General features: G+C 72.1%; 56 protein-coding genes, 1 pseudogene and 1 riboswitch (1 of these 58 cut by a window edge). Of the genes and pseudogenes, 26 read left to right on the top strand and 31 right to left on the bottom strand.

Annotated elements, in window-relative coordinates:
- The 3 genes from ACZ4Z4_RS33185 to ACZ4Z4_RS33175 all read right to left on the bottom strand — a co-directional run.
- Positions 1-338, bottom strand: partial view of an ROK family transcriptional regulator gene (locus tag ACZ4Z4_RS33185; RefSeq protein ID WP_468335742.1) — the 5' end (the start) only. The gene continues 820 nt to the left of window position 1, outside the view; the window shows 338 of its 1,158 coding nt (coding positions 1-338); its start codon is at positions 336-338; its stop codon lies off the left edge, out of view.
- A gap of 140 nt (positions 339-478) precedes the next feature.
- Positions 479-1,141, bottom strand: a complete 663-nt coding sequence (locus ACZ4Z4_RS33180; protein ID WP_468335739.1) for a response regulator — start codon at positions 1,139-1,141, stop codon at positions 479-481.
- Positions 1,142-1,155: 14 nt separating this feature from the next.
- Positions 1,156-2,367: a sensor histidine kinase gene (locus tag ACZ4Z4_RS33175; protein WP_468335736.1), complete on the bottom strand. Its 1,212-nt coding sequence runs from the start codon at positions 2,365-2,367 to the stop codon at positions 1,156-1,158.
- A gap of 109 nt (positions 2,368-2,476) precedes the next feature.
- Here ACZ4Z4_RS33175 and ACZ4Z4_RS33170 point away from each other — a divergent pair, with 109 nt between their 5' ends.
- The 3 genes from ACZ4Z4_RS33170 (at position 2,477) to ACZ4Z4_RS33160 (ending at position 4,743) form a co-directional block, all read left to right on the top strand.
- Positions 2,477-3,412: an ABC transporter ATP-binding protein gene (locus tag ACZ4Z4_RS33170; protein ID WP_468335733.1), complete on the top strand. Its 936-nt coding sequence runs from the start codon at positions 2,477-2,479 to the stop codon at positions 3,410-3,412.
- Between the two features lie 2 nt (positions 3,413-3,414).
- Positions 3,415-4,161 carry an ABC transporter permease gene (locus ACZ4Z4_RS33165; protein WP_468335730.1) on the top strand — a complete coding sequence of 249 codons (747 nt, stop codon included), beginning with the start codon at positions 3,415-3,417 and terminating at the stop codon, positions 4,159-4,161.
- Positions 4,162-4,233: 72 nt separating this feature from the next.
- Complete coding sequence (locus ACZ4Z4_RS33160) at positions 4,234-4,743, top strand: hypothetical protein (protein ID WP_468335728.1); 510 nt, start codon at positions 4,234-4,236, stop codon at positions 4,741-4,743.
- Positions 4,744-4,775: 32 nt separating this feature from the next.
- On the opposite strand, the gene ACZ4Z4_RS33155 is transcribed toward ACZ4Z4_RS33160, so the two are convergent.
- The 5 genes from ACZ4Z4_RS33155 to ACZ4Z4_RS33135 form a co-directional block, all read right to left on the bottom strand.
- On the bottom strand, positions 4,776-5,837 hold the full coding sequence (locus tag ACZ4Z4_RS33155; protein ID WP_468335726.1) for an enoyl-CoA hydratase/isomerase family protein: 1,062 nt from the start codon (positions 5,835-5,837) through the stop codon (positions 4,776-4,778).
- Between the two features lie 33 nt (positions 5,838-5,870).
- On the bottom strand, positions 5,871-6,863 hold the full coding sequence (gene meaB / locus ACZ4Z4_RS33150) for a methylmalonyl Co-A mutase-associated GTPase MeaB (protein WP_468335724.1): 993 nt from the start codon (positions 6,861-6,863) through the stop codon (positions 5,871-5,873).
- An 18-nt stretch (positions 6,864-6,881) separates the two neighbouring features.
- A complete protein-coding gene (gene scpA, locus ACZ4Z4_RS33145) occupies positions 6,882-9,083 on the bottom strand; it encodes a methylmalonyl-CoA mutase (protein ID WP_468335721.1) in 2,202 nt (733 codons plus the stop codon).
- Entirely contained in the window at positions 9,083-10,933 is a 1,851-nt protein-coding gene (mutA, locus tag ACZ4Z4_RS33140; RefSeq protein ID WP_468335718.1) for a methylmalonyl-CoA mutase small subunit, read from the bottom strand. Before mutA ends, scpA begins: the two co-directional genes overlap by 1 nt.
- A 129-nt stretch (positions 10,934-11,062) precedes the next feature.
- Complete coding sequence (locus tag ACZ4Z4_RS33135; protein ID WP_468335715.1) at positions 11,063-11,851, bottom strand: GNAT family N-acetyltransferase; 789 nt, start codon at positions 11,849-11,851, stop codon at positions 11,063-11,065.
- Between the two features lie 345 nt (positions 11,852-12,196).
- Between ACZ4Z4_RS33135 and ACZ4Z4_RS33130 the strand changes: the two genes are divergently transcribed.
- From ACZ4Z4_RS33130 to ACZ4Z4_RS33120, 3 genes are all read left to right on the top strand, one after another.
- Complete coding sequence (locus tag ACZ4Z4_RS33130) at positions 12,197-12,568, top strand: SAV_915 family protein (RefSeq protein WP_468335710.1); 372 nt, start codon at positions 12,197-12,199, stop codon at positions 12,566-12,568.
- 98 nt (positions 12,569-12,666) lie between these two features.
- On the top strand, positions 12,667-14,025 hold the full coding sequence (gene lysA / locus ACZ4Z4_RS33125) for a diaminopimelate decarboxylase (RefSeq protein WP_468335707.1): 1,359 nt from the start codon (positions 12,667-12,669) through the stop codon (positions 14,023-14,025).
- A gap of 221 nt (positions 14,026-14,246) precedes the next feature.
- Entirely contained in the window at positions 14,247-17,093 is a 2,847-nt protein-coding gene (locus ACZ4Z4_RS33120) for an AfsR/SARP family transcriptional regulator (RefSeq protein ID WP_468335704.1), read from the top strand.
- Here ACZ4Z4_RS33120 and ACZ4Z4_RS33115 read toward each other — a convergent pair.
- Complete coding sequence (locus tag ACZ4Z4_RS33115; protein ID WP_468335701.1) at positions 17,065-17,988, bottom strand: SDR family oxidoreductase; 924 nt, start codon at positions 17,986-17,988, stop codon at positions 17,065-17,067. The two genes, ACZ4Z4_RS33120 and ACZ4Z4_RS33115, sit on opposite strands and share 29 nt — an antisense overlap.
- A 196-nt stretch (positions 17,989-18,184) precedes the next feature.
- Between ACZ4Z4_RS33115 and ACZ4Z4_RS33110 the strand changes: the two genes are divergently transcribed.
- The 3 genes from ACZ4Z4_RS33110 (at position 18,185) to ACZ4Z4_RS33100 (ending at position 21,300) form a co-directional block, all read left to right on the top strand.
- Complete coding sequence (locus ACZ4Z4_RS33110; protein WP_468335698.1) at positions 18,185-19,480, top strand: cytochrome P450; 1,296 nt, start codon at positions 18,185-18,187, stop codon at positions 19,478-19,480.
- On the top strand, positions 19,477-20,139 hold the full coding sequence (locus tag ACZ4Z4_RS33105; RefSeq protein ID WP_468335695.1) for an HAD family hydrolase: 663 nt from the start codon (positions 19,477-19,479) through the stop codon (positions 20,137-20,139). The genes ACZ4Z4_RS33110 and ACZ4Z4_RS33105 overlap by 4 nt, the downstream gene beginning before the upstream one ends.
- Positions 20,140-20,463: 324 nt before the next feature.
- On the top strand, positions 20,464-21,300 hold the full coding sequence (locus tag ACZ4Z4_RS33100) for a SigB/SigF/SigG family RNA polymerase sigma factor (RefSeq protein ID WP_468335692.1): 837 nt from the start codon (positions 20,464-20,466) through the stop codon (positions 21,298-21,300).
- Positions 21,301-21,370: 70 nt separating this feature from the next.
- Here the strand turns inward: ACZ4Z4_RS33100 and purB are convergent, their stop codons facing one another.
- Both purB and ACZ4Z4_RS33090 read right to left on the bottom strand, forming a co-directional pair.
- On the bottom strand, positions 21,371-22,813 hold the full coding sequence (gene purB, locus ACZ4Z4_RS33095) for an adenylosuccinate lyase (RefSeq protein WP_468335689.1): 1,443 nt from the start codon (positions 22,811-22,813) through the stop codon (positions 21,371-21,373).
- Between the two features lie 76 nt (positions 22,814-22,889).
- Complete coding sequence (locus tag ACZ4Z4_RS33090; protein WP_468335686.1) at positions 22,890-23,669, bottom strand: SGNH/GDSL hydrolase family protein; 780 nt, start codon at positions 23,667-23,669, stop codon at positions 22,890-22,892.
- A gap of 182 nt (positions 23,670-23,851) precedes the next feature.
- On the opposite strand from ACZ4Z4_RS33090, the gene ACZ4Z4_RS33085 reads away from it, so the two are divergent.
- Positions 23,852-24,106, top strand: a complete 255-nt coding sequence (locus ACZ4Z4_RS33085; protein WP_468335683.1) for a holin — start codon at positions 23,852-23,854, stop codon at positions 24,104-24,106.
- 51 nt (positions 24,107-24,157) lie between these two features.
- Here the strand turns inward: ACZ4Z4_RS33085 and ACZ4Z4_RS33080 are convergent, their stop codons facing one another.
- The 5 genes from ACZ4Z4_RS33080 to ACZ4Z4_RS33060 form a co-directional block, all read right to left on the bottom strand.
- Positions 24,158-25,171 (bottom strand): hemolysin family protein, encoded by a 1,014-nt coding sequence (locus ACZ4Z4_RS33080; protein ID WP_468335680.1) that lies wholly within the window; start codon positions 25,169-25,171, stop codon positions 24,158-24,160.
- Positions 25,168-26,535 carry a hemolysin family protein gene (locus ACZ4Z4_RS33075; protein ID WP_468335677.1) on the bottom strand — a complete coding sequence of 456 codons (1,368 nt, stop codon included), beginning with the start codon at positions 26,533-26,535 and terminating at the stop codon, positions 25,168-25,170. The genes ACZ4Z4_RS33080 and ACZ4Z4_RS33075 overlap by 4 nt, the downstream gene beginning before the upstream one ends.
- A gap of 159 nt (positions 26,536-26,694) precedes the next feature.
- A complete protein-coding gene (locus ACZ4Z4_RS33070) occupies positions 26,695-27,153 on the bottom strand; it encodes a GNAT family N-acetyltransferase (RefSeq protein WP_468335674.1) in 459 nt (152 codons plus the stop codon).
- Positions 27,154-27,222: 69 nt separating this feature from the next.
- The gene (locus ACZ4Z4_RS33065; RefSeq protein ID WP_468335671.1) at positions 27,223-29,787 is read right to left on the bottom strand and encodes an ABC transporter permease; all 2,565 of its coding nucleotides are present in this window, start codon (positions 29,785-29,787) and stop codon (positions 27,223-27,225) included.
- 13 nt (positions 29,788-29,800) lie between these two features.
- On the bottom strand, positions 29,801-30,649 hold the full coding sequence (locus tag ACZ4Z4_RS33060) for an ABC transporter ATP-binding protein (protein ID WP_468335668.1): 849 nt from the start codon (positions 30,647-30,649) through the stop codon (positions 29,801-29,803).
- 164 nt (positions 30,650-30,813) lie between these two features.
- Here ACZ4Z4_RS33060 and ACZ4Z4_RS33055 point away from each other — a divergent pair, with 164 nt between their 5' ends.
- A complete protein-coding gene (locus ACZ4Z4_RS33055) occupies positions 30,814-31,062 on the top strand; it encodes an antitoxin (RefSeq protein WP_365366884.1) in 249 nt (82 codons plus the stop codon).
- Positions 31,063-31,066: 4 nt separating this feature from the next.
- Entirely contained in the window at positions 31,067-31,438 is a 372-nt protein-coding gene (locus tag ACZ4Z4_RS33050; protein ID WP_398306719.1) for a fic family toxin-antitoxin system, toxin component, read from the top strand.
- Between the two features lie 20 nt (positions 31,439-31,458).
- On the opposite strand, the gene ACZ4Z4_RS33045 is transcribed toward ACZ4Z4_RS33050, so the two are convergent.
- The 4 genes from ACZ4Z4_RS33045 to bioB form a co-directional block, all read right to left on the bottom strand.
- Positions 31,459-32,130 carry a class I SAM-dependent methyltransferase gene (locus tag ACZ4Z4_RS33045; RefSeq protein ID WP_468335664.1) on the bottom strand — a complete coding sequence of 224 codons (672 nt, stop codon included), beginning with the start codon at positions 32,128-32,130 and terminating at the stop codon, positions 31,459-31,461.
- A 109-nt stretch (positions 32,131-32,239) separates the two neighbouring features.
- Entirely contained in the window at positions 32,240-32,974 is a 735-nt protein-coding gene (gene bioD / locus ACZ4Z4_RS33040; protein WP_468335661.1) for a dethiobiotin synthase, read from the bottom strand.
- 1 nt (position 32,975) lies between these two features.
- On the bottom strand, positions 32,976-34,262 hold the full coding sequence (locus ACZ4Z4_RS33035) for an adenosylmethionine--8-amino-7-oxononanoate transaminase (protein ID WP_468335658.1): 1,287 nt from the start codon (positions 34,260-34,262) through the stop codon (positions 32,976-32,978).
- Positions 34,255-35,457 carry a biotin synthase BioB gene (gene bioB, locus ACZ4Z4_RS33030; protein ID WP_468335655.1) on the bottom strand — a complete coding sequence of 401 codons (1,203 nt, stop codon included), beginning with the start codon at positions 35,455-35,457 and terminating at the stop codon, positions 34,255-34,257. Before bioB ends, ACZ4Z4_RS33035 begins: the two co-directional genes overlap by 8 nt.
- 120 nt (positions 35,458-35,577) lie before the next feature.
- Here bioB and ACZ4Z4_RS33025 point away from each other — a divergent pair, with 120 nt between their 5' ends.
- A complete protein-coding gene (locus ACZ4Z4_RS33025) occupies positions 35,578-36,795 on the top strand; it encodes an 8-amino-7-oxononanoate synthase (protein WP_468335652.1) in 1,218 nt (405 codons plus the stop codon).
- 32 nt (positions 36,796-36,827) lie between these two features.
- On the opposite strand, the gene ACZ4Z4_RS33020 is transcribed toward ACZ4Z4_RS33025, so the two are convergent.
- Entirely contained in the window at positions 36,828-37,052 is a 225-nt protein-coding gene (locus tag ACZ4Z4_RS33020; RefSeq protein ID WP_468335649.1) for a DUF397 domain-containing protein, read from the bottom strand.
- A gap of 9 nt (positions 37,053-37,061) precedes the next feature.
- The gene (locus ACZ4Z4_RS33015; RefSeq protein WP_468335646.1) at positions 37,062-37,925 is read right to left on the bottom strand and encodes a helix-turn-helix domain-containing protein; all 864 of its coding nucleotides are present in this window, start codon (positions 37,923-37,925) and stop codon (positions 37,062-37,064) included.
- A gap of 272 nt (positions 37,926-38,197) precedes the next feature.
- Between ACZ4Z4_RS33015 and ACZ4Z4_RS33010 the strand changes: the two genes are divergently transcribed.
- Positions 38,198-38,650: an ATP-binding protein gene (locus ACZ4Z4_RS33010; RefSeq protein WP_468335643.1), complete on the top strand. Its 453-nt coding sequence runs from the start codon at positions 38,198-38,200 to the stop codon at positions 38,648-38,650.
- A 43-nt stretch (positions 38,651-38,693) separates the two neighbouring features.
- Here the strand turns inward: ACZ4Z4_RS33010 and ACZ4Z4_RS33005 are convergent, their stop codons facing one another.
- From ACZ4Z4_RS33005 to ACZ4Z4_RS32995, 3 genes are all read right to left on the bottom strand, one after another.
- Positions 38,694-39,167 carry a C40 family peptidase gene (locus ACZ4Z4_RS33005; RefSeq protein WP_398306700.1) on the bottom strand — a complete coding sequence of 158 codons (474 nt, stop codon included), beginning with the start codon at positions 39,165-39,167 and terminating at the stop codon, positions 38,694-38,696.
- A gap of 3 nt (positions 39,168-39,170) precedes the next feature.
- A riboswitch (cyclic di-AMP (ydaO/yuaA leader) is annotated at positions 39,171-39,347 on the bottom strand.
- A 358-nt stretch (positions 39,348-39,705) separates the two neighbouring features.
- Positions 39,706-40,014 (bottom strand): hypothetical protein, encoded by a 309-nt coding sequence (locus ACZ4Z4_RS33000; RefSeq protein ID WP_468335640.1) that lies wholly within the window; start codon positions 40,012-40,014, stop codon positions 39,706-39,708.
- Positions 40,015-40,021: 7 nt separating this feature from the next.
- Positions 40,022-40,669 carry an ATP-dependent Clp protease proteolytic subunit gene (locus ACZ4Z4_RS32995; RefSeq protein ID WP_468335637.1) on the bottom strand — a complete coding sequence of 216 codons (648 nt, stop codon included), beginning with the start codon at positions 40,667-40,669 and terminating at the stop codon, positions 40,022-40,024.
- Between the two features lie 107 nt (positions 40,670-40,776).
- Between ACZ4Z4_RS32995 and ACZ4Z4_RS32990 the strand changes: the two genes are divergently transcribed.
- On the top strand, positions 40,777-41,055 hold the full coding sequence (locus tag ACZ4Z4_RS32990; protein WP_468335634.1) for a type II toxin-antitoxin system Phd/YefM family antitoxin: 279 nt from the start codon (positions 40,777-40,779) through the stop codon (positions 41,053-41,055).
- A gap of 39 nt (positions 41,056-41,094) precedes the next feature.
- On the opposite strand, the pseudogene ACZ4Z4_RS32985 reads toward ACZ4Z4_RS32990, so the two are convergent.
- A pseudogene (locus tag ACZ4Z4_RS32985) lies at positions 41,095-42,104 on the bottom strand (ABC transporter permease).
- Positions 42,105-42,234: 130 nt separating this feature from the next.
- On the opposite strand from ACZ4Z4_RS32985, the gene ACZ4Z4_RS32980 reads away from it, so the two are divergent.
- The 7 genes from ACZ4Z4_RS32980 to ACZ4Z4_RS32950 all read left to right on the top strand — a co-directional run bounded on the left by ACZ4Z4_RS32980 (position 42,235) and on the right by ACZ4Z4_RS32950 (position 47,734).
- Positions 42,235-42,855: a TetR/AcrR family transcriptional regulator gene (locus ACZ4Z4_RS32980; protein ID WP_468335632.1), complete on the top strand. Its 621-nt coding sequence runs from the start codon at positions 42,235-42,237 to the stop codon at positions 42,853-42,855.
- 200 nt (positions 42,856-43,055) lie between these two features.
- On the top strand, positions 43,056-43,358 hold the full coding sequence (locus ACZ4Z4_RS32975; RefSeq protein WP_398306692.1) for an urease subunit gamma: 303 nt from the start codon (positions 43,056-43,058) through the stop codon (positions 43,356-43,358).
- Positions 43,359-43,374: 16 nt separating this feature from the next.
- Entirely contained in the window at positions 43,375-43,719 is a 345-nt protein-coding gene (locus ACZ4Z4_RS32970; protein WP_468335629.1) for an urease subunit beta, read from the top strand.
- Positions 43,712-45,433: an urease subunit alpha gene (locus ACZ4Z4_RS32965; protein WP_468335626.1), complete on the top strand. Its 1,722-nt coding sequence runs from the start codon at positions 43,712-43,714 to the stop codon at positions 45,431-45,433. Before ACZ4Z4_RS32970 ends, ACZ4Z4_RS32965 begins: the two co-directional genes overlap by 8 nt.
- Before the next feature lie 30 nt (positions 45,434-45,463).
- On the top strand, positions 45,464-46,138 hold the full coding sequence (locus tag ACZ4Z4_RS32960) for an urease accessory protein UreF (RefSeq protein WP_468335621.1): 675 nt from the start codon (positions 45,464-45,466) through the stop codon (positions 46,136-46,138).
- Between the two features lie 67 nt (positions 46,139-46,205).
- Positions 46,206-46,889 carry an urease accessory protein UreG gene (ureG, locus tag ACZ4Z4_RS32955; protein ID WP_468336233.1) on the top strand — a complete coding sequence of 228 codons (684 nt, stop codon included), beginning with the start codon at positions 46,206-46,208 and terminating at the stop codon, positions 46,887-46,889.
- The gene (locus tag ACZ4Z4_RS32950) at positions 46,847-47,734 is read left to right on the top strand and encodes an urease accessory protein UreD (protein ID WP_468335618.1); all 888 of its coding nucleotides are present in this window, start codon (positions 46,847-46,849) and stop codon (positions 47,732-47,734) included. Before ureG ends, ACZ4Z4_RS32950 begins: the two co-directional genes overlap by 43 nt.
- Here the strand turns inward: ACZ4Z4_RS32950 and ACZ4Z4_RS32945 are convergent, their stop codons facing one another.
- The 4 genes from ACZ4Z4_RS32945 to ACZ4Z4_RS32930 all read right to left on the bottom strand — a co-directional run bounded on the left by ACZ4Z4_RS32945 (position 47,735) and on the right by ACZ4Z4_RS32930 (position 51,636).
- Complete coding sequence (locus tag ACZ4Z4_RS32945; RefSeq protein WP_468335614.1) at positions 47,735-49,486, bottom strand: chitinase; 1,752 nt, start codon at positions 49,484-49,486, stop codon at positions 47,735-47,737.
- Between the two features lie 192 nt (positions 49,487-49,678).
- On the bottom strand, positions 49,679-50,512 hold the full coding sequence (locus ACZ4Z4_RS32940) for a PIG-L family deacetylase (RefSeq protein ID WP_468335611.1): 834 nt from the start codon (positions 50,510-50,512) through the stop codon (positions 49,679-49,681).
- 120 nt (positions 50,513-50,632) lie between these two features.
- A complete protein-coding gene (locus tag ACZ4Z4_RS32935) occupies positions 50,633-50,887 on the bottom strand; it encodes a DUF5133 domain-containing protein (RefSeq protein ID WP_468335608.1) in 255 nt (84 codons plus the stop codon).
- A 389-nt stretch (positions 50,888-51,276) separates the two neighbouring features.
- A complete protein-coding gene (locus ACZ4Z4_RS32930; protein ID WP_468335605.1) occupies positions 51,277-51,636 on the bottom strand; it encodes a MerR family transcriptional regulator in 360 nt (119 codons plus the stop codon).
- 112 nt (positions 51,637-51,748) lie between these two features.
- On the opposite strand from ACZ4Z4_RS32930, the gene ACZ4Z4_RS32925 reads away from it, so the two are divergent.
- From ACZ4Z4_RS32925 to ACZ4Z4_RS32910, 4 genes are all read left to right on the top strand, one after another.
- Positions 51,749-52,345 (top strand): DsbA family oxidoreductase, encoded by a 597-nt coding sequence (locus ACZ4Z4_RS32925; RefSeq protein WP_468335602.1) that lies wholly within the window; start codon positions 51,749-51,751, stop codon positions 52,343-52,345.
- Entirely contained in the window at positions 52,342-52,836 is a 495-nt protein-coding gene (locus tag ACZ4Z4_RS32920; RefSeq protein WP_468335599.1) for a nucleoside deaminase, read from the top strand. The genes ACZ4Z4_RS32925 and ACZ4Z4_RS32920 overlap by 4 nt, the downstream gene beginning before the upstream one ends.
- A gap of 30 nt (positions 52,837-52,866) precedes the next feature.
- On the top strand, positions 52,867-53,187 hold the full coding sequence (locus ACZ4Z4_RS32915) for a DMT family transporter (protein WP_468335596.1): 321 nt from the start codon (positions 52,867-52,869) through the stop codon (positions 53,185-53,187).
- A gap of 68 nt (positions 53,188-53,255) precedes the next feature.
- Positions 53,256-53,687: a DMT family transporter gene (locus ACZ4Z4_RS32910; RefSeq protein WP_468335593.1), complete on the top strand. Its 432-nt coding sequence runs from the start codon at positions 53,256-53,258 to the stop codon at positions 53,685-53,687.
- A 231-nt stretch (positions 53,688-53,918) separates the two neighbouring features.
- Here the strand turns inward: ACZ4Z4_RS32910 and ACZ4Z4_RS32905 are convergent, their stop codons facing one another.
- The gene (locus ACZ4Z4_RS32905) at positions 53,919-54,053 is read right to left on the bottom strand and encodes a hypothetical protein (protein WP_468335590.1); all 135 of its coding nucleotides are present in this window, start codon (positions 54,051-54,053) and stop codon (positions 53,919-53,921) included.
- Positions 54,054-54,124: the final 71 nt, after the last annotated feature.

Below are 54,124 nucleotides of genomic sequence, written 5' to 3'. Positions count from 1 at the left end.
GCCGTGCCGAGCACCTTGCCGTCCAGATCGGAGAGGACGGCGGCCACCCGGTGCGGCCCGATCTCCAGCCCGAGCAGATGGCCCGCCTCCGCACGGAACCGGAACTTCCGCGCGGGTCGCCCCTGGCGCCTGGCACCGACGTCGTCGGCCGCGGACTCCACCACGAGCCCGGCCTCTATGAGCCCCTCGACGACCCCCTCGACGGTGGGCCGGGAGAGCCCGGTCACGCGGGTGATCTCCGTGAGCGTCGCCAAGTCCGCGGCGCGCAGCGCGTGCAGCACCACCGCGGAGTTGATCCGCCGCAACAGAGAGGGGTCCCCGCCGGTCAGCCGCCCCAACGTCCGTCCTTCCAGCTCGTGCGCATGATGGCCGGATCGTACTCGCACGACGGTTCGACGGCGAGTGCCGGGCCCGCCCGCGGACCGCTCGGCTCCCTCATCCCGCCACCGTTCCGTCGCCCATCCCGTCACCGGTCCCGTCACCCCGGCGCGACGAAACCGGATTCGTACGCGGCGATGACCGCCTGCGTCCGGTCCCGCGCGCCCAGCTTCGCGAGCACGGCACTGACATGCGACTTGACCGTCTCCGTGCCGACGACCAGACGGGCGGCAATCTCCGCGTTCGACAGACCGCGTGCCATCAGCCGCAGCACGTCCGCCTCGCGCTCGGTCAGCGCCGCCCTCTCCAGCGTGGCCCGCGCCTGCGGATTGCCGCGCTCCCCGCCGTACTCGCCGGCGAGCTGTCGGACGGCCTGCGGGAAGAGCAGCGACTCGCCCTCCGCGACCAGCCGCACCGCGTGCACGATCTCCGCGGGCCTGGCCCGCTTCAGCAGAAACCCGTCGGCGCCCGCGCGCAGCGCCTCGTACACGTACTCGTCGTTCTCGAAGGTCGTCACCACCAGGATCTTCGGCGGGTCCTGCACCGTGCGCAGCACCGCGCGCGTGGCTTCGATGCCGTCGAGCAGCGGCATGCGGACGTCCATGGCGACCACGTCGGGGCGCAGTTCGCGGACGAGGGGGATGACCGCCGCGCCGTCCGCCGCCTCGCCGACCACCCGGATGTCGGGCTGCGCCTCCAGGACGGCGCGCAGGCCCGCGCGCACGAGGGGTTCGTCGTCGACGAGGAGGACTGTGACCGGCATCCGGCCAGCGTAGATCACTTCAGGGGCAGCTCGACGTGCACCTGCCATTCAGCGCCGTGCGGTCCTGTCGTGGCACGCCCGCCGAGCAGCGTGGCCCGCTCCCTGATGCCGCGCAGCCCGCTGCCGCCCCGTCCGGTGACACCCGTCGGCTCCGGCGGGAGCGCGTTGCGTACGTCCAGGACGAGACGGGCGTCGTCGACGGCTATCCGCAGCCGTACCGGCACCGGACCCGAGTGGCGCAGGACGTTCGTCAACGCCTCCTGGAGCATGCGGTAGCCCTCGCGGGAGACCGGCCCCGGCACCCGCTCCACCGGGCCCGTCACCTCGACGTCGACCTTCGCCCCGGAGGCGCGGGCGGAGTCCAGCAGGCGCTCGGCGTCGGCGAGCGTGGGCCGGGCGCTCGCGGGCCGCCCGTCCTCCCGCAGCACGCGCAGCACCCGCTCCAGGTCCTCCAGCGCGGCCCGGCCCGTCTCCTCCACCGCCTCCAGGGCGCGGTCGGTGAACTCCGGGTCTGCGGCTGCCCTGGCGGCGCCCGCCTGGACGACGGCGACGGTCAGCGCGTGACCGATGGAGTCGTGCAGTTCCCGCGCGATGCGGTTGCGTTCGAGGAGCTGCTCGGTCCGCTCCTCCAGGACGGCGAGGCGTTCCGCGGGGGAGGGGCCGAGGAGACGGCGCGCGGCCCTGGCCATCAGGCGGCCCATCGCGACGATCATCGCGAACTCGGCCACGACCAGGAGAACACCCAGCGGCAGCGCCGCCCAGCCGCGCACCACCGGCAGGAGCAGGCCGTCGGTGTCCGACGGCTCGTCGTTCGCACCGAGCGACGCGAAGACCATGCCGATGAGCTGTCCTGTCATCAGGACCATGGCGCAGCCGGCCTCCAGGCGCAGCACGAGCCAGACCGCGGTCCTGCCCCGGTCGCGCCACGAGGCCGACGGAGCCACCGAGATGCCCGGCTCCTCGCCGTCGCGTTCCGTCGCGTGCGGGCCGGGGAACAGCATCATCCGGGCCTGCAAGCCCTCCGCCCGCCGCACGACGGGAACCGTGGCCGCCAGCACCATCAAAGGCACGGGATCGAGCAGCACGAACAGCCAGTCGGTGTGCGAGGGGCTGCTGAGCCCCGGGTAGATCGCGCCACAGACCCAGGCGACCCCCGAACCGATGAGGAGGTGCAGCCACCGCGTATAGGTGACCGCACGCGTCAGAGGTCTCAGCAAGCCGGGCATTGCGCCATCGTGCCAGGTGACACGGGCCGCGCGGCTCCCCCGTGCGGGGGAGACGATCTCCCCGGGCGGGGGAGGACCGCGAGGGTCCACAGCGGCCAGGCTGACTCCCATGACCAGCATCGACGTCCAAGACCTCACCAAGGAGTACGGCACGACCCGCGCCGTGGACGCCCTCACGTTCAGCGTCCGCCCCGGCCGCGTCACCGGATTCCTCGGCCCCAACGGCGCGGGCAAGTCCACCACCATGCGCCTGGTCCTCGGCCTGGACCGCCCCACCTCGGGCACGGCCACGGTGGGCGGCCGCCACTACACCGAGCTCACCGACCCGCTGCGCCACGTCGGGGCGCTCCTCGACGCCCAGGCGCCCCACGGCTCCCGCACCGCCCGCAACCACCTCCTCGCCCTCGCGGTGACCAACCGCCTCCCGGCGTCCCGCGCCGACGAGGTCCTCGACGAGACGGGGCTCGGGTCCGTCGCGCACAAGAGGATCAAGACGTTCTCGCTGGGCATGCGGCAGCGGCTCGGCATCGCGGCGGCGCTCCTGGGCGATCCGGAGGTCGTGCTGCTGGACGAGCCCTCCAACGGCCTCGACCCCGAAGGCATCATCTGGATCCGCGAGTTGCTGCGGCGCCTGGCCCGGGAGGGCCGCACCGTCCTCGTCTCCAGCCACCTCATGAACGAGACCGCGACCTTCGCCGACCACCTCGTGGTCCTCGGCCGCGGCAGGCTCCTCGCGGACCACCCCATGCCCGAGTTCATCGAGGCGCACAGCCACGCGCGGGTCCGCGTGCGCACGACGGACCCCGACCGGCTCCGCGGCGTCCTGTCGGGGAAGGGCTACACCCTCGGCGAGGCCGTCGACGGCCGGTGGACCGTCGACGGCGCCAGGGCCGAGGAGATCGGCGCCATCGCCGCGGGCGCCGGCATACCGGTCCTCGAACTCGCCGACGAACAGGCCTCCTTGGAGCAGGCGTACCTCGCGCTGACCGCCGACGAGGCCCAGTTCAAGGCGGCCACCACCGCCACGTCCCGCCAGGAGGCCTGACCATGCCGAACACCACCGTGCTGCCCGTGGCCCACGCCGAATGGATCAAGATCAGGACCCTGCGGTCCAACTGGGGTTCACTGCTCGCCGTGTTCGCGGTCACCGTCGCCGTCACCGCGCTGGCCTTCGCGTCGGTCGGCCAGGCCGAGGCGGACAACCCGGACGCCGAGCCGCTGTTCGACGCCTTCTACGCCCTCAACTTCGGCCAGATCGCGGCCATCAGCTTTGGCGCCACCGCCGTCTCCGCCGAGTACACCAGCGGAGCCCTGCGGATCTCGCTCGCCGCCGTGCCGCGCCGCGGGCTCTTCTACGGCGCCAAGATGGCGGTCGTCGGCGGCCTCGCCCTGCTCGCCGGGGTCGCCACCGCCTTCGCCGCCTTCCTGACCGGCCAGGCCTTCATGGGGGACCACGCGATCGGGCTCGGGCACCCGGGAGCCGTGCGGGCCTGCGTCGGCGGCGGTGTCTACCTGGCGCTGATGGCACTCCTCGCCGCCGGCCTGACGGCCGTGCTGCGCAGCGGAGTCGCCGTCCTGAGCATCCTCATCCCCTTCACCCTGATCGTCTCCTTCGTGGTCGGCGACGTGGCGGGCGGCGCCGCGGGCTACCTGCCCGACAAGGCGGGCCAGCAGGTGCTGCACGAGAACCCGGCCGGCGGCCTCGGCCCGTGGGCCGGGCTCGCGGTGTGCGCGGCCTGGGCGGCCGCCGCGCTCGTCGCCGGCTGGTGGGCGGTGCGGCGGCGCGACGCGTGACTGATAGCCAGTGGGCGGTGCGGCGCCGCGACGCGTGACTGATTGTCAGTGGCGCCCGCTTTACTGGACGGCATGAGTCTCGATGCCATGAGTCCGGACGCCGCGACCACCGCACAGCATCTCGCCACCCTCGACCTGCTGCGCTCCCGGGACTTCCCCGCCGAGCACGGCAGGTCGCCGGGCGGTTCCGGCGGACCCGGGTTCCACATCGCGGAGTTACTGACGAGCGACACCTTCTGGGAGGACGACGGCACCCGCCGCGAGGCCACCGAGGAGCAGTACGAGGCGGAGCGCGACGCCCTGACCGTGCTCCTCACCGACCGCTGGGGACCGCCGCAGAGGTTCAGCCTGGCGAGCCTGTTCGAGCGCGCCGTGGCAGTGGACTTCGGCGACGCGGACGAGGAGATGGACGAGGAGATGGGCGAGGAGATACCGGAGCCGTGGGCCCACTTGAGCTCCTGCGTGCCGGATCTGCACCTGTGGCGGGTGGACGGTCGCTGGATCGCCCTCGGCGTCGCCCAGTGGGACAAGGAGCTGCCTTTCCAGCTGCTCGCCGTGGTCACGGAGACGGACCCGCCATGAGAGCGGGCCCGCCGTGCGGTGGCGAGCCCTCGTCAGAAGAGGCCCGGCGAGTCCCCGCCCGCCGGCTCGAAGTACCGGGCGACGTCCGCCTCCGTCACCCGCGCCAGCTCCGCGGGCGACCAGCGCGGCCTGCGGTCCTTGTCGACGACCTGGGCCCGGATGCCCTCGGGCAGGTCGGGGGAGCCCAGCGTGGCACAGGAGACGCGGTACTCCTGGTCGAGGACGGCCTCCAGGGACGGCAGTTCACGGGCCCGGCGCAGCGCCGCCAGCGTGACCTTCAAGGAGGTCGGCGACTTGGCCAGGATCGTCTCGGCCGCCTCCTTCGCGTGCCGGTCGCCGCAGGCGTGCAGCCGGTCGACGATCTCCTCGACGGAGTCCGCCGCGTAGCAGTGATCGATCCACTCGCGGTGCCCTGCCAGCTCGCCGCCGGGGGCCTCGGCCGCGTACTGCCGTACGACATCGGCCGCCTCCGCACCGGCGAGCGCCGCCGTGAACTCCGGCAGCCGCTCCGACGGTACGAAGTGGTCGGCGAGCCCGCACAGCAGCGCGTCGCCCGCGCCCACCGCCGTGCCGGTGAGCGCGAGATGCGTGCCGAGCTCCCCGGGCGTGCGCGTGAGGAGGTACGTGCCACCCACGTCGGGCACGAAGCCGATGCCGGTCTCCGGCATCGCGACCCGCGACCGCTCGGTGACCACCCGCACGCTCCCGTGCGCCGACACACCGACGCCACCGCCCATCACCATTCCGTCCATGACGGCCACGTACGGCTTCGGGAAGCGGGCGATCCGGGCGTTGAGCAGGTACTCGTCGCGCCAGAACGCGGCCGGCGCGGCCGGGTGGCCCGCGCGGACGTCGTCGTGGATGGAACGGATGTCGCCGCCCGCGCACAGCCCGCGCTCCCCGGCGCCGGTGAGGACCACCGTCGCCACCGACTCGTCCCGCTCCCAGGCGTCGAGGGCGTCCGCCATGATCCGCACCATGGCGTGGTTCAGGGCGTTGATGGCCCGGGGCCGGTTCAGGACGAGGTGTCCGGCGCGTCCCGCGCGGCGGAGCAGCACAGGGGAGTCGTCGGGTGCGTCGGGCGTGGCGTGCATGGTGCGGGTGGCTCCGTTCGGGTGGGGGCGGGGTCAGGGGCGGTCGGCCCGGAACGCGTCGAGGATCCGCTCGGCGGCCGACGTGGCCGTCAACGTACCTTCGCGGACGCGCTGTTCCAGGTCCGGGGCCACCCGCTGCACCTCCGCGTCGCCGCGCAGCCTGCCGAGCAGCTCGTCCCGCACCATCGACCACGTCCAGTCGACCTGCTGGTCGCGGCGCTTGGCGGCGAGGCGGCCGGTCGAGTCGAGGAGGGCGCGGTGCTGCTCGACGCGCTCCCACAGCGTGTCCAGACCGCTCGACTCACGGGCACTGCACGTCAGGACCGGCGGGGTCCACGCCGAGTCGGCGGGGTGCATGAGACGGAGGGCGCCCGCGAGTTCACGGGCGGCCGAGCGCGCGTCACGCTCGTGCGGCCCGTCCGCCTTGTTCACGGCGATGACGTCCGCGAGCTCAAGGACCCCCTTCTTGATGCCCTGGAGCTGGTCGCCCGTGCGGGCGAGAGTCAGCAGCAGGAACGTGTCGACCATGTTCGCGACCGCCGTCTCCGACTGCCCGACGCCCACGGTCTCCACGAGCACCACGTCGTACCCCGCCGCCTCCATCACCACGATCGACTCCCGCGTCGCCTTGGCGACCCCACCGAGCGTCCCGGCGGAAGGAGAAGGACGTACGAAGGCGGCGGGGTCCAGCGAGAGCCGCTCCATCCTGGTCTTGTCGCCCAGGATGGAACCGCCCGTGCGGGTGGACGACGGGTCGACGGCGAGTACCGCGACCCGGTGGCCGAGCGAGGTCAGCATCACCCCGAGCGCGTCGATGAACGTGGACTTGCCCACCCCCGGCACCCCGCTGATACCGACCCGCCGGGCCCGCCCGCTGTGCGGCAGCAGCTCCGTCAGCAACTCCTGCGCCAAGGCCCGGTGCTGGGGCCGGGTCGACTCGACGAGGGTGATGGCGCGCGCCACATACGCGCGCTTCCCGTCGAGGACGCCCTTCACATACGCGTCGATGTCGATCGTCACAGGCATGGGTCGGCGCTCACCGGCTCACAGGTCGTGGCCGAGGTCGGCCGCCAGTCGCTTCACCAGGTCGTGCGCCGCGTCCGGGATCACCGTGCCGGGCGGGAACACCGCCGTGGCGCCCGCCTCGTGCAGGGCCTCGACGTCCTGCGGCGGGATGACGCCGCCCACGACGATCATGATGTCGTCGCGGCCCTCGGCGGCCAGCTCCTCGCGCAGCGCCGGTACGAGGGTGAGGTGACCGGCGGCCAGCGAGGAGACGCCGACGATGTGCACGTCCGCCTCGACGGCCTGGCGCGCGACTTCCGCCGGCGTCTGGAACAGCGGGCCGACGTCGACGTCGAAGCCCAGGTCGGCGAAGGCGCTCGCGATCACCTTCTGACCGCGGTCGTGCCCGTCCTGGCCCATCTTCGCGACGAGGATGCGCGGCCTGCGCCCCTCGGCCTCGTCGAAGGAGTCCACGAGGGCGCGCGTGCGCTCGACGGACGGGGAGTGGCCTGCTTCGGTGCGGTACACACCGGAGATCGTACGGATCTGACCCGCGTGCCGCCCGTACACGCTCTCCAACGCGTCGGAGATCTCACCGACCGTGGCCTTCGCCCGGGCCGCGTCGACCGCGAGCGCCAGCAGATTGCCTTCGAGGCCCCGACCGGGACCGCGCTCGGCCGCCGCGGTGAGCGTGCGCAGCGCGTCCCGGCAGGCCGCCTCGTCGCGCTCCTCGCGCAGCCGCTTCAGCTTGGCGATCTGCTGGGCACGCACCGAGGAGTTGTCGACCTTCAGGACGTCGATCTGCTCGTCGGTATCCACCCGGTACTTGTTGACGCCGATGACCGGCTGGCGCCCCGAGTCGATGCGGGCCTGCGTGCGGGCAGCCGCCTCCTCGACGCGCAGCTTCGGGATGCCCGCGTCGATGGCCTGCGCCATGCCGCCCGCCGCCTCGACCTCCTCGATGTGCTGCCAGGCACGCCGCGCCAGGTCGTACGTCAGCTTCTCCACGTACGCGCTGCCGCCCCACGGGTCGATCGTCCGCGTCGTCCCCGACTCCTGCTGGATCAGGAGCTGGGTGTTGCGGGCGATGCGCGCGGAGAAGTCGGTCGGCAGGGCGAGCGCCTCGTCCAGCGCGTTCGTGTGCAGGGACTGCGTGTGGCCCTGCGTCGCCGCCATCGCCTCGATGCACGTGCGCGTGACGTTGTTGAACACGTCCTGCGCGGTCAGCGACCAGCCCGACGTCTGCGAATGGGTGCGCAGCGAAAGCGACTTGGCGTTCTTCGGGTCGAACTGCTTCACCAGCTTCGCCCAGAGCAGCCGCGCCGCGCGGAGCTTGGCGACCTCCATGAAGAAGTTCATGCCGATCGCCCAGAAGAAGGAGAGCCGCGGCGCGAACGCGTCCACGTCCAGGCCCGCCTCCCGGCCGGCCCGCAGGTACTCCACGCCGTCGGCGAGCGTGTAGGCCAGCTCCAGGTCGGCCGTCGCACCCGCCTCCTGGATGTGGTAGCCGGAGATGGAGATCGAGTTGTAGCGCGGCATCTTCTGCGAGGTGTACGCGAAGATGTCGGAGATGATCCGCATCGAGGGCTTCGGCGGATAGATGTAGGTGTTGCGGACCATGAACTCCTTGAGGATGTCGTTCTGAATGGTCCCGGCCAGCTTCTCCGGCGGCACGCCCTGCTCCTCGGCCGCCACGATGTACAGCGCGAGCACGGGCAGCACCGCGCCGTTCATCGTCATCGACACCGTCATCCTGTCCAGCGGGATCCCGTCGAACAGCTGACGCATGTCGTAGATCGAGTCGATGGCGACACCCGCCATGCCGACGTCACCGGTCACGCGCGGGTGGTCGCTGTCGTAGCCGCGGTGGGTCGGCAGGTCGAAGGCGACCGACAGGCCCTTCTGCCCCGCCGCGAGATTGCGGCGGTAGAAGGCGTTGGACTCCTCGGCCGTGGAGAACCCCGCGTACTGCCGGATCGTCCACGGCTGGTTCACGTACATCGTCGGGTAGGGACCGCGCAGATACGGCGCCACGCCCGGGTACGTCGCCAGGAAGTCCAGGCCCTCGACGTCGGCGCCCGTGTACAGCGGCTTCACCGCGATGCCCTCGGGCGTCTCCCACAGCAGGTCGGACTCGGACTTGCCGACCGACTCCTTCACGGCCGAGCGCCACTGCTCCGCCGAGCCGGCCGGGCCGCCGCCCGCGCCCAGTTCGATGTCGTCGAATTCGGGGATCCGCATTACGCCACTCCCATGCGGTCGAGGGTGGAGGTGAGCACCGCGACCACGTCGCAGCCCGCGAAGACGTACTCGTCGATGTCGGCGAACTCCCCGCGCCCCGCAAGGAACACCCGCAGCGCGCCCGCCGACTTGAGGGCCCGCGCGACCGCCGCCGCCTGCTCGGCGTAGAGCGCGTCACTGGAGCAGAGGCACGCCACCGCGGCCCCGCTCGCCGCGAACGCCTCGGCGGCCGTCTCCGCGTCCACCGACACCGGGTCGTGCACCGGCTCGACACCGCCCGCCATGAAGAGGTTGGCGGCGAACGTCGCGCGCGCCGTGTGCGCGGCGGCGGGTCCCAGCGCGGCGATGAAGATCTTCGGGCGGGCACCGGTCGCCGCGAGGTGCGCGTCCGAGCGGCCGCGCAGCTCCTCGTACGCCTCGTCGCGGCGCACCCTGGGCAGACCACCGGACGGGGCGGCGGGAGCGGGCTCGCGCTCGACCGGACGCTCCGTCAGGAGCGGGAACTCACTGACGCCCGTGATCGGTTCGCGGCGCCGGGCCAGCTTCTTCTTGCGCTCGGCCCAGGTCGCGGCGATCCGGTCGCCGACCAGACCGGAGCGGAGCGCCGCGACCTGACCGTCCGCGCGCTCGATCTCCTTGAAGAAGTCCCAGGCGGCGTGCGCGAGTTCGTCGGTCAGCCGCTCCACGTACCAGGAGCCGCCCGCCGGGTCGATGACACGCGCGAGGTGTGACTCCTCCAGGAGGATCGTCGACGTGTTGCGGGCGATGCGGCGCGCGAACGCGTCCGGCAGCCCGAGCTCGTGGTCGAACGGCAGGACCGTGACCGCGTCCGCGCCGCCCACACCCGCGCCGAGACAGGCCACGGTGGTCCGCAGCATGTTCACCCACGGGTCGCGGCGGGTCATCATCACCGGCGAGGTCACCGCGTGCTGCCGCTGCGCCCCGGCGGCCGGAGCCCCGGACACCTCGGCGACGCGCGCCCAGAGGCGGCGCGCGGCCCGCAGCTTGGCGATGGTGAGGAACTGGTCGGCGGTGGCCGCGAACCTGAACTCCAGCTGTGCGAAGGCCGCCTCGACGCCGATGCCCTCTTCGTGCAGGGCGCGCAGGTAGGCGACACCCGTGGCGAGCGAGGCGCCGAGCTCCTGCGCGGCGGAGGCGCCCGCCTCGTGGTACGGCAGCGCGTCCACGGTCAGCGCGCGCAGGCCGGGGTGGCGCTCCCCGCACACCCGGGCGAGTCCGGCGACCTCCTTGAACGAGGTGCTCTTCTCCCCGGTGCGGGCCTCGTGCCCGAGCGGGTCGGCGCCGAGCGTGCCGCGCACCGCGTCGTCGGCCACGCCCGCGGCCTCGTACAGGCGCAGCAACTCCCGTGCGGCGGTCACGGACTCGCTGCCCGCGTCGAGCGCGACGGGCACCAGGTCGAGGTAGACGCCGTCGAGCGCCCGCTCCAGGCCGGTGACCGGAAGACCGGCGGAGCCCAGCGTCAGCCAGAGGGAGATGACGCCGTTCTCCAGGTCGGTGAGGACCGCTTCATTGGTCCGCGCGGGGTCCGCGCTCGCGTACCGCTGCCGGACGTCCCAGCCGCCCGGGGTATTGCCCTCGGGAACGGAACCCCTGACGAAAGGGGCGAAGCCGGGGAAACCGGCATCGGGCGCGGCGTCGCGCGCGGTGTACAGGGGGCGGGTGGTGAGCCCGTCCTCAAGGGTGGTGGACAGCGCTTCCTCTGCGGCCGTGCCCGATGCGTCCTTACCCGACTTGCGCAGCACGCCTTCCACAAGGCGGTGCCACTGCTCATGGGTCGCATCAGGGAACTCGGCGGCCAGGGAAAGCCCGTCGTCAGGCAGGACCGTCATGCCCCGATGCTAGGGCGCAACCCATGGCACGCGGTGCCACCGAAGGCTGTGACCTTGCCCTCTTCTGATCGCTCTTGATCTCGAACGAGCGGACGGCTATTGCTTGCCGGACACCTGCCGCCTGCCGTGTCAGGCGGGCACCTGTGCGGCGTGCCGGGGCGGGGCCACGGGCTTTCCGGTGACGTACTGCACGTACTCGCGCCGCAGCCGGAAGCCCGCAGTCCAGGCCAGCAGGCGGCTGGGGCGGTTCTCGCGGCCGCAGGACCAGCTCGCGGTGCGGCCGCGCGCGGTGATGTCCGCGCACAGGGCGGTGACGCAGGCGAGGGCGAGGCGCTCACGGCGGCGCTCGGGCGCGGTCAGCACGGCCACGTCCTCGTACGCCTGTCCGGTGAAGTAGCCGCAGGCCACGGCGGCGACCCGGCCGTCGCGGTCGACCGCGGCCCAGGCGTGCCCGGAGGCAGCCAGGCCCTCGGGCCCGCCCCAACTCTCATGTATCCACGACGAGTCGGCGGAGAGGTCGGCGAGCGCGGGCGCGTCCGCGGGCGTCAGCCGGCGGACGGTCACACCCCGCGGCGGACGGGGCGGCTCCACCGGTTCGCGGTGGATGTACACCATGCGTTCGTCCGGTACGACGCGGTCGAAGGCGCTGCCCAGGACCGGCAGGAAACGGGCCGGGGCCTCGACATGGCTGTGCGCGAAGGGAGCCAGCAGCTCGGGCGCGACACTGCCGGGGTCACCGCTCAGCAGCACGTGGCCGGCGCACGAGACCGCCACGGTCCGCGGGTCCAGGGCGCGGTCCGCCCACCAGCTGCCGACACCGGTCGCCGTGACGTGCTCGGGCAGGGCGGCGGGCCCGGGGGCCCCGGGGGCGAACCAGCGGGGCACGGCGGGCAGATGGTGCGGGGCGAGCTGGATCATCGGGGCTCCTCCGGAGTGAAACCTTCGAGTGAAACGGGGCGCCGGGCGACAGCCGGGCCGTGACCGGGGGCCGGGTGTCCCGGCGCCGGGTTCCCGTTCCGTGGGTCATCCAACTGGTCCGCACGCGCGGACCGCAAGAGCGGTCCGCAGCTTTGCCGTCGCCCTGACGGGAGGGACGGGCCGCGCGCCAGCGTCGCGTCAGGGGTGGACGCACAAGCGTCAACGTCGCGTCATGAGCGCTCGGTCGCCGCCCCGCGCCGGGCATAACGTCGTCGTGTGCCGCGGAGCACCGAACGGGCCCGCGGCTCTTCCTCAGCATCCCTGCTGTCTCCACTGGAGGTACCCATGGCCGAGCTCCCGTGCGGCGAGGACCCCGAGCCCTGTGAACCGGGCCCGGCCGGACCGCTGTTCGTCCCCGTCCGGCCGGGACCCGCGGGCTGCGTCGCCCGCCTGTTCCGCACACCCGTCGGCGGGCGCACCGCCGTCGCCTTCACGACTGCGCACCGCCTGAGCGCCGCACTCGGGGACCGGCAGGCCTGGATCAGGCTCTCCGAACCGGCGCTGCGGTCCCTCACCGAGCCGCTCGGCGTCAGCGAAGTCACCGTCGATCCGCGCCTCGCCGCGCACCCCGTCGGCCTGCCGCAGCAGATCGCCGTCCGCCGTGGCCCGGCCCCGCGTAGGAGTCTCGTCGGCGCCGGTCGCTCCGACAGCACGTGACGACCGAAAAAGCGGCGGTACGAGACGACGACACGACGAGAACGCGACACGACGAGACCGCGACACGACGAGACCGCGACACGACGAGAGAAGCTGTCATGACCACCCTCCGCGAAGCCCCGCTCGACGCAGCGCCGGTACAGGCCTCGGCGCCGGCTGCGGAAGAACTGTCCGTCTGGCCCACCTCCACCACCCGGCTCGCCCACGGCGACCTCGCCGTCGGCGGCGTGCCGCTCACCGAAGTCGCCGAGCGCTTCGGCACCCCCGCGTACCTCATCGACGAGGACGACGTACGCACCCGCTGCCGTACGTACCGGCAGGCCTTCCCCGACGGCGACGTCCTCTACGCCGCGAAGGCGTTCCTGTGCCGCGCCATGGCGCACTGGATGGACGAGGAGGGCCTCGGCCTCGACGTCTGCTCGGCCGGTGAGCTGGAGCTCGCCGTCACCACGGGCTTCCCCGCGGACCGCATCGTCCTGCACGGCAACGCGAAGAGCCCGCACGACCTGCGCGCCGCCCTCCGGCTCGGCGTGGGCAGGATCGTCATCGACAGCGCCTCGGAGATCGCCCGTCTGGCCGCGGCCGTCCCTCCGGGCAGCCGGCAGAAGGTGCTGGTCCGGGTGGTGCCGGGCATCGCGGCCGGCGGCCACGCCAAGATCCGTACGGGGACCGACGACCAGAAGTTCGGCCTGTCCCTCGCGGACGGCTCCGCCCAGCACGCGGTGGCCCGCATCCTCGGCCAGCCCACGCTGGAGCTGGTCGGACTCCACTGCCACCTCGGCTCACAGATCACCACGGAGAAGCCCTTCCTCGCCGCGGTGCGCCGCATGGTCGGGCTGCTCGCCCGGATCGAGGACCAGCACGGTGTCACCCTCCCCGAGCTGGATCTCGGGGGCGGCCACGGCATCGCGTACCGCCCCGACGAGGAGGCGCTCGACATCACCGCGCTCGCCCGCAGGGTGCGGGCCGAGCTGACCGCGAGCTGCGCGGCGGCGGGCCTGCCGGTGCCGCGCCTGATCGTGGAGCCGGGGCGCGCCATCGCGGGCCCCGCCGGCGTCGCGCTCTACCGGGTCCTCGCCGTGAAGCGCACCGGCGGCAAGACCTTCGTCGCCGTGGACGGCGGGATGAGCGACAACCCGAGGCCCGCCCTCTACGGCGTGCGCTACGCGCCCCGGCTGGTCGGTCGGCGCTCTCCGGCGGAGCCCGCCCCCGCGACGGTCGTCGGACGGCACTGCGAGGCTGGCGACGTCCTCGCCCCGGACGTCCCACTCCCCGGCGACGTGCGCCCGGGGGACCTGCTCGCCGTGCCCGTCGCCGGGGCGTACCACCTGTCGATGGCCTCCGGCTACAACATGGTGGGCCGTCCGCCCGTGGTCGCGGTGGCCGACGGCCGCGCGCGGCTGCTGGTCCGCCGGGAATCCCTGGAGGACTTCCGCAGGCGCGACGTGGGCCTGTAGCGCCCACTGCCGCCCATGACCTCCAGGACTGCTGTCGCCCATGACCTCGGTGGTCGAGGCGGCACCCGCCCCCCAACGGGCGCCGCACGGCCCACTTTTTCCGGCCGAGTATGGCCAAACCTTGGACAGAACTTGAATCACCAGGTCAGGCTGGGCCGCGAAGCGGCCGGAAATGGGCCGTGCGGGACGGGCGGGGACAGCGCGAGGGGGAGGTCCGGGCAGTGGCGGCGCGGTTCACGGTGCTCGGTGATGTCGAGGTCCAGGTGGACGGTCGGCAGATCGACGTCGGTCACCTGCGGCAGCGTTCCGTGCTCGCGGTGCTGCTGGTCGAGGCCAACCGCACCGTCTCGGTGGACCAACTGGCCGACCGCGTCTGGGCGGACCGGCTTCCGCGACGTTTCCGCACCACCCTCTACAGCTACCTGTCCCGCCTGCGGCAGGCCCTGCTCGGCCTGGACGCCGAGGACACCGGCCCGCGGATCGTGAAAGAGCCCGGTGGCTACCGCCTCACCGTCGACGCCTCGACGGTGGACGTGCACCGCTTCCGGAGTCTGGTGACGCGGGCCAGGGCGGCCGAGGACGACGAACGCGCCCTGGCCCTCTACGAGGAAGCCCTCGGCCTGTGGCGGGGCGAGCCGTTCGCCACCCTGGACACGCCCTGGTTCGGCGGGCTGCGCGAGAGCCTCGTACGCGAAAGGTTCGCGGCCGAGCTGGACCGCAACGACCTCGCGCTGAGCCGCGGCCGGCACGGGGAGCTGCTGGCCGAGCTGACCGCGCGGGCGCAGGAACACCCCCTGGACGAACGGCTGGCCGGTCAGCTGATGCTCGCTCTGCACGGAGCCGGGCGGGCGGCCGATGCCCTGGGCCACTACCGCACCACCCGGGAGCGGCTCGCGGAGGAGCTCGGCGTGGACCCCGGGGCGGCCCTGCGGGACCTGCACCAGCGCATCCTCACGGCCGACGCGTCGCTGGATCCGAACGCTCCGCCCGCGGCCGCCGCCCCGCTGCCCGTGCCCCGCCAACTGCCCGCGCCGCCCGGCGTGTTCACCGGCCGCGGCAAGGAACTGGACCAGCTCTCGCAGGCCCTGGACGCCGCGGAGGGCGAGGGTCCTGGCGGGACCGTGGTGATCTCGGCGATCGGCGGCATCGGCGGCCTGGGCAAGACCTGGCTGGCCCTGCGCTGGGCGCACGAGAACGCGCACCGGTTCCCGGACGGCCAGCTGTATGTGAACCTGCGCGGGTTCGACCCGGCCGAACAGCCGATGTCCACCACCCTCGCGGTACGCGCGTGGCTCGACGCGCTGCAAGCCGACCCGGACAGCATTCCGGCGGACCCGGAGGCGCAGGCCGCCCGGTACCGGAGCCTCGTGGCCGGGCGGCGCATGCTGATCCTCATGGACGACGCCCGCGACGCCGACCAGGTCCGCCCGCTGCTGCCCGGCAGCCCGTCGTGCACCGTGCTGATCACCAGCCGCAACCGGCTGACCGCGCTGGCGGCGACGCACGGCGCCCAGCTGGTGCCGCTCGACGTCCTCGGCCGGGACGAGGCGCGCCACCTGCTGGTCAGCCACCTCGGCGCGGCCCGGGTGGCGGCCGAACCGGACTCCGTGGCCGCGCTGATCGACCACTGCGCGGGACTGCCGCTGGCCCTCGGGGTCGTGGCCGCCCGCGCCGCCACCCACCCGGACTTCCCGCTGACCGTCCTCGCCGCCGAGCTGAGCCGGTCCACCGACCGTCTCGACGCGCTGGACATCGGCGACCTCACGGCCAGCCTCCGGGCGGCCTTCGCCGCGTCCCACCGTGCCCTCTCCCCGGCGGCCGGCGACCTGTTCGTCCTGCTCGGCCTGGCCCCCGGCCCCGACATCGGCCTGGCCGCCGCGGTGAGCCTCGCCGCGCTGCCCCGGGCCAGGACGCGGACCCTGCTGATGGAGCTCGACTCCGCCCACCTGGTGCGGCAGGAGCGCCCGGGCCGCTACCGGATGCACGACCTGGTGCGCCTGTACGCCGCCGAACTCGCCGGCGAGCGACCCGCCCAGGACCGGGAAGCCGCGCTGACGCGGCTCGTCGACTTCTACCTCCACTCCGCCTACGCGACCAACCGGTTCCTCGACGGCCCGCACACGCTGTTCGACTTCCGGCTCGAGCCGCCGGCACCCGGATGCGAGCCGCTGCACCCGACGGACACCACGTCAGCGCTCCGGTGGTTCAACGAGGAACACGCGTGCCTCCTCGCCGTCCAGGCCCTCGCTCTGGCCACCGGCCGCGACACCGCGGTGTGGCGACTGGCCTGGTGCCTGATCACCTACCACCTGGCCGGCTACCGCCTCACGGAGTACATAGCCTTCTGGCGGTCCGCCCTGACCGCGGCCGAACACCACGGGGACAACCCGGCCGCCAGAACCCTGACGCATTGGCGCTACGGCCACGCCCTCTCCCTGACCGGCGACTACGCCGGGGCCCTGGAGCACCTGGGACTGGCCCTCACCCTGGCCGAGGGCGCCGACGACGTCGCCGGGCAGGCACACATCTGCCGCACCCTCGGCAGGGTCTGGGAGCAGCACGGCGACGACGCCCGCGCACTGGACCACGCGCGGCGCGCCCTCACCCTCTACCAGCGTCTCGACAACCCCGTCTGGCAGGCCAACCAGCTCAACGCCGTCGGCTGGATGTACGCGCAGCTCGGCGAATACCCGCAGGCGCGCACCCACTGCGAGCAGGCGCTGCGGCTCTACGAGGAGCACGCCCGCCCCATCGACGCCTCCTCCACGCTCGACAGCCTCGGCTACATCGCCCACCACACGGGCCGGCACGAGCAGGCCCTCGCGTACTACCGGCGCGCTCTGGCCCTCTTCCGCGAATACGAGGACACCACGAACGAGGCGGACACCCTCGCCAACCTCGCCGAGACCCACCACGCCATGGGCAGTCCCGACCTCGCCCGCGAGGCCTGGCAGCAGGCGCTGGCGCTGTACCGGGCCCAGAACCGCATGGGACCGGCCGAACAGGTGGCGGCCCGCCTGAGCGACGGGGGAGAGGATCTCAGCGGGTGTCGGTCTCCCCGCCGGTGACGGCGAGCACCTCACCCACGGTGAAGCTGGAGTCGGCCTCGGACGCGAAGTACACGTACGCCGGCGCGAGCTCCTCCGGCTGGGCGGGGCGGCCCAGCGGGGTCTCGTCGCCCAGGTGGACGAGCCCTTCCTTGGGCATGTGCGGGTCGGAGTTGTTCAGGACGGTCCAGGTGGGGCCGGGCGCGACGACGTTGGCGCGGACGCCCCGGCGGGCCAGGTGCGAGGCGATCGACTTGATGAAGGTGATCAGCGCGGCCTTCGAAGCCGCGTAGTCGATCATCGTGTTGCTGCCCTTGAGTGCCTCCTCGGTCGCCGTCGCGATGATCGCGTCGCCCTGGCCGAGGTGCGGCAGGGCGGCCATGACCAGGTGGAAGCACGCGTAGACGTTGGTCTTGAACGTGCGGTCCCAGTCGTCGGCGGTCAGCTGCTCCAGCTCCAGCTTGCTGTTCAGGTACGCCGCGTTGTTCACGAGGATGTTGAGCCCGCCGAACTCGGCCACGGTGCGGGCCACCGCGTCGCGGCAGAACTCCGCCTCGCGCAGGTCTCCCGGCAGGAGCAGACAGGCCCGCCCCTCGGCCTCCACGGCGCGCCGGGTCTCCTCCGCGTCGCGGTGCTCCTGTGGCAGGTGCACGATGGCGACGTCGGCGCCCTCGCGGGCGTACAGGACGGCGACGGCCCGGCCGATGCCGGAGTCGCCACCGGTGATCAGCGCGGCCTTCCCGGTCAGCTTCCCCGCCGCCTTGTACCGCGGGGCCATGTAGCGGGGCGCCGGTGTCATCTCGGCTTCCAGGCCCGGCGGGTCCTGCTTGTGCGCGGGGAACTCGGGGGTCGGTTCGGTCGCTCCCTGCGATTCCCGGGAAGCGTCGGCACCCGGAGTGGTCTGCTGATCCCGCATGGGGAGGCCTCCTTTCACGATCTTGGCCGTACGCCGGGTGCCCTTCCGCATCACGGCCGAAACGGGGTGAAGTACCCGCTTCCCCCGCGCCCGGGCGTGTCGACTTCGCGCATCTGGCCCCCTTTCGCCCTGATTCGCGAACGCGTCACCGGGGAACCCGTGAGCAGTGATCGACAGGTTCCACCCAGGAGGCTCCATGCTGGACAACACGCTGCCGCTGCTCACCCAGGGCTACGCGTGGCTCCCCGACCTGACCCGCCGACGCGGACCGGGCGCCGTCCGTACCCGCTTGCTGGGCAAGCCGGCCATCGCGCTGCGCGGCCCCGCGGCCGTCGGATTCTTCTACGACGAGGACCACGTACGCCGTCGCACGGCCCTGCCCGAACCCATCCTCGCCACGCTCTTCGGCAAGGGCGCCGTGCACACCCTCGACGGGGCGGAGCACCGGCAGCGCAAGGACCTCTTCGTGTCGGTCCTCAAGGACGCCGCGGGTCTCAGCGGACTGGCGAGGCATGTCGCCGACGAGTGGGACCGGTCCTGCAAGGAGTGGGCCGACCACCCCCATGTGACATTGTTCGACGAAGTGAGCGTGCTGATCACGCGTGCCGTGTGCGCATGGGCGGGCGTCCCCCTCCCGGAGCACCCCGACGACGAGTCGCGGCGGACCGCGCGGGACCTGGTGGCGATGGTCGACGGCTTCGCCACGGCGGGGCCGAGGCACTGGAAGGCCCGCCTCGCCCGACGGCGCCAGGAGGCGCGGCTGGCCGGGCTGATCGAGGACGTACGGTCGGCGGGCGCGGAGGCGTCGAAGGAGACCGCGGAGGCGTCGAAGGGGCCCGAGGGACCGCCCTCCGTGGTGGCCGCCGTGGCGTTCCACCGGGACGCCGACGGTGAACTGCTCACCCCGCACACGGCCGCCGTCGAGCTCCTCAACATCCTCCGGCCGACCGTCGCCGTGACCTGGTTCACGGTGTTCGGGGCACACGCCCTGCACCGGCACCCGGCGCTCCGGGAGCGGCTGGCCGCGCAGGACGAGGGCTACGCGCGGGCGTTCGCCCACGAGGTGCGGCGCTTCTACCCGTTCGCGCCGTTCGTCGCCGGCCTCGCCCCCGCCGACGTCGAATGGCACGGCGAGCCCATCGCCGAGGGCACCATGGTCCTCCTCGACCTCTACGGGCAGAACCACGACCCCGAACTGTGGGACGCGCCCTACACGTTCGACCCCGAGCGCTTCACCGGCCGCGAACCCGGACGCGACGAACTGGTCCCGCAAGGCGGCGGGGAGGCCGCCCAGGGCCACCGCTGCCCGGGCGAGGACGTCACCCTCGTGGTGCTCAGCACCCTGCTCCCGCGCCTCGCGCGGCTCGACCACGACGTCCCCGAGCAGGACCTGCGCATCCCCCTGAACCGTGTGCCGACCAAGCCCCGCAGCGGCTTCGTCATCAGCAACGTGACCGAGCGAGAGAAGCGAGAGAAAGTAACGCAGCGATGAGACGTGCGGCGCTGTTCGACGTCGACGGAACGCTGACCGACACCAACCACCTGCATGTGACCACCTGGTGGGAGGCGTTCCGCCAAGCGGGACACCGGGTCGCGATGCACGACATCCACCGGGCGGTCGGCCTCGGCTCGACCGACCTCATCGCCCATCTGCTCGGTGAGGACCGCGACACCGGCCAGGACGAGGAGATCAGTGCCGCGCACAGCACCCTGTACGGCACGTACTTCGACCGGCTGCCCGCGCTGGAGGGCGCGAGCGACCTGCTGCACGCGCTGCACGACCGCGGCCGGCGCATCGTCCTCGCGACCTCGGCGGGCGGCTCGGAGCTCGCAGCGCTCCGCCGGGCCATCGACGCCGACGACGTCATCGTCGGCATCGCGAGCGCGGACGACGTGTCCTCGGGCAAACCGGCCCCCGACCCCGTCCACCACGCCCTGGAGATCGCCGAATGCGCCCCGGAAAACGCGCTGTTCGTGGGCGACACGGTGTGGGACATGCGGGCGGCGTCCCGGGCCGGCGTACGCAGCGTCGCGCTGCTCTCGGGCGGCATTCCCCGGAGCGACCTGGAGGAGGCCGGCGCCTCGGCCGTGTACGCGCACCCCGCCGACATGCTGAGCCGCCTGGACAGTGAAGTCCTCGCCGGCACCTAGGGCTTGTGTGGTCGGCGCCTGGGGCCCGTGTCGGAGACCGACCGGCCGCACCCCAATGCGGCCGGTCGGCGTCGCGGGCGCCCGACGGCCGTTCCGGCGCTGCGCACCCCGCGTCCCGTATGCCCCACCCCTTCACGGGTAATCACCCCGATCTCCTTGCTCACACGGCTGTTTGACCCCCAAGACGCCGGGCAGGCGAACGTCGTGCTTCGGACCGGAGGCGCGTTCGCGGGAGCGGTGTGTTCACTCCCGGTGGATGCCTGTCACTGGGGCGCCCCGTTTCTCGCGGTCACATATTGGCGGCACCGTTGAGGAGCGATTCTGATGCCTACGGACCTCACTGCATACTCCGCCCGTCGTCGTGCGGCGGGCCGGCACCCCCACAACGACGCACCGGACACCACCGCGGATTTCGCCCGGCTCGCGACCCTCGATGACGGCCCCGAGCGGGAAGTCCTGTGCGAGCAGATCGTCGAGGCATGGCTGCCCATGGCACACCGGCTGGCCGCCCGTTACCGCAACAAGGGCGAGAACCTGGAAGACCTGCGGCAGGTCGCCGCGATGGGCCTGGTCAAGGCCGTCAACCGGTACGAGCCGGGCCGCGGCGCCTTCGAGAGCTACGCCGTGCCCACCATCACCGGCGAACTGCGCAGGCACTTCCGCGACCGCATGTGGGACGTGCGGGTGCCGCGCCGCGTCCAGGACCTGCGCAACAAGGTTCGTGCCACCCGCCGCGAACTCATCGACCAGCCGGGCAGCGGCCCCGAGCCGGGCATCGCCGACATCGCCGCGCACGCGGGTCTGACCGAGGACGAGGTGCGTGACGGCATGCAGGCGATGGAGGGCTACAGCGCGCTGTCGCTGGACGCCGAGATCTCCTCCGCCGACCCCGACGGGTTCAGCCTCGCCGACACGCTCGGGGCGCCGGACGCCGCGTACGACATCATCACCGACCGGGAGGCGGCCAAGCAGGGGCTGCGGAAGCTTCCGGAGCGCGAGCGGACCATCCTGTACCTGCGCTTCTTCGAGGACATGACGCAGAGCCGGATAGCGGAGAAGCTCGGCATCTCCCAGATGCACGTCTCGCGCCTGATCAGCCGCAGCTGCGACCGCGTGCGCGCCGAGGCCGGGTACGCGGCCACCGGGACCCGGGCCGCTTGAAGCGGGGCGGGCGGCGACGGCACGGCCCGTCCACCGAACCGGTGGACGGGCCGCTGAGAAGGGGCGAGAGCTACAGAATCGCGCCGGGCGTGTACGCCGCGGCCTCGGGGTGCTTCTTCAGCAGCTCCTCGATCCGTGCGACGACCGTGGCGACCTGGTCGCTCGCGGCGCCGGTGAAGGACAGCTTGTCGGCCATGAGCTCGTCCAACTGGGCGCGGTCCAGCGGGATCCGGGCATCCGCGGCGAGCTTGTCGAGCAGTTCGTTGCGCTCGGCGCCCTGCTCACGCATCGCGAGCGCGGAGGCGACGGCGTTCTCCTTGATGGCCTCGTGGGCCTCCTCGCGGCCGACGCCCGCGCGCACCGAGGCCATCAGTACCTTGGTGGTGGCGAGGAAGGGCAGGTAGCGGTCCAGCTCGCGCGCCACAACCGCCGGGAAGGCGCCGAACTCGTCGAGCACGGTGAGGAAGGTCTCCAGCAGACCGTCGAGCGCGAAGAACGCGTCGGGCAGGGCGACCCGGCGTACGACGGAGCAGGAGACGTCGCCCTCGTTCCACTGGTCGCCCGCCAGCTCACCGGTCATCGAGGCGTAGCCGCGCAGGATGACGGTGAGGCCGTTGACGCGCTCGCAGGAGCGGGTGTTCATCTTGTGCGGCATCGCGGACGAGCCGACCTGACCCGGCTTGAAGCCCTCGGTCACCAGCTCGTGGCCCGCCATCAGGCGGATCGTCTTGGCGATGGAGGACGGCGCGGCGGCGACCTGGACGAGCGCCGTCACGACGTCGTAGTCGAGGGAGCGCGGATAGACCTGGCCGACGGAGGTGAAGGCCGACTCGAAACCCAGGTGCGAGGCGATGCGCCGCTCCAGGTCGGCGAGCTTCCCGGCGTCGCCGCCGAGCAGGTCGAGCATGTCCTGGGCGGTGCCCACCGGGCCCTTGATGCCGCGCAGCGGGTAGCGGTCGACCAGCTCGTCCAGGCGGCGGTACGCCACGAGGAGCTCGTCGGCGCCGGTCGCGAAGCGCTTGCCGAGCGTCGTCGCCTGCGCGGCGACGTTGTGGGAGCGACCCGCCATGACCAGCTCGGCGTACTCACCGGCGAGCTTGCCGAGGCGGGCGAGGACCGCGACGGTGCGGGAGCGGATCAGCTCCAGGGAGAGCCGGATCTGCAACTGCTCCACGTTCTCGGTGAGGTCGCGCGAGGTCATGCCCTTGTGGACGTGCTCGTGCCCGGCGAGGGCGTTGAACTCCTCGATGCGGGCCTTCACGTCGTGGCGCGTGACCTTCTCGCGCTCGGCGATCGAGGCCAGGTCGACCTGGTCGAGCACGCGCTCGTAGTCGGCGATGGCGGCGTCCGGCACCTCGATCCCGAGGTCCTTCTGCGCGCGCAGCACGGCGAGCCAGAGCTGGCGCTCCAGCTTCACCTTCTGCTCGGGCGACCAGAGGGTCGCGAGCTCGGCGGAGGCATAACGTCCGGCGAGGACGTTCGGGATACGGGGCTTTGCAGGCGCAGCAGTCACGTGCATGGATTCTACTGGGCATTCATGCAGGCCAGCGCCACGCCCCCGTTCGTCGGAAGCTACGAGAGCGCAGGCGCTAGGGCAGCGGGCCGTCGTAGGGGAGCAGGTCGGGGCGCTTGGGCGCGCGGCCGTCGCCGGACGAGCGGCCGGTGAGGCGGCGCCCTATCCACGGCCCGAGGTGCTGCCTGGCGAACCGGGCGTCGGCGATGCGGCGCACCGCCCAGCCCGGCGGCACGGCGGCGGGCAGCGGGGCCTGCCAGTCGTCCTCGGGGTCGTAGCCGAGCGCCTGCCACACGGCCTCGGCGACCCTGCGGTGCCCCTCCGCCGTCAGGTGCAGCCGGTCCACGTCCCACATGCGCTGGTCGCCGAGGGCGGCGGCGCCGTACAGGTCCACGACCACCGCCCCGTGCCGGGCGGCCAGGTCGTCGACGTGCGCGAAGAGCTCCTCCATGCGGGGGCGGAACCGCTCCATCACCGGTCCGTTGCGGCCCGGGCTGCGCATCAGGACGAGCTGCTTGCAGGCGGGCGCGAGGCGTTCCACCGCCTCTTCGAGCAGATCGCGGACGCGGCGCATGTCGCACTTGGGGCGAAGGGTGTCGTTGAGCCCGCCCACCAGGGTGACCACGTCGGCCTGCATCGCGGCCGCGACGCCGACCTGCTCGTCGACGATCTGGCCGATGAGCTTGCCCCGCACCGCGAGGTTCGCGTACCGGAAGCCGGGGGTGTGCGCCGCCATCCGGCCGGCCAGCAGGTCGGCCCAGCCGCGGTAGCTGCCGTCGGGCAGCAGGTCCGACATGCCCTCGGTGAAGGAGTCGCCCACCGCGACGAGACTGGTGTAGTTGGCATTCATCTGCATGGCGAAAGCGATGGTATCCCGCCCGGGCGCGTCGGGGCTTCCACAGACATCTCCCACAGGCATCGCAGACATCTCCCACAGGCATCACACCCTCCGCTTCCCGGACCACCCGGCCCCTGGGCAGTGCGGCGGCACAGCGGTATGCCATAGGCGAGCCGTCGTCACGAGAGAGCGAGCCAGCCATGTGGACCGGAGCCTTCTGGAAGGCCACCGCGGAACGCGCGATCCGCACGTTCGCGCAGGCGCTGGCCGCCGTGCTGGTCGCCGGGGCGACCAGCCTGCTCGACGTCGCGTGGGGCGCGGCGTTCGCGACGGCGGGCCTCGCCGCGCTCCTCGCGGTCCTGACGGCGATCGGGGCGGCGGAGGCCGGGGCGGCGGGCCCCGGCATCACCGAGCAGCCGACGCCGTCGGCGGGCGCGGGCGAACCGGCCCGTTGAGCGGTGCGGCGGAGGGCGGACGCCCCCTCCGCCGCAAGGCGTGACAGTCGCTCACACGGGCTGGCCGAAGAGCTCCTGCAACACGTCCTCCATCGTGACCATCCCTGCGAGCCTGCCGTCCGAGCCGAGCACCGCCGCCACGTGCGTACGGCTGCCGCGCATGGCGGTCAGGACGTCGTCCAGCGGCGTGGTCTCACGCACCTGGGCGATCTTGCGCATGTCCGGCACCCGGAACGGCAGATCGCGCGGCGCCCGGTCCAGGGCGTCCTTGACGTGCAGATAGCCGACGATGCGGCGGCCGTCGTCGACCACGGGGAAGCGGGAGAACCCGGACTCGGCCGAGAGCTGCTCCAGCTGTTCCGGGGTGACGCCCACGCGCGCGTAGACCACGTCCTCCAGCGGCAGGACCACGTCCCTGACCGGGCGGCGGCCCAGTTCGAGCGCGTCGTGCAGCCGTTCCTGCGCACGGTTGTCGATCAGACCCGCGTCCCCGGAGTCCTTGACCATGCGGGCGAGGTCGTCGTCGGAGAAGCTCGCCGACACCTCGTCCTTGGCCTCGACGTGCAGCAGCTTCAGCAGGCCGTTGGCGAACGCGTTGATCGCGAAGATCACCGGGCGCAGCGCCCGCGCGAGCGCCACCAGCGGCGGCCCGAGGAGCAGCGCCGAGCGCACGGGCTCGGCGAGCGCGATGTTCTTCGGGATCATCTCGCCGAGCAGCATGTGCAGGTAGGTCGCCACGGCCAGCGCGATCACGAACGAGATCGGGTGGACCAGGCCGTGCGGCACGCCCACCGCGTCGAACGCCGGCTCCAGCAGATGCGCGATGGCCGGTTCCGCGACGATGCCGAGGACGAGGGTGCACAGCGTGATGCCGAGCTGCGCCGCGGCGAGCAGCGCCGACACGTGCTGAAGACCCCACATGACGCTCTTGGCGCGCTTGTTCCCGTCCTCCGCGTGCGGCTCGATCTGGCTGCGGCGCACGGAGATGAGCGCGAACTCGGCGCCCACGAAGAAGGCGTTGACGACGAGCGTCGCCAGGCCGATCAGCAGCTGGACGGCGGTCATCGGGCGTCCTCCTCGTGGTCGGCGCGGGTGCGGGCGTCGTGGGCGTCGGCGTCGCCGGGCAGCGGTGGCGCGTGCATCAGTACGCGGGCGGCGCGCCGCCCCGTGGCGTCGACGACGTCCAGCCGCCAGCCGCCCACCTCGACGTCGTCGCCGACGGCGGGGATGCGGCCGAGCCGCGTGGCGACGAGGCCGGCGAGCGTCTCGTACGGCCCGTCGGGCACGCGCAGGCCGACCCGCGCGAGCTGGTCGGTGCGGGCGGCGCCGTCGGCGGAGTACAGCGTCCTGCCGTCGTCGTCGGTGCCCTCCAGGACGATGTCGGACGTCTCGTGCGGGTCGTGCTCGTCCCGCACCTCGCCGACGACCTCCTCGACGATGTCCTCCAGGGTGGCCACGCCGGCGGTCCCGCCGTACTCGTCGATGACGACGGCCATCGTGCGCTTGCCCGAGAGCCGGTCGAGGAGCCGGTCGACGGTGAGCGTCTCCGGGACGAGGAGCGGCTCGCGCAGCAGTTCGGAGACGGGGACGCGCTGCCTGCGCTCGGCCGGTATGGCGAGCACGTCCTTGATGTGGGCGACGCCGACGACCGTGTCCAGGTTCCCGCGGTAGACGGGGAAGCGGGAGAGGCCGGTGGCGCGTGTCGCGTTGGCGACGTCCTCGCAGGTGGCGTGCACATCGAGGGCCATGACCTGGACGCGGGGCGTCATCACGTTCTCCGCGGTGAGGTCGGCGAGGTTCAGCGTGCGCACGAACAGCTCGGCGGTGTCCGCCTCCAGGGCGCCCTCCCTGGCGGAGTGGCGGGCCAGGGCCACCAGCTCCTTGGGGCCGCGCGCGGAGGCGAGCTCCTCGGTGGGCTCCATGCCGAAACGGCGTACGGAACGGTTGGCGGTGTTGTTCAGATGCGCGATGAGCGGCCGGAAGGCGGCGCTGAACAGCCGCTGGGGCGTGGCCACCCGCTTGGCGACCGCGAGCGGCGAGGAGATCGCCCAGTTCTTCGGGACCAGCTCGCCGACGACCATCAGGAAGACGGTCGAGAGGGCCGTGCCGATGACCAGGGCGATGGAGGAGGCCGCCGACCGGGGGACGCCGAGGTCGCGCAGCGGGCCCGCGATCAGCTTGGCGATGGACGGCTCGGAGAGCATGCCGACCACCAGGTTGGTGACGGTGATGCCGAGCTGGGCGCCCGAGAGCTGGAAGGTGAGGTTCTTGACGGCTTTGAGGGCGCCGGACGCGCCGCGCTCGCCGCGTTCGACGGCCCGCTCGAGCTCGCTGCGCTCGACCGTCGTGAGGGAGAACTCCGCCGCGACGAAGACGCCGCACGCCAGGCTGAGCAGCACCGCCACGAGGAGCAGGAGCACTTCGGTCATCGGGTCACCTCCGTCCCATGATCGGACAGGAGTCGGAGGAGTGCGCGATGTCGGGTACTGGGAGGCTCGCCCATGGGCGGACGCTCACACCTTTCAGTCGGATACGAGTGGTACGTACAGGTTAAAGGATCGGCAAAGCCGACCGGACCCCGGTGGGGCCTACTCCTCGTACCCGGGAGAGAGCGGCTTCACCCAGCGGCTCCACTGCGGCTCGGCAGCGTAGCCCGCCGCGCGCCAGGCGTGGTGGGCCAGAGCGTTGCCGTCCAGGACCATCGCGTCGCCCCGCCGCCCGCCGAGCCGCACGAACCGCTCCTCCGCGGCCGCGAGCAGCGCCGAGCCCACGCCGCGGCGGCGGTGGTCCGGGTGCACGGCGAGGCGGTACAGATGGCAGCGCCAGCCGTCGAAGCCCGCGATGACCGTGCCCGCGAGCTCGGCGCCACGCTCCGCGAGGATCAGCGCCTCGGGGTCCCGGGCGACGAGCCGCTCCACCCCGGAGCGGTCGTCGCTGATGCTCGTGCCCTCGGCGGCCGTCTTCCAGAAGGCGAGCACCGCGTCGAGATCCCCGGTCGTCGCGGTCCGTACGCGCATTTCCTTGCCGTGTGCATGGAAATCGTTCATGTCGGCATCCCACCACCGGCCCGTTCCCCGGCGCGCGGAAATTCCAGGATGCGGACGCCGGGGAGCGCGTCACTCGTGCGCGATGGCCGCCAGCACGTTCATGCGCGATGCCCGCAGCGCGGGCAGCAGCGCCGCCGCGAGCCCCACGACCACCGAGCCGATCACCACCGCGACGATCGTCGTCCAGGGGAACGCCAGCTCCTTCATGCCCTGGAGCGCGAGGACCTGCTGCACGGCGACGCCCCACACCAGGCCGAGTGCGAGGCCGAGCAGCGCTCCGAAGACCGCGATCACCACCGACTCCAGGCGGATCATGCGCCGCAGCTGACGCCGCCCGAGGCCGATGGCGCGCAGCAGACCGATCTCCCTGGTGCGCTCCACGACCGACAGGGCCAGGGTGTTGACCACGCCGAGGACCGCGATGACGATCGCCAGGCCGAGGAGGGCGTAGACGAGATAGAGCATCACGGCGATCTGCTGCCGGATCAGCTCCTTGTAGTCGGCCTGGTCGCGCACCTGTACCTGCGGATACGGATCGAGGGTCTTCTCCAGGCGCTCGCGCAGGGTGTCCGCGTCCGTGCCCGACGCCGCGTTGACGTACAGCGCGGAGTCCTGGCCGCCCGGCACGTACTTCTCGACCGTGCCGAATCCGAGGAAGAGCCCGCCCTCGATGCCGAAGCCCTCGGCCGAGTCCTGGTCGGTGAGCGCGCCGACCGTCAGCTTCGTCTCGCGCCCGCCGGGGAACGTCGCGGGCAGCGCATCCCCGAGCCGCACCTCGTGCTCCTCGGCGAAGTCCTTGTCCATGCCGATCCGCCCGGCCGCCAGCGCCTCCCGCGAACTGCCCTGCGCGTACGTGACCTTGGCGACGTCGTCGAGCCGCGGGTCGTAGCCGGCGGCGGTCGACTCGACGTTCTCGCCGTCGGGCAGCGCCAGTTCGATGGGCGTGAAGCGCTGGCGTACGACCAGACCGGCGCCCTCGGTCTCCTCGACCTTCCCGGTGATCTCCGGCGAGAACGGCATGAAGTTGCTGTTCTGCACGACGAAGTCCGCGCCGAGCGTCTTGTCGATCTGCCGGTCGAACGACTTGGTCATCGACGCGCTGGCCACCGAGAGGCCGCCGACCAGTGCGAGCCCCACCATCAGCGCGGCCGCCGTGGCGCCCGTGCGCCGCGGGTTGCGCAGCGCGTTGCGCTGGCTCATCCGGCCGACCGAGCCGAAGACCGCGGGGAACGCGCCGCCGAGGACCCGGATCACCGGGCGCACCAGGAGAGGCCCCGCGACGACCGTGGCGACCAGGGTCAGGACGATGCCGAGCCCCAGCAGCGACGCCGCGGACGAGGTCTGCTCCGCGGTCGCGCAACCGACCAGCGCGGCGGCACCGGCCGCCCCGACGACGGCGCCGACGGCCGCCCGCACCTTCAACGGCCGCCCCACGCCGGCGATCTCCGCGTCGGCGAGCGCCGCCATCGGCGACACCTGCGCCGCCCGCCGGGCCGGGAGGTACGCCGCGACGAACGTGACGCCGACCCCGACGACGTACGAGACGACGGGCGTCGCCCACCCGAAGACCATCTCCGTGGACTTCAGGTTCATCCCCAGCAGGCCCATCAGCTCAATCAGGCCGAGGGCCAGCCCTATGCCCGCGGCGAGCCCCAGCGTCGAGCCGGCCAGACCGAGCAGCAGCGCCTCGAAGAGCACGGACCGGCGCACCTGCCTGCGGTCGGCGCCGAGGGCGCGCAGCAGGCCCAGTTCGCGGGTGCGCTGCGCGACGAGCATCGAGAAGGTGTTGACGATCAGGAAGACGCCCACGAGCACGGCGACCCCGGCGAAGCCGAGCATCACGTACTTGATGACGTCGAGGAACCCGCCGAGCTCGGCCGCCGCCGACTCGGCCTGCTCGTCGGCGGTCTCCAGTTCGTAGCGGGAGCCCAGCTCGGCGGCGATCCGGCGCTTCAGCGTCGTGTCGCCGACGCCGTCCGCGGCCGTCACGGCGATGCTCGTCGCCACCTTCTCGGAGCCGAGGAGCTCGCGCTGGGCGGTCGCCGTGTCGAGGAAGACGAGAGCGGCGCCCGGGTTCGTGGTGGTGAACGTGGCGATGCCGACGACCTTCACCTTGAACGAGCCGGGCCGGGCCAGGACGGTGAGGGTGTCACCGATCTCCACGTCCTTCTTGTCGGCCGTGTCCGCGTCGATCATCGCCTGACCGGCGCCGCGCGGCGCACGGCCCGAGGTGAGCTCCACGGGACTGCGGTCGGTGGGGTACCAGTTGGTGGCGACGGTGGGCGCGCCGGTCGTCGGGCCCACGGATTCGTTGTCGCGGTCGACGACGGTGATGTTCTCGACGGACACGTCGATGTGCGTGTCCTTCACCCCGTCGACCCCGGCCACCCGCTCCTTCAGGTCCGCGGGCACCGTCGGCGTCTGCCCCGACGGCACGGCCTCGTCCAGGTCCTCCTTCGGCGCGACCGTCACATCGGCCGAGGTGGAGGCGAAGAGGCGGTCGAAGGTGCGCGCGACCGTGTCCGAGAAGATCAGACTGCCCGCCACGAACGCCACCGAGAGGATGACGGCCAGCGCGGAGAGCGCGAGCCGCCCCTTGTGCGCCAGGAAGCTTCTGAGTGTCGCCTTCAGCACCGCGGCCCCCGGCTCAGCTCTGGTCGGACGGTTTGTCGACGGACACGGACGTGTTTGGTCCCGCCGCGGGCATGCCGGGGGCCACCGCGTGCAGGGCGTCGAACCGTTTCATGCGTTCGAGCACCGCCTCCGCGGTCGGCCGCTCCATGTCGTCCACGATCCGCCCGTCGCCGAGGAAGAGCACCAGGTCGGAGTGGGCCGCCGCACCGGGGTCGTGGGTCACCATCACGACGGTCTGGCCGAGCTGGTCCACCGCCTCGCGCAGGAAGCCGAGGACTTCGAGCCCGGCCCGCGAGTCGAGGTTGCCCGTCGGCTCGTCGGCGAAGATCAGCTCGGGTTTGGCGGCCAGCGCCCGCGCGCACGCCACCCGCTGCTGCTGCCCGCCGGACAGCTGCGCGGGACGGTGCTTGAGCCGGTCCCGCAGCCCCAGCGTGTCGATCACGTGCTCCAGCCAGTCGCGGTCCGGCCGCTGCCCCGCGATGTCCATCGGCAGCGTCATGTTCTCCAGGGCATTGAGCGTCGGTATGAGGTTGAAGGACTGGAACATGAAGCCGACGCGGTCGCGCCGCAGCCGGGTCAGCTCTCGCTCCTTGAGGCCCGTGATCTCGGTGTCGCCGAGCCACACCTGGCCCGCCGAGACGCTGTCGAGGCCGGCGAGGCAGTGCATCAGGGTGGACTTCCCCGAACCCGACGGGCCCATGACGGCCGTGAAGCGCTCACGCGCGATGTCCACGTCGACCGAGTCGAGGGCGAGCACGGTCGTCTCGCCCGACCCGTACGCCTTGGTGAGACCGCGGGCGCGGGCGGCGATACCGGCGGGCTCCGGGCGACCCGCGGACGGTGTCGAAGCAGGTGCGGACAAGGCGGCCTCCTGGGTTGTGGCCGTACCAACTCCCGTGACCCCGCCGAGAGTAGTGGGGCCGCCCGGGTCTCCGGTATCCCTCCGAGGTCGGGCCCACAAACGCATGTAGGGGGCAGGGTCATGGCGGTCTTGTGGTGCTAGCACCTCGGCGCTAGCTTGACGGTATGGCGAAGACACAGCTGAACGTGCGGGTGGACGAGGACACCGCCCGGGCCGCGCGGGAGCGCGCCCTGGCCCGCGGCATGAGCGTCAACCGCTATATCGAGGAACTCGTCAAACAGGACGCCGGGGAAGTGGGACACACCTTCGTCGAGGCCGCCGCCGACTTCATGAAGCAGTACGAATCGGTGTTCGCCGAGGAGTTCGGCGTCGAGCGCGAGGGCAGCCGCCCGGTGCGTGAAGGTCGCTGCTGAGCCGTTGGACCTCAGAATCGACCTTGCCTGGCTCCTGATGGTCGCTGAACACAAGACGCCCGGAGACCCGCAGGTCACCGACTGGGGCGCGCTCGTCGCCGCCGTCAGCAGACACGAGGCGGAGATATTCGGCGTGCCCGTCTACGAAACCCCGCACGACCGCGCGGCGGCGCTCCTCCAGGTCCTGCTCCACATCCCCGCGCTCGAACGCTCCAACGCCCTCTTCGCCTCCTCCGTCGCCTACGCCTACCTCGTCTCCAGCGGCCTGAAAGTCGTCACCTCCCCCGAGCAGGTGCGCGAGCTGGCCCGTCTGGTGAAGGAGGACGGCGCGAGCGTGCACGCCATAGCGGACCAACTGCGCCAGTGGAGCCTGTGAGCCCGTGACACCGTGGATCCTCACGTCGCGTCGGGGCGGACCGCTGTCCCCAACACGCAGTACGACGTGGGCAGGCGCGGCCCCTTCGCCGGCACCAGGAACCGCCGGTGCGCGCCGACCTCGAACCCGGCGTCGCGCAGCGCCGCCAGCGGATCCCGCGCGACGTGACAGCCGCCGAACAGCGGCGGCCACACCGTCCGGTCCAGGACGCGCTGGGTGAGTGACATCAGCGTCCCCGGCGCCCGGCCGTGCTCGAAGAACCGCAGCTCACCGCCGGGCCGCAGCACCCGCCGCAGCTCGCCGAGCGCCCGCCGCACGTCCCGCACACTGCACAGCACGAGCGAGACGACGGCCGCGTCGAACGCCTCGCTCTTGACGGGCAGCGCCTCCGCGGCGCCCGGCACGACGTCCACCGGCACGTCCGCGCGCAGGGCCGCGGAGACCGCGAGCCGCCGCAGAATGCGCTCCGGTTCGATCGCCACGACCTCGGAGACCGTGCCCGGGTAGTGCGCGAAGTTGAGCCCGTTGCCCGCGCCGACCTCGATGACCCGCCCGGCGAGACCGGCGAGCAGCTCCCGCCGGTGAGCACCGATGACGGGCTCGGAGGCCACGCTGTGCCGAGCGTAGAAACGGGCGAAGACGGGGTGGTGCACGGCGTCCCTGGACACGGACTTGGCGGAGTGCGGCGACATGGGACCTCCTCGGCGGGAGCGAGCGGATACCGCCATGGTGCCCCGACGAAGGGGCGCCCGACCCCGACGGGGCCGCGCGCCCCGCCGTCACCTCACCCGGGACACCACCTCAGCATCCGTATGCCCCCGGCGCCTCCCGCTCCGCGAACGCCACGCCGTCCCATGTGCCGCCCAGCTCCGGCCCCAGCCAACTCCCCGCCACAGCGCGGAATTCGGGGCCGTCGAGCGAGCCGGCGCCCTCCGGGATCGCGCCGAGGAGCGGGGTGCCCGCGTCCTTCGGCAGGTCCGCGAGGTTGCAGCGGGACGCCAGGTCGGGGTCGGACGGCCAGCTGCCGACCAGGGGACCCAGCTGGCGCACACCGCGCGCCCGCAGCGCTTCCGCAGTCAGCGCCGTCGCGTTGAGCGTGCCGAGACCCGCCGTGACGACCATCAGCACCGGCGCGCCCAGGAGCCGGGCCGCGTCCGCGAGGGTGCCGCCCTCGTCGTCGAGGCGCACGAGCAGCCCGCCCGCCCCCTCGACGAGCACCAGGTCGTGCTCGGTCGCGAGCTTCGCCGCCGCGTCGGCCACGTCCCGCGGGTGGACCTGCGCGAGACCGGCCCGCCGCGCCGCGACGTCGGGCGCCAACGGCTCGGGATAGCGGGCGAGTTCGAGCGTGGTGACGCCGTCCCCCGCGAGCCGCGTCACCTCCTGCGCGTCGCCGGGACCGCCGGGCTCCACCCCGGTCTGCGCCGGCTTGAGCACGGCAACGCTGCGCCCCGCCGCCAGGGCCACCGCGGCCACCGCGGCGGTCGTCACCGTCTTGCCGATCTCCGTGCCTGTACCGGACACCACGATCACCGTCACGTCACCCCTCCTTCGCCGCCGCGCACACCGCGCGCGCGATCTGCGCCACGTCGTCGTCGCCCGTGACGAACGGCGGCATCGTGTAGATCAGGTCGCGGAACGGCCGCACCCACACGCCCTCGCGCACCGCCGCACGCGTCGCCGCGGCCATGTCCACCGGATGGTCCAGCTGTACGACACCGATCGCCCCGAGGACGCGGACCTCCCGCACCGAGGGGAGCGCGGCGGCCTCGGCCAGGCCGTCCCGCAGACCCGACTCGATGCGCTTGACCTCGGTCGGCCAGTCCTGCCCGAGCAGCAGGTCGATCGAGGCGCCGGCCACCGCCGCCGCCAGCGGATTGCCCATGAACGTCGGCCCGTGCGCCAGCACCGGCACCTCGCCCCGCGAGATGCCGTCGGCGACCCGCGCCGTGCAGAGCGTCGCGGCCATCGACAGATAGCCGCCGGTCAGCGCCTTGCCGACGCACATCACATCGGGGGAGACACCCGCGTGATCGGCCGCGAACAGCGCGCCCGTACGGCCGAAGCCCGTGGCGATCTCGTCGAACACCAGGAGCACGTCATGGGCGTCGCACGCCTCCCGAAGAGCGCGCAGGTAGCCGGGGGAGTGGAACCGCATCCCACCGGCCCCCTGCACCACGGGCTCGACGATCACCGCGGCGAGTTCGTCGGCGTGCCGCCCGACGAGCTCATGGAGGTGCTCGGCGTACGACTCCTCGTACGCGTCGAACCCGCCGGGCGGCGCGTCGGCGAACACCTGCTGCGGCAGCACCCCCTGCCACAGCTCGTGCATACCGCCCTTGGGGTCGCACACGGCCATCGGCTGCCAGGTGTCGCCGTGGTAGCCGCCGCGCCACGTCAGCATCCGCCGCTTCTCGGGCCGGCCGAGCGAGCGCCAGTGCTGGAGGCACATCTTGACCGCGACCTCGACCGCGACGGAACCCGAGTCGGAGAGGAAGACGTGCTCCAGACCGTCGGGTGTGATGTCGACGAGGCGCTTGGCGAGCGCGACGGCGGGCTCGTGCGTCAGCCCGCCGAACATGACGTGGCTCATGCGGTCCAGCTGGCCGCGGACCGCGTCGTTGAGCACGGGGTGGTTGTACCCGTGGATCGCCGACCACCAGGACGACATGCCGTCGATCAGCTCGCCGCCGCCCGCCATGCGCATCCGGACGCCGCTCGCGGACTCGACGACCAGGGGTTCCTGGCGGCCCGGCATCGGCCCGTAGGGGTGCCAGACGTGCTGCCGGTCGAGGGCGAGCAGCTCCGCCGTGGAGAGGTCAGGCATTGGGGGCCAGGTCCGTTCCCGCGCCCCGGCGGCGTACCGCCACCAGGTCCGTGCGCGCCTCGCCGGAACCGGTCGCGTCCGCGGCCGGGGTCTGTGCCGCGGGCGCGGCGGCCGGCTCGGAGCTCCCGCACGGACCGCACCCGCCGCCGTCGTGCGAGCCACAGCCACCGGCCGCGGCGGCCGCCGCCTCGGCGCGGTGCCGCGGCAGCGTCACCTGGTCCGTGCCCTCGACCTCGAACCCGGCGTCCGCGATCATCTCCAGGTCGGCCTTGCCGGCCTGGCCCTCGCTGGTCAGGTAGTCGCCCAGGAAGATGGAGTTGGCGATGTTCAGGGCGAGCGGCTGCATCGAGCGCAGATGCACCTCCCGGCCGCCCGCGATGCGCACCTCGATGTCCGGGCAGACGAACCGGACCATCGCGAGGATGCGCAGACAGCGCTGCGGCGTGAGGTTCCACTCCTTGGCCAGCGGCGTGCCCTCGAAGGGGATCAGGAAGTTCACCGGCACCGAGTCCGGGTCGAGCTCGCGCAGCGAGAAGACGACGTCGACGAGGTCCTCGTCCCGCTCGCCCATGCCCGCGATCAGCCCCGAGCAGGCGGAGAGCCCCGCCGCGTGCGCCTTCTGCACGGTGTCCACGCGGTCGGCGTAGGTGTGGGTCTTGGTGATGTCCGCGTACGTCGCCTCGGAGGTGTTGAGGTTGTGGTTGTACGCGTCGGCGCCCGCACCCCGCAGCCGCTCCGCCTGGCCGTCCGAGAGCAGACCGAGGCAGGCACAGACCTCAACGCCCTCGTTCTGCTCCTTGACGGCCGCGATGGTCTGCGCGACCCGGTCGACGTCACGGTCCGTCGGGCCGCGCCCGCTCGCCACCAGACAGACCCGCTTGGCGCCGCCCGCGACCCCGGCCGCCGCGGCCTGCGAGGCCTCGTCGGGCTTCAGCCAGGTGTACTTCAGGATCTCGGCCTTGGAGCCGAGGCGCTGCGAACAGTACGAGCAGTCCTCGGGACACAGGCCCGACTTGAGGTTGACCAGATAGTTGAGTTTCACCCGTCGCCCGAACCACTGCCGCCGCACCTTCCCGGCGGCGGCCACTACGTCCAGGAGTTCGTCGTCGGAGGTGGCCAGGACGGCCAGCGCCTCTTCACGGGTCGGCAGTTCGCGCCGAAGCCCCTTGTCCACCAGCGTGTTCAGCAGGTCCATGGCGCTGATCCTTACGCACGGCAGCCTGCCGGGCCAAGGAGAGTTCGCACAACAGAAACGGTTTGAGGTGTGGGTATTGCCACACCCTGGCCAGGTGGCACGACGACTAAGGTCTGTGCAATGTCTACAAACAGGCACCCCGTGACGGGCGCGTCCACCGCGCCGGACAGAGCGCCGGACGGCGCCCTCGGCCGCGCACCGCGCGACGCGTTCGGCTGGCTCGACGAGCAGGCGCGGCTGCGCGCGGACGCCGGCCTTGTCCGCACCCTGCGCCCGCGCCCCGCCGGCCCGGACGGCCTCATCGACCTGGCGGGAAACGACTACCTGGGCCTGACCCGGCACCCCGAGGTCACCGAGGGCGCGGCCGCCGCGGCCCGGCGCTGGGGCGGCGGTGCCACCGGCTCCCGGCTCGTCACGGGAACCACCGAGCTGCACGCCGAACTGGAGCGTGAGCTCGCCGCCTTCTGCGGCGCCGAGGCGGCCCTCGTCTTCTCCTCCGGCTACGCGGCGAACCTCGCCGCCGTCACCGCGCTCGCCCCCCACGGCTCACTGATCGTCTCCGATGCGGGCAACCACGCGTCCCTGATCGACGGGTGCCGGCTCGCGCGCGGGACGACGCAGGTGGTGCCGCACGCCGACCCCGAGGCCGTCCGCAAAACGCTGGACGCGCACAGCGGCCCCGCCGTCCTGGTGACCGACTCGGTGTTCTCGGTCGACGGCGACATGGCGCCGCTCGCGGAACTGGCCGCCGCCTGCCGGGAATTCGGCGCGGGGCTGATCGTCGACGACGCCCATGGACTCGGGGTGCTCGGCGACGGCGGCCGGGGCGCCCCGTACGCGGCGGGGTTGGCGGGCGCGGGCGACACCGTGGTCACCCTCACCCTGTCGAAGTCCCTCGGCAGCCAGGGCGGCGCCGTCCTGGGCCCCGCCAGGGTCATCGAGCACCTGGTGAACGCCGCCCGCACCTTCATCTTCGACACGGGCCTCGCGCCCGCCGCGGCCGGCGCCGCCCTCGCGGCCCTGCGCCTGCTGCGCCGCGAGCCCGGCCGGGCGACGCGGGCCCGCGAGGTCGCGGCCGAGCTGTACCGCCGCCTCACGGCCGAAGGCCTGTCCGCGGTACGCCCCGACGCCGCCGTCGTCTCCGTCCGCGCGCCGTCACCGGAGCAGGCCGTGCGGTGGGCCGCCGACTGCCGGGCGGAGGGGTACGCCGTGGGCTGTTTCCGGCCGCCGTCGGTGCCGGACGGCATCTCACGGCTGCGGCTGACCGCCCGCGCCGATCTCACCGACGCACAGATCGCCGGTGCGGTACGGGTGATCAGCCGCAGTGCACCCAGGTGAGGCGTGCCGGGCCCGCAAGGGGCCTGGGCCGCTCAGTGGAGGCAGTTGAGGAACGACTCCCAGGGGCCGGGGGAGAAGAGCAGGGCTGGCCCTGCGATGTTCTTGGAATCACGCACGGCACGCAGGCCGGTCAGCGGTTCCGAGTCGAGGGTGGCCGTCTCGACACAGTTGTTCATTCCGTTGCTGTAGCTGCTGCGCTGCCACCGCGCACCTTGAATTCTCGTGCTGGAAGGTACGTACCGAGGCATTGCGGTCATAGTGCCTCCTTACGCGCCGTCGCATAGCCCGGCGATGAAATCCGATGAGTCCTCGGGTGAGAGCGCCTGTACCTGAAGGGAGTTGAAGGCCTCCGTGTACGCCTGGAGGTCTTCTTTCCGTTCGAGGTAGAGGCTACTCGTCAAATGGTCGAGAACAACCACATCCAGATCAGCAATGTCCGGAAATGAAAAAATAACGAAAGGGCCGATCAATCCCACATGCTCGCCTGCGGCGAACGGCAACACCTGAAGTCGAACGTGAGGCATGTGGGACGCCTCCCTCAACCGGACCAACTGCCCCGCGAAGACCCGCGCCCCGCCCACCGGCCGCCGCAGCACCGCCTCGTCCATGACCACGCTGAGCCGCAGCGGCGGATCCGCGCGCAGCACGTCCTGCCGGGCGAGCCGGACCTCCACCAGCGCGTCGACCTGCTCCTGCGGCAGCTCGCCGAGCGCGGCCCGGGTCACCGCGCGGGCGTACTCGGAGGTCTGCAACAGGCCGGGAACCACGGACGTCTCCAGCGTGCGCACCCAGCTGGCCTGTGATTCCAGGCTGATGAAATCGCGGTAGGTGGCGGGCAGCAGACCGCGATAGGCCTTCCACCAGTGATGGCGCCCCGCGCCGGGATCGTCGGCGCCGGCGAACGCGATGAGCAGCTCACTGCGCTGCGGGTCCTTGACCTGATATGCCTCCATCAGCAGCCGTACGTCGGCGGCTTTCACGCCACTGCGGCCCGTTTCGATCCGGCTCACCTTGGACTGGTGCCAGCCGACCTTGGCCGCGGCCTCGCTGCTGGTGAGTCCCGCGTGAGCGCGCAGGGCGCGCAGGGCGGCGCCGAGCTGACGACGGCGCACCGCGGGGCCGTACTGCATGCCCGTCTCCTTTCGGACGGAGCCGTCGGATCTCCCGGCGGCGGGGCAGGGCAGTACGCGAGATTAGAGGAAGTACCGCTCTCACGCCCAAATACGGTCTGCCTTAGCAGAGTTCACCGCTTCGAGCGACAGATATATGCACATCTCGGTGGATCGCCACCCGTGACCGGCCAAGGAGTGGCAGGCTGGCGCGAAGCACCAGTCCGGGACTGTCCTCGAGTCATCCGCCGCGAGCCGGAGACCGGTCCCGGTGGGAAAGGGACAACGTCGCCATGGCAGACCACCAGGAAGCCTCCGTCACCCTGCCGAGCGATCCTGTCTCGGTCCCCGCCGCCCGGAAATTCGTCTCCCGCGTGCTCGCGGAATGGGGCCTGCCCGGCGACGCCGAGGTGGCCGACACGATCAGGCTGATCGTCTCCGAACTCACCACCAACGCCGTGCAGCACACCCTGGGCCAGTCGCCCACCTTCACCGTGGACCTGGAGCTCGACCGTGACGAGCAGCTGCGCATCGGTGTCACCGACAGCCACCCCCGCTACCCCAAGCGGCTCCCTGCGGCCGTCCAGCAGGACAACGGCCGCGGCATGGTCATCATCCGCTGGCTGGCGGCCGAGTGCGGCGGCAGGCTCTCTGTCAGCCCCACCGACGAGGGCGGCAAGACCGTGTGGATCGCGCTGCCCTGGCAGCCACCCGTCCAGCGCGGCTCGCGTGACGACGCCCGCTGACCGGTTCGGCCGGGGCCCGCGAGTGCCGCGCTGGACGGTGCGGTCAGCGCACCCTGCCGTACCAGACGCTGTTGGACCAGATCTTCTCCAGGCGCACCACGGTCCCCCTCTTGGGAGCGTGCCAGATGCGGTTGTTACCCGCGTAGATCCCGACGTGGTAGACGTTCCGTCCGGAGTGGAAGAACACCAGATCACCACGGGTCCGCTGGGACCTGGAGATGTGCTTGGTCTTGTTGTACTGCGCGGCGGCCGTGCGAGGCAGCTTCTTGCCCGTCTTCTTGAACGAGTAGAGCGTCAGGCCCGAGCAGTCGAACCGGTTGGGTCCGGCCGCCCCGTAGCCGTACGGGGAGCCCTTCTTGGACGCCGCGATCTTGAGCGCCTTCGTTCCGTGTGTCGCTGCCTCGGCCTCCGCCGTGAGCCCGGGGGCCACGACGGTGCCGCCCACGACGGCGAGCGTGAGGGCCGATGCGGCCCCCGTCCTGCTGAGCAGCGACGGAACATGATTCAGCGCGGTCATGCGCAACCCTTCGTCAGCCGCCTGTGAAGGATGACCTGTCGGGTTCGGGCAGGCGAAGATGCCCGGCCGCGTCGTGCTCTGCGGCTTAACCCCAAGGGCGTCGTCCGGACTTCCCGGACGGGCCCGTCGTACCTGGGTCCTCCACTCCTGCCGTTGCACAGATGTCGACCGGTCATCCGGGTGGCGGCAGGACTCGGCGTCCGCCCGGACCGCCCCGCCGCTGTGGCGGGGGCTTGTCGTCGGAAGGGATCTTGACCCGAAACAGGTCCGAAAACCGAGTCGAAACGGTGTTTTGTGAGGCTACTCACGACTGACCTGTTCAGGTGGACACTGCCGAATTCGGCGTTCCGCCGCCCTCTCTGACGACCGCTCGACCAGCAGCGGAATGCATAATTCCGCCCCTGCTGTACTCGCCGGACGCAACTTCGGACCGTGCGGATAAGGACGCGTGGGTACGCCGTCCGGGGTAGCCCGACTGGTCCGTTTCGAAGTCGCCCCGGACGTCCGGGCGTCGGAAGCGGGGGCGCCCGACGGAATTTCAGGAGCCTTGCGGGGGCGGCACGGTGAGTCGTCCCGCCCGCCGCTCGCCATCGAGGACGCGCAGCGCCCGGACCAGCGTGGGCGTGTGCATCTCAGTCTCGCCCCGCTGGTGCATGAGGGCGAGCGCGTCCCGCAGCGCGACCGCCCGGCCGACCAGGGCCTGGGCGGCGCGCAGACCGCGGTAGGTGTGCTCGGTGCGGGCCGGATTGATGCGGCCGAGCAGGTCGACGACTTCGAGATAGCGGTCGATCAACTCCGCCTCGGCGCGGGTGAGGGCGGGCAGGGGCGGCAGTTCGGGCGGCAGCATCGGTGGCTCACCTCGGGTCGCGGGCGGCGAGCGAGGCCTTGCGGCTCGGGATGATGCCGTCCACGAGCCCGTACTCCAGGGCCGCGGGCGCGTCGAAGATCTTGTCCCGTTCGACGTCCGCGGTGATCCGCTCCGGACTCTGCCCCGTGTGCCGTACGAGCATCTCCTCCAACTGCCGCCTGGTGCGCAGAAGTTCGTCGGCCTGGATCGCCAGGTCCGTGGCCTGGCCGTGGATCGGTTCGGAGACGGCCGGCTGGTGGATCAGAACGCGCGCGCCGGGCAGGGCGAACCGTTTTCCGGGGGTGCCCGCGGCGAGCAGGACGGCGGCGCCCGACGCGGCCTGGCCCAGGCAGATCGTCTCCACGTCGCAGCTGACGTACCGCATCGTGTCGTAGATCGCGGTCATCGCGCTGAACGAGCCGCCGGGGGAGTTGATGTACAGCGAGATGTCGCGGTCCGGCGCCTGGTGCTCCAGGTGCATGAACTGCGCCATCACGTCGTTCGCCGAGGTGGCGTCGACGGGCGCGCCGAGGAAGACGATCCGCTCTTCGAGGAGCTTCGAGTACGGGTCCATGGTCCGCGCCCCCGAACTGGTGCGTTCGGTGAACTCGGGCAGGACGTGTCGGGCAGACGGACGGGCGGACAGCTGACTCATGGCTCGCCTCTCTTCTTCCGGTCGCCGGGGTGCGGTCCGGCGTTCTGTACAGAAAGTACAGGACGTACGTTACGTAGGGGGAGGGGAGCGGCGTCTAAGCTGGACGCATGGCCTACGAGATTCCGGTGACGCAAGCCCGCGCAGAGCTCGCCGAGCTGATCAACCGCGTCGTCTACGGCGGCGAGCGGGTCGTCGTCACCCGGCACGGCAAGCCGCTCGTGGCCCTGGTCTCCGCCGCCGACCTGGAACGCCTCGAAGGGCTCGCCGAAGCCGCCGAGGAGCGGACGATCTCCACCGTCACCTCGATCGACTCCGCGTCACCCGCCCCGTCGGAGCGGCACCGGTTCGGCATCGCGGCCGAACACCGAGGCCCGAACGCGACGTAGCGAAGCGCGCGTCAGCCCGCCGACGTCGCGGAGCGCGCCTCAGCCCGCCGACGTCGCGGGCTGCCGCGGTGCGGTCGGCGCGGTGGCGTGGCTCCGCCGGACGCGTAGCGACCCGAGCAGGACCGCCGCGAGGCCGAGAGCGGCCCACGCGCTCAGCGTCAGGGCCGGCCCCGACGCCCCCGCGCCGTCGAAGAAGGAGACCGCGCGCAGCAGGGTTCCCTGGGCGCCCGGGGGCAGCAACTGGCCGATGAGCCCGACGGGTTCGGGCAGCAGTTGCGGAGCCGATGTGACCCCGGAGAAGGGGTTCCCGAGCAGCACCATCAGCAGCGCGCCGACCCCGTGCCCGCGAGCCCGAACAGGGCCGCGAGCCCGGCGACGGTGGCGCTCACCGCGAGCGTCGCCAGGCCCAACACTGCGGCCACCGCCCACCAGTTGCCGGTGAGCACGTCGAGCCAACTGTGCGCGAGCGCGGCCGTGACGGCGCCCACGAGCGCGGCGGTGACGAGCAGTACGGCCGCCGCGCGCCCGCCGCGCAGCCCCAGCAGTGTGACGAGCGCACCGGCCGCGACCCCGGCGAGGACGAGCGGCAGCACGCTGGATCCGAGGGCCGCGCCCCTCGGGTCGGCCGCGGGCGCCGGGACCACGTCGACGGTCGGGACCGCGGCGGAGTCCGGGGCCTGTTCCCGTACGGCCTGTTGCAGCAGCTGTGCGACGACAGGGCTCGCGGCCGTCGCGGTGAGCAGCTCGGGTCCGCCGGGCGTGGCGACGATCGCGCCGTATACGGTCCGGTCCTCGATGGCGGCTCGGGCGGCGGCCTCATCGGCGTAACGATGGATCTCGAAGGCGCCCTCGCGCCGCTCCAGTTGCCGTGCGACCGGTTCGGCGGCCGCGGCCGGTCCCGCGACGCCGAGCGGCAGGTCGTGGGGCGCGGTGCGGGCGGCGGGCCAGGCGAAGGCCCAGAGGGCCAGGGCGGCGAGGGCGCAGGCCAGCACGGTCACCGCCGCGGTGCGGGGGCGGCGGTGCGATGTGCCGGTGAGCGGCGTGGGCATGGATGGCGTGGGCATGGGTCCGGTCAGTCCTTCCCGAGTAAAGAGAATGATCGTTCGTTCTCTCTGCGTCTCCAATGTCGTGCGGCGTGCCGGGCTTGTCAAGAATGAACGTTCGTTTTAGGTTCGGGGCATGGCTCGCGTATCCCAGGAACACCTCGACGCCCGCCGCCGGCAGATCCTCGACGGCGCGGCGGTCTGCTTCGCGCGGAACGGCTTCCATGCCACGTCTATGCAGGACGTGCTGAAGGAGGTGGGCCTCTCGGCCGGCGCCGTCTACCGCTACTTCCGCGGCAAGGACGAACTGATCGCCGCGATCGTCGGCGAGGTGCTCTCCGACATCAGCGGCGTCTTCGAGGCGGCCGCCCGGCAGAGTCCGCCGCCGCGGCCCGACGTCCTGGTGGCCAGGGCGCTCGCGGAGGTGCTGGACCTGCGCCCGGGGATGCGGGGGGTCGACGCGGGGCACTCCGCCCGATTGCTGATGCAGGTGTGGACGGAGACCCTGCGCAACGACGACCTGTCGGCCGTCCTGACGGACGTCTATACGCGAGTGCGCGCTGTCTGGGTGGTGATCGTCGAGGGCTACCAGAAGGCGGGCCTGATGCGCGCCGACATCCCCGCCGACCACGTCGCCCGGACGATGATCGCCGCCGTGCAGGGATTCGTCGCGCAGTGCGTCCTGTTCGACGAGGTCCCCGTCGAGGCGTTGCAGGACGGGCTGCGGGCCCTGATGAGTATGGCGGAGCCCAGCTGACGGTCATGGGCCGGTCAACGACTGGTTAACCTCGTTGAAACTCCTCCCAACTACCCTCCCGTGCCACGCCACCAGCGGATTTTCTAACCGGGGTGCGCAAGATCGCGCGCACTCGCTGTGTGTTACATCTATATCCGTCGCGGTGGCCGCGGCAGCCGGACCCCGCAGCGGTTCGGAGCGAGGACTGTGAGGTGGGACGCGTGCAACTGACCCCGCACGAGCAGGAGAGACTGCTCATCCATGTGGCCGCGGATGTGGCCGAGAAGCGAAGGGCGCGGGGACTGCGGCTCAACCACCCCGAGGCGATCGCCCTCATCACCTCCCACATCCTCGAAGGCGCCCGCGACGGCCGCACCGTCGCCGAGCTCATGTCCTCCGGGCGGCGGATCCTCACCCGGGACGACGTCATGGACGGCATCCCCGAGATGATCCACGACGTCCAGGTCGAGGCCACCTTCCCGGACGGCACGAAGCTCGTCACCGTCCACGAGCCGATCGTCTGACGGGAGTCCGCGTCTCATGCATGCCGCATCGCACGGCACCGGCCACGGACCGGTCCCCGGAGAGCTTCTCTTCGCGGACGAGCCCGTCGCCTTCAACGAGAACCGCGAGGTCACCCGCCTCACCGTCCTCAACGCCGCCGACCGCCCCGTCCAGGTCGGCTCCCACTACCACTTCGCCGAGGCCAACCCGGGTCTTGAGTTCGACCGCGGCGCCGCGCACGGAAAGCGGCTCAACATCGCCGCCGGAACCGCCGTGCGCTTCGAGCCCGGAATCCCCGTCGACGTCGAACTCGTCCCGCTGGCCGGCAAGCGCGTCGTGCCCGGTCTGCGCGGCGAGACCGGAGGTGCCCTCGATGCCTGAGCTGTCCCGTGCCGCGTACGCGGACCTCTTCGGACCCACGACCGGCGACCGCATCCGGCTCGCCGACACCGACCTCCTCGTCGAGATCGAGGAGGACCGCTCGGGCGGACCCGGACGCTCCGGCGACGAGTCGGTCTTCGGCGGCGGCAAGGTCATCCGCGAGTCGATGGGCCAGTCCCGCACCACCCGCGCCGAAGGCGCCCCCGACACCGTCATCACCGGCGCGGTCGTCATCGACCACTGGGGGATCGTCAAGGCCGACATCGGCATCCGCGACGGCCGCGTCACCGGCATCGGCAAGTCCGGCAACCCGGACACGATGGACGGCGTCCACCCCGATCTCGTCATCGGCCCCGAGACCGAGATCATCGCGGGCAACGGCAAGATCCTCACCGCCGGCGGCATCGACACCCACATCCACTTCATCTCGCCGACCATCGTCGACGAGGCGCTCGCCTCCGGCGTCACCACGCTCTTCGGCGGCGGCACCGGGCCTGCCGAGGGCAGCAAGGCGACCACCATCACGCCCGGCGCCTGGCACCTCTCCCGGATGTTCGCGGCGCTGGAGTCCAGCCCCGTCAACATTGGGTTCCTCGGCAAGGGCAACACCGTCAACGCCGAGTCGATGCACGCCCAGCTCCGCGCCGGCGCCGTCAGCTTCAAGATCCACGAGGACTGGGGCGCCACGCCCGCCACGATCGATGCCTGCCTGAACGTCTGCGAGGAGACCGGTGCCCAACTCGCCGTCCACACGGACACCCTGAACGAGGCGGGGTTCATCGACGCCACCTTCGACGCCGTCGCGGGCCGCACCCTGCACGCCTTCCACGTCGAGGGCGCGGGCGGCGGCCACGCCCCCGACATGATCACGGCGGTCTCGCTGCCCAACATGCTGCCGAGCTCCACCAACCCCACCCGGCCGCACACCGTCAACACCGTCGAGGAGCACCTCGACATGCTGATGGTCTGCCACCACCTCAACCCGGCCGTCCCCGAGGACCTCGCCTTCGCCGAGTCCCGCATCCGGCCCACCACGATCGGCGCGGAGGACATACTCCACGACCTCGGCGCCATCTCGATCATGTCCTCGGACTCCCAGGCCATGGGGCGCATCGGCGAGGTCATCATGCGCACCTGGCAGACCGCGCACGTGATGAAGCGGCGCCGCGGCTTCCTGCCGGGCGACACCCGCGCCGACAACCACCGCGCACGTCGCTATGTCGCCAAGTACACGATCAACGCGGCCGTCGCCCAGGGCATCGACCACGAACTCGGCTCCGTCGAGCCCGGCAAACTCGCCGACCTGGTGCTGTGGGAACCGGCGTTCTTCGGCGTCAAGCCGCAGCTCGTCCTCAAGGGCGGACAGATCGCCTACGCGCAGATGGGCGACGCCAACGCCTCCATCCCCACCCCGCAGCCGGTCCTGCCACGCCGCATGTACGGAGCGCACGGCAAGGCCCCCGCACTCAACTCGGTCAACTTCGTGACCCAGTCCGCGCTCGACGACGGTCTGCCGGAGCGCCTCGGCCTGGACAAGCCGTTCGCCGCGATCCGCTCCACCCGCGGCCGCAGCAAGGCCGACATGCGCGAGAACGACGCGCTGCCCCGGGTCGAGGTCGCCGCCGACAGCTTCGCCGTCACCATCGACGGCGAACTCGTCGAGCCGTCGCCCGCCGCCGAACTCCCGCTCGCGCAGCGGTACTTCCTCTTCTGACGGCCACGACGACACCAGGCGACCCCACCCATGTCCAGAGCAGCACTCCTCGTCCTGGCCGACGGCCGCTTCCCCGCCGGCGGGCACGCCCACTCCGGCGGCGCCGAGGCGGCCGTCAAGGCCGGCCGCATCACCGGCGCGCCCAGCCTGGAGGCCTTCTGCCGGGGCCGACTGCACACCTCCGGGCTCGTGTCGGCCGCCCTCGCGGCGGCCGCCGCCCTCGGCGTCGACCCGGGCACCCTGGACGCGGCGGCGGACGCCCGCACACCCTCACCCGCCCTGCGCACCGCGGCGCGGCGCCTCGGCCGGCAGATGACGCGGGCCGCCCGCGCCACCTGGCCGCACCCCGAACTCGACGCGCTGGCCCGGCAGTTCCCCAAAGGAGCCCATCAGCCCGTCGTCCTCGGACTCGCCGCCCGTGCCGCCGGACTCGGGCCCGAAGACGCGGCGTACTGCTCGGCGTACGAAGGGATCAGCGGACCGGCGACCGCCACCGTACGGCTGCTCAGCCTCGATCCCTTCGACGCCACGGCGGTCCTCGCCCGGCTCGCGCCCGACGTCGACCAGGTGGCGCTCCGGGCCGCCGACGCGGCGAGACGCGCCCTCGACGAGGGCGTCGACGCGCTGCCCGCGGCCTCCGCGCCGCTCCTGGAGATCGGCGCCGAGGCGCACGCGGCCTGGCCGGTACGGCTCTTCGCGTCGTAGCGCCCCCCAACCCACCGCCCCTGCCCGCCCCTCCGGCGGCCCACCCCCGACCCATGGAGCTGTCATGCTGCACCTCGACCACTCCCACGACGGCCCCGCCGCCGTCTCCGCCGACGCCCACCGTCCCGACGGACGCCGCCGCGCGCTGCGCATCGGGCTCGGCGGCCCGGTCGGCTCCGGGAAGACGGCGACCGTCGCCGCGCTCTGCCGCGAACTGCGCGACGAGCTCTCCCTCGCCGTCGTCACCAACGACATCTACACCCGCGAGGACGCCGAGTTCCTGCTCCGCGAGGCCGTCCTGCCGCCCGAGCGCATCACCGCCGTGGAGACCGGCGCCTGCCCGCACACCGCGATCCGCGACGACATCTCCGCCAACCTGGAGGCCGTCGAGGACCTGGAGGACGAGGTCGGCCCGCTCGACCTCATCCTCGTCGAGTCCGGCGGCGACAACCTCACGGCCACCTTCTCCAAGGGCCTCGTCGACGCGCAGATCTTCGTCATCGACGTCGCGGGCGGCGACGACATCCCGCGCAAGGGCGGCCCCGGCGTCTCCACGGCCGACCTGCTCGTCGTCAACAAGACCGACCTCGCCCCGCACGTCGGCTCCGACCTCGCCCGGATGGCCGCCGACGCGAAGGCGCAGCGCGCCGAACTCCCCGTCGCCTTCCAGTCCTTGCGGTCGGCCGAGGGCGTCGGTCCGGTCGCCGCATGGGTGCGCGGGCAGTACGCGACGTGGACCGCGTCGGCGTGACGGTGGAACTGGCCCCTCGGGACGCCACGGCCCCGTGCGGAGTACTGGAAACGAGCCGGCCGACGTCGGCCGCGACCGCCGTGGCGGCCGGCGGCGCGGGAATCCGCGCGACCGCCCGCGTCGAGGCGCGCGCCGACGGCCGCGGCGGCACGTCGCTCCCCGTCCTCGACGGCGAGGGCCCGCTCGCGCTGCGCCGCACCCGCTCCACCGGCCGCGCGGCGCGCGTCACGCTCGTCGGCGCGATGAGCGGCCCCCTGGGCGGCGACCACCTCACCATCGAGGCCACCGCCCAGCAGGATGCGGCACTGCACATCGGCTCGGCGGCGGCCACCCTCGCGCTGCCGGGTCAGACCCGGGCGACGGCACGCTACGACGTGCGCCTCACCGTCGCCGACGGCGCCGAACTGCACTGGCTGCCCGAGCAGTTGATCTCCGTGCGCGACAGCGACCTGCGCGTCACCACGCGGGCCGAGCTGGCCGCCGACGCCCGCCTGGTGCTGCGCGAGGAGCAGGTGCTCGGCCGCACGGGTGAGGCCCCGGGCCGCCTGACGAGCCGCCTCACCGTGCGCCGCGCGGGACAGCTCCTCCTCGACCAGGAGCTGTCCTGCGGCCCCGGCGCGCCCGGCGGCTGGGACGGCCCGGCGGTCCTGGCCGGCCACCGCGCGCTCGGGCAACTCATCGTCGTACGCCCGGAGTTCGCGCACCGGAAGCCGCCCGCCGGGCCGCTGGGGGAGTGGGCGGCCATCACGCCCCTCGCGGGCCCCGGTGTCCTGGTCACCGCTGTCGCGCCGGACGCGCTCCTGGTGCGCGGGGTGATGGACGAGGCCGTACGTCGCCTCGCCTGACTAGGGAAGGCTGTGCACCTTCGGGCCGACGGCGTTCGACCACGCGTTGCCCGCGGTCGCGTCCCAGTTCGTGGACCACGTCATGGCGCCGCGCAGCGCCGGGTACGTCTTGGACGGCTTGAAGGAGCCGCAGCCGGTGCCGCGGGTCAGGCAGTCCAGGGCGTTGTTCACGACCGACGGGGCCACGTAGCCGCTGCCCGCGCCGCGCGTCGAGGCGGGGACGCCGATCCCGACCTGTGACGGGTCGAGGCCGCCCTCCAGCTGGATGCAGGCGAGCGCGGTCAGGAAGTCGACGCTGCCCTGGCTGTAGACCTTTCCGTCGCAACCCAGCATCGAACCGCTGTTGTAGTACTGCATGTTGACGACCGTGAGGATGTCCTTCACGTTCAGTGCCGTCTGGAAGTAGCCGCCGGAGGTGGACTGCATGTCGATGGTCTGCGGCGCCATCGTGAGCACCATCTTCGGGCCCGCCTTCGCCGAGAGCTGGCGCAGCGCCTTCGTCATGTAGGTGGGGTTGATGCCGTTCTCCAGGTCGATGTCGACGCCGTTGAACCCGTACTCCTGCATCAGCGCGTAGGCGCTGTTGGCGAAGGCCGTCGCGGAGGCGTCGCTGTTGACGGAGATGGTGCCCTTCTCGCCGCCGACCGAGAGGATGACGGACTTGCCCGCGGCCTTCTTCGCGGCGATGTCCGCCTTGAAGTCGGCGACGGAGGAGTAGCCGACGGCCGGGTCCAGGTTGAAGGTGATCTGGCCGGGGGTGGGGGTGGCGTCGGCGAAGGAGACGGCGATGATGTCGTACTGCGAGGACACGTCGCGCAGCTTCTGCACGGTCGCGCCGTTGTTGAAGTTCTGCCAGTAGCCGGTCAGTGCGTGCCGGGGCACGGTGGTGTCCCCGCCGCCGTCGCCCTTGGCCGTCCGTGCGGTCACCGCCGTCGACTTCGCGGACTCACCCGCCGCGTTCGACGCGCTCACCTGGAAGCTGTAGGCGGTGTCGGGGGTGAGGCCGGTGACGGTGGTGGCGGCGCCGGTGGTGGCGGCGACCTTCGTGCCGTCGCGGTAGACGGTGTAACCGGTGGCCTTGGAGACCGGGGTCCAGGACAGGTCCACCGACGTGGGCGTCGTCGTGCCCGCCGCGAGGCCGGACGGCACGGCCGGTATCTCCACCGGGTCGGTGCCGCCGCCCCCGTCGGGCCCGAAGACGCTCACGTCGTCCACGTAGTACGCGCTCTGCCCGTACCAGCCGTGCGTGTACACGGTCACCGACGTGGTGTTCGCGCCGGTGGTGAAGGTGGTGGAGAGCTGCTGCCAGGACGAGGTGCCCGGCGTCCAGGTCGACACGTCGGTGGTGCCGGTGCCGCGGGCGCCGAGATAGGCGTACCCGCCCTGCACCCAACTGCTGATCTTGTACGTCGAGTTGGGCTTCACCGCGACGATCTGGGAGCACTCGGCGGTGCCCTGTCCTGACGGGGTGGCCTTGAGCGCCTTCGTGCCGCCGTGCACGGGGGAGGTGACGGTGGTGCCGCTGTTCGCGGCGCAGGTCCAGTTGGTCAGGTCCGACTCGAACCCGGCGTTCTTGACGACGTTGACGTCTGCTGTGACGTCCGCCGACGGTGTGCTTGTCTGTGCGTTCGCGGGGGCCGACTGGGCCGGTGCGGCGAGCCCGGTGACGGCGAGCGCGGCGGCCGCACCGACGGCGATCGCCGCACCGAGTCTCCGTCGAACACCGGCTCTGCCCTGACGTACACGATCCACGGGGTGCCTCCAGGGAGGGGTGGGGGAGGAAGTGAACGACGGTGGCCACCGCTGCTGTGCGCATCGTTGGTCCAGACCAATCATGTTGTCAAGGCCTCAAGCACACCGAACCTGCCGCGCGGAGGGCGCGGCAGGTTCGGCTGATCCCCGTTTGTTCGTTATTGGTGTCAGCGCAGTCCGGTGAGTCCGTTATCAGCGCAGTCCGGCGAAGAGGTCGTTCTCGGGTACGGCCGCGCCGGTGGTGTCCTTGACGCGTACGAAGGTCTCCATGCCCATCAACTCGCCGAACCTCTCCTTGCCCATCTTGAGGAAGAAGATGTTCTCGCCCTGACTGGCGTGCGCGGCCAGTGCGTCGAACTTTTGGCCGCTGAACGCGGTGGTCTCCACCCACGTGGTGATCTCGTCGTCGGGGAGGCCGATCTCGGCGAGCGCGGCGGCCTCGGCGGGGTCCGGCTCCGGCATGTCCGGGTGCAACTCGCGCATGATCTCGCCGAACCGCTGCATTCCCGAGCGGGGCATCGTCGTCCAGTACACCTTCGGCGTGAACGGAATCATCTCGAGTGCCGCCATCGTGATGCGGTGGGCCTGGATGTGGTCGGGGTGTCCGTAGAAGCCGTTCTCGTCATAGGTGACGACCACATCGGGCCGGTAGTGCCGCATGAGTTCCGCGAGGCGGGTGGCGCCTTCCGCCACGGGGGTCTGCCAGAAGGATCCGGGGGCGTCGTTGCTCGGCCAGCCCATCATTCCGGAGTCGGCATAGTCCAGCATCTCCAGATCGCTGATCTTCAGGACGTCGCAGCTCGCCTTGAGTTCGTGCCGGCGCATCAGGGCGACGGCCGCCGGATCGTGCCCGGGCTCACCCGGTTTCACACCCCCCGGCCCGTCACCGCAACCGCCGTCGGTACAGGTCACGAGAACGGTGCGCACGCCTTCCGCCGCATACCGCGCGAGGACGCCCCCGGTTCCGGTGGCCTCGTCGTCGGGGTGGGCGTGTACTGCCATGAGCGTCAAAGGCCGGTCGGCCATGAGTCGGTCCTCCTGCGGAGACAAGTCCTGATCCCAATGTGCGGTGGGTGCACCGCACATTGGGGGCAACAGTGCAGGATGGACAGCCTGTTCCCGGCGCGTGGTGTGGCCGTGACGCTCTCAGGCGGCGAGGTCCGGGTCTGCCGCGAGTGAGGCCCGGGAGGTCGTTGCGGGGTGCCCGGCCGCCGCCAGTATCTCGTCGGCAGTCGCGATCGCGTCGCTGATGGAGCGGGTCCCGGTCACCGCACACAGCGTGCGGGTCACATCTGCCAGCTCCCGCTGCCACGCCGGGGCGGGCTTCTCCGCGAGCGCGATGCGTGCGTTCGCGTAGCGGGCGAGCAAGGTCCTTACGCGGCGCGGTTCCGGCTTCGACACGACCACAGGCTCCTTCTGGGCACTTCTGCCTCTGCGAGGCACTCTTCGGTGCCATACGTGTTCCCCCGACGGCTTGGCGTATGCCAAGCCGATGGACGGTTCTGCGGCGCTCGGGGGCGGCCCACAGGTACATCGACCGCGCCTCGTTGTACGCGGCGAAGTCGTCCGGCGACCCGCCCTGGGCCAGGTGGGCCACATCGGCCTCGTAGCAGCCCTTCAGTGTGGAGGCGGTGCCGAGCACGATGGCCGGCACCTGTCCGCAGGGCGCGCCGAACGGAGCAGTTCGGCACGGGCCGCCTCCGCGGCGCCGGCCAGGTCGACGCCGAGCAGGCGCAGCGAGACCAGCTCCAGCTCCGATAGCCGGACAGCCTTCTGGCCATGCCGTTCGCTCACGGGGTTTCGCCGGGCAGCGCCGTTTCGACGCGGAGCGCCTGCAACGTGTCGAGTTCCCGGTCGATGTCGCGTCGCTTGGCCTCCAGGCGCTCGGCCTGCTCGGCGAAGAGCCGCTCCATGACACCGTTGCGCTCTTCGGGCGGTGCCTCCATGCAGGGCAGCACCTCGTCGATGGTGGTGCTGCCCAGGCCGGCGGCGAACAGGTGCTGGATCATGACGACCCGCTCCACCATCGAGCTGTCGAAGTCGCGCCATCCGCCGGGGGTGCGCTCGGAGCGTATGAGCCCGTGCGCCTCGTAGTACCGCAGTGACCGGGTGCTGACGCCGCTGGCAGCCGCCAGCTCACCGATGCGCATGAGACCTCCTGAACTGTTCGCCGACATCCGTGCCTTGCAGCTGACACCGGCGTGAAGTTACACGATCTGGGTGTCGCACCCACCGGGGGTGCTCGGAGGGCCGGAGGCCATCGTGACTGCTCAGATCCATCTGTGGTCGGACTACGTCTGCCCGTTCTGCCTGATCGCCGACGAGCTGGTGGAGCGCGCGATCGCCGACCGGCCCGATGTCGAAGTCGTCCACCACGCCCACGAGTTGCGCGCCCGGCCGACGCCCACCCTGCGGCCGGAGGACCCGTACCTGCCCGACATCTGGGAGCGTGCCGTGTACCCCATGTCACGCCACCACCAGGTGCCGATGCGGTTGCCGACCGTCTCGCCGCAGCCCTACACCGAACTGGCCTTCCGGGGCGCCCAGTTCGCCGCGGAGCAGGGGCGGGCCCACGCCTATCACCGTCGCGTGATGACGGCGTTCTTCCGCGAGGACCTCGACATCGGGGACCGCGCGGTCCTGGCCCGTCTGGCCGAGGAGGCCGGACTCGACCCGGCCGCCTACGCGGCGGCCCTCGACGAGCAGGAGTACGCGGAGCGGCACCGGCGCGCACTGGCCGAGTCGGCGCGGATGAACATCACCGTCGTACCCACGATCGTCATCGGCACCCGGCGCATCGAAGGCGTCGCCACCGAAGGCGTGATCCGCAGGGCCCTGCGCGAAGCGGCCGCCGCGTGAGCGCGGACACGGCGCGGCTCACGGCTCTGATGGCCGACGCCGTGGAGCTCTGCGTCCGCCGGGTCGAGTCCGGCGGGGTGCCCTTCGTCGGACTGCTCGTCGCCGCCGACGGCTGGGTCTTTGACCCCGGCGTGAACCTCGTCCACGAGACCGGCGACCCCACCGCCCACGCGGAGATCGTCGCCCTGCGGCAGGCCGTCCGGGCCCGCGGCCGCTCCGCACTGCGGGGAGCCACGCTGCTGGCGACGGGGGAGCCGTGCGCCCTGTGCTACCGCGTCGCCGCCGCACACGGCATCGCCGCCGTCCACTTCGCCGTCGACCGCGACACCGCCGCCGCGTGGGGCTTCGACTACCGGGCGGGCTACGACGCCGACGGAACCGACCGACTGTCCCTGGCGGCAGCGGCCCGACACCTGGCCGTGGAGCGGGGTCTGGTGCCCTTCATCCGCTACATCGACCTGCACCACGCCGACTTCACCCCCCACTCCTGACCCACCCCTCCTCACGTCAAGGACACCGTCATGCACTGGCTCTACCTCGCCGTCGCCGTCGTCTTCGAGATCGCCGTCGCGATCACCGCCGGCAAGGCCCAGGGCTTCACCCGCCCCGGCTGGACCGCCGCCACCCTGATCAGCGGCGGCATCGGCACCTACCTCCTCAGCCTGGCCCTGCTCACCTTCGAGGTCGGCGTCGGCTACGCGATCTGGACCGCGGTCTCCGGGGTCGGAATCGTCGTACTCGGCGCCCTCCTCTTCGACCAGCGCCTGGACTGGCGCAAGTTCCTGGGCATCGCCGCCGTCATCGCCGGAGTCGTCGGCCTCCAGCTCACCGGAGCAGCCTGACGCCGCCGCCCCCCCCACGCACGCCCCGCACGCCGAGAACGCCGAACGTCCCTAAGAAAGGAACTCCCATGTCCACCACCGCTACCGCCACAACCGACAAGAACATCACGCCCGCCGAGAACGTGACCGCCCGCAGCGACCGAGCCCGCGCATGGCTGGTCCTCCTCCTCGCCGGAGCCTTCGAGATCGCCTACGCCTTGGCCGTGGGAGGCAGCCAGGGCTTCACGGTGCTCTCCTGGTCACTGATCGCCGTCGCCTTCTTCCTCCTCACGCTCTTCTCCCTGAGCCTGGCCCTGCGCACCATCGACATAGGCATCGGCTACGCGGTCTGGGCCGGCATCGGCGCCGTCGGAGCGGCACTGCTCGGCCCGGTCTTCTTCGACGAGACCCTGACTCCGGTCAAGGCGCTCTGGCTCACCCTGATCATCGGCGGCGTCGTCTGGCTCAAGCTCTCGGACAGCCCCAAGCCGACGCGGACCGACCAGCCCACCCACCAGTGACGACCACGAACCGCTCACCGGGTCGTACCAATCCGTTTATCGGATTGGCAAATGAGTTGAGTGCCTGCCCAGGGAATGTTGTGCTTCCGACCTGCTGCGACGGTCCGCGGGTGTTCGCGGTTGTCCGCCGCTGTCCGTCGCTGTTGTCACGCAGTTAGACACTCACCCGCAGGTGCGCTCGCGGTCGGTGGAGCGGCTATGGGCCCCGACCTGAGCCGGGGCCCTGAGCTGTCAGCCTTCGTAGTCGAGGAACTCGCGGGGGTCGTAGCCGGGGTACTCGTCCGGGCAGAGGGTGACGTCCTCGGGGTCCTCGGCGTACGGGTTGGGAACGATGCCGTCGTCGCACTGGGGGTTGGTGCAGGCCATGGTGTGCTCCCTAGGTCGGTGCCGTTGTCCTGATGGGCTTCGTCCAGCACGGTTCTGGGAGGGCGCACAAG

Source organism: Streptomyces sp. NPDC030245 (assembly GCF_055572995.1).
Note: the sequence above shows the minus strand (reverse complement) of the source record. Positions and strands in the feature narration are given on the sequence as shown.

What these genes read in the sequence shown, in the direction of transcription:
- ACZ4Z4_RS33080 (WP_468335680.1), bottom strand. Translation starts at nt 25,171, where the DNA reads ATGACCGCCGTCCAGCTGCTGATCGGCCTGGCGACGCTCGTCGTCAAC.
- ACZ4Z4_RS33160 (WP_468335728.1), top strand. Translation starts at nt 4,234, where the DNA reads ATGAGTCTCGATGCCATGAGTCCGGACGCCGCGACCACCGCACAGCAT.
- ACZ4Z4_RS33110 (WP_468335698.1), top strand. Translation starts at nt 18,185, where the DNA reads ATGCTGGACAACACGCTGCCGCTGCTCACCCAGGGCTACGCGTGGCTC.
- ACZ4Z4_RS32965 (WP_468335626.1), top strand. Translation starts at nt 43,712, where the DNA reads ATGCCTGAGCTGTCCCGTGCCGCGTACGCGGACCTCTTCGGACCCACG.
- ACZ4Z4_RS32990 (WP_468335634.1), top strand. Translation starts at nt 40,777, where the DNA reads ATGGCCTACGAGATTCCGGTGACGCAAGCCCGCGCAGAGCTCGCCGAG.
- ACZ4Z4_RS32950 (WP_468335618.1), top strand. Translation starts at nt 46,847, where the DNA reads ATGGGTGCGCGGGCAGTACGCGACGTGGACCGCGTCGGCGTGACGGTG.
- bioB (WP_468335655.1), bottom strand. Translation starts at nt 35,457, where the DNA reads ATGGACCTGCTGAACACGCTGGTGGACAAGGGGCTTCGGCGCGAACTG.
- ACZ4Z4_RS33045 (WP_468335664.1), bottom strand. Translation starts at nt 32,130, where the DNA reads ATGTCGCCGCACTCCGCCAAGTCCGTGTCCAGGGACGCCGTGCACCAC.
- lysA (WP_468335707.1), top strand. Translation starts at nt 12,667, where the DNA reads ATGACCACCCTCCGCGAAGCCCCGCTCGACGCAGCGCCGGTACAGGCC.
- ACZ4Z4_RS33075 (WP_468335677.1), bottom strand. Translation starts at nt 26,535, where the DNA reads ATGACCGAAGTGCTCCTGCTCCTCGTGGCGGTGCTGCTCAGCCTGGCG.
- ACZ4Z4_RS33170 (WP_468335733.1), top strand. Translation starts at nt 2,477, where the DNA reads ATGACCAGCATCGACGTCCAAGACCTCACCAAGGAGTACGGCACGACC.
- ACZ4Z4_RS33010 (WP_468335643.1), top strand. Translation starts at nt 38,198, where the DNA reads ATGGCAGACCACCAGGAAGCCTCCGTCACCCTGCCGAGCGATCCTGTC.
- ACZ4Z4_RS33105 (WP_468335695.1), top strand. Translation starts at nt 19,477, where the DNA reads ATGAGACGTGCGGCGCTGTTCGACGTCGACGGAACGCTGACCGACACC.
- ACZ4Z4_RS33180 (WP_468335739.1), bottom strand. Translation starts at nt 1,141, where the DNA reads ATGCCGGTCACAGTCCTCCTCGTCGACGACGAACCCCTCGTGCGCGCG.
- ACZ4Z4_RS33020 (WP_468335649.1), bottom strand. Translation starts at nt 37,052, where the DNA reads ATGACCGCAATGCCTCGGTACGTACCTTCCAGCACGAGAATTCAAGGT.
- ACZ4Z4_RS32940 (WP_468335611.1), bottom strand. Translation starts at nt 50,512, where the DNA reads ATGGCCGACCGGCCTTTGACGCTCATGGCAGTACACGCCCACCCCGAC.
- ACZ4Z4_RS33085 (WP_468335683.1), top strand. Translation starts at nt 23,852, where the DNA reads ATGTGGACCGGAGCCTTCTGGAAGGCCACCGCGGAACGCGCGATCCGC.
- ACZ4Z4_RS33135 (WP_468335715.1), bottom strand. Translation starts at nt 11,851, where the DNA reads ATGATCCAGCTCGCCCCGCACCATCTGCCCGCCGTGCCCCGCTGGTTC.
- ACZ4Z4_RS33090 (WP_468335686.1), bottom strand. Translation starts at nt 23,669, where the DNA reads ATGCAGATGAATGCCAACTACACCAGTCTCGTCGCGGTGGGCGACTCC.
- ACZ4Z4_RS32930 (WP_468335605.1), bottom strand. Translation starts at nt 51,636, where the DNA reads ATGCGCATCGGTGAGCTGGCGGCTGCCAGCGGCGTCAGCACCCGGTCA.
- ACZ4Z4_RS33055 (WP_365366884.1), top strand. Translation starts at nt 30,814, where the DNA reads ATGGCGAAGACACAGCTGAACGTGCGGGTGGACGAGGACACCGCCCGG.
- ACZ4Z4_RS33165 (WP_468335730.1), top strand. Translation starts at nt 3,415, where the DNA reads ATGCCGAACACCACCGTGCTGCCCGTGGCCCACGCCGAATGGATCAAG.
- mutA (WP_468335718.1), bottom strand. Translation starts at nt 10,933, where the DNA reads ATGACGGTCCTGCCTGACGACGGGCTTTCCCTGGCCGCCGAGTTCCCT.
- ACZ4Z4_RS33155 (WP_468335726.1), bottom strand. Translation starts at nt 5,837, where the DNA reads ATGCACGCCACGCCCGACGCACCCGACGACTCCCCTGTGCTGCTCCGC.
- ACZ4Z4_RS32970 (WP_468335629.1), top strand. Translation starts at nt 43,375, where the DNA reads ATGCATGCCGCATCGCACGGCACCGGCCACGGACCGGTCCCCGGAGAG.
- ACZ4Z4_RS33015 (WP_468335646.1), bottom strand. Translation starts at nt 37,925, where the DNA reads ATGCAGTACGGCCCCGCGGTGCGCCGTCGTCAGCTCGGCGCCGCCCTG.
- ACZ4Z4_RS33130 (WP_468335710.1), top strand. Translation starts at nt 12,197, where the DNA reads ATGGCCGAGCTCCCGTGCGGCGAGGACCCCGAGCCCTGTGAACCGGGC.
- ACZ4Z4_RS33000 (WP_468335640.1), bottom strand. Translation starts at nt 40,014, where the DNA reads ATGCTGCCGCCCGAACTGCCGCCCCTGCCCGCCCTCACCCGCGCCGAG.
- ACZ4Z4_RS33025 (WP_468335652.1), top strand. Translation starts at nt 35,578, where the DNA reads ATGTCTACAAACAGGCACCCCGTGACGGGCGCGTCCACCGCGCCGGAC.
- ACZ4Z4_RS32980 (WP_468335632.1), top strand. Translation starts at nt 42,235, where the DNA reads ATGGCTCGCGTATCCCAGGAACACCTCGACGCCCGCCGCCGGCAGATC.
- scpA (WP_468335721.1), bottom strand. Translation starts at nt 9,083, where the DNA reads ATGCGGATCCCCGAATTCGACGACATCGAACTGGGCGCGGGCGGCGGC.
- ACZ4Z4_RS33005 (WP_398306700.1), bottom strand. Translation starts at nt 39,167, where the DNA reads ATGACCGCGCTGAATCATGTTCCGTCGCTGCTCAGCAGGACGGGGGCC.
- ACZ4Z4_RS32995 (WP_468335637.1), bottom strand. Translation starts at nt 40,669, where the DNA reads ATGAGTCAGCTGTCCGCCCGTCCGTCTGCCCGACACGTCCTGCCCGAG.
- ACZ4Z4_RS33070 (WP_468335674.1), bottom strand. Translation starts at nt 27,153, where the DNA reads ATGAACGATTTCCATGCACACGGCAAGGAAATGCGCGTACGGACCGCG.
- ACZ4Z4_RS33100 (WP_468335692.1), top strand. Translation starts at nt 20,464, where the DNA reads ATGCCTACGGACCTCACTGCATACTCCGCCCGTCGTCGTGCGGCGGGC.
- ACZ4Z4_RS33035 (WP_468335658.1), bottom strand. Translation starts at nt 34,262, where the DNA reads ATGCCTGACCTCTCCACGGCGGAGCTGCTCGCCCTCGACCGGCAGCAC.
- ACZ4Z4_RS32910 (WP_468335593.1), top strand. Translation starts at nt 53,256, where the DNA reads ATGTCCACCACCGCTACCGCCACAACCGACAAGAACATCACGCCCGCC.
- ACZ4Z4_RS32915 (WP_468335596.1), top strand. Translation starts at nt 52,867, where the DNA reads ATGCACTGGCTCTACCTCGCCGTCGCCGTCGTCTTCGAGATCGCCGTC.
- ACZ4Z4_RS33175 (WP_468335736.1), bottom strand. Translation starts at nt 2,367, where the DNA reads ATGCCCGGCTTGCTGAGACCTCTGACGCGTGCGGTCACCTATACGCGG.
- meaB (WP_468335724.1), bottom strand. Translation starts at nt 6,863, where the DNA reads ATGCCTGTGACGATCGACATCGACGCGTATGTGAAGGGCGTCCTCGAC.
- ACZ4Z4_RS33115 (WP_468335701.1), bottom strand. Translation starts at nt 17,988, where the DNA reads ATGCGGGATCAGCAGACCACTCCGGGTGCCGACGCTTCCCGGGAATCG.
- ACZ4Z4_RS32960 (WP_468335621.1), top strand. Translation starts at nt 45,464, where the DNA reads ATGTCCAGAGCAGCACTCCTCGTCCTGGCCGACGGCCGCTTCCCCGCC.
- ACZ4Z4_RS32905 (WP_468335590.1), bottom strand. Translation starts at nt 54,053, where the DNA reads ATGGCCTGCACCAACCCCCAGTGCGACGACGGCATCGTTCCCAACCCG.